This is a genomic window from Salipaludibacillus daqingensis (assembly GCF_029891575.1).
Lineage (GTDB): Bacteria > Bacillota > Bacilli > Bacillales > Salisediminibacteriaceae > Salipaludibacillus > Salipaludibacillus daqingensis.
This window is the reverse complement of record NZ_JARZHF010000009.1, coordinates 173,015-230,685: the sequence shown is the minus strand read 5'-3', so window position 1 is coordinate 230,685 and position 57,671 is coordinate 173,015. Positions and strand designations below refer to the sequence as shown.

60 protein-coding genes (2 of these 60 running past the window's edge) are annotated in these 57,671 nt (G+C 37.5%); 38 read left to right on the top strand and 22 right to left on the bottom strand.

Going from position 1 to position 57,671, the window contains the following annotated elements; all coding sequences use genetic code 11:
- Nucleotides 1-266: the final stretch of a glutamine--fructose-6-phosphate transaminase (isomerizing) gene (gene glmS, locus QDN89_RS17725; protein WP_280771497.1), read on the top strand. 1,537 nt of this gene lie to the left of the window's left edge; only the last 266 of its 1,803 coding nucleotides appear in the window; its start codon lies off the left edge, out of view; it ends in the stop codon at nucleotides 264-266.
- A 212-nt stretch (nucleotides 267-478) separates the two neighbouring features.
- On the opposite strand, the gene QDN89_RS17720 is transcribed toward glmS, so the two are convergent.
- Complete coding sequence (locus QDN89_RS17720) at nucleotides 479-1,387, bottom strand: Ltp family lipoprotein (RefSeq protein WP_280771496.1); 909 nt, start codon at nucleotides 1,385-1,387, stop codon at nucleotides 479-481.
- A 374-nt stretch (nucleotides 1,388-1,761) separates the two neighbouring features.
- Between QDN89_RS17720 and QDN89_RS17715 the strand changes: the two genes are divergently transcribed.
- From QDN89_RS17715 to QDN89_RS17660, 12 genes are all read left to right on the top strand, one after another.
- Entirely contained in the window at nucleotides 1,762-2,622 is an 861-nt protein-coding gene (locus QDN89_RS17715) for an alpha/beta hydrolase family protein (RefSeq protein ID WP_280771495.1), read from the top strand.
- 120 nt (nucleotides 2,623-2,742) lie between these two features.
- Entirely contained in the window at nucleotides 2,743-3,093 is a 351-nt protein-coding gene (locus QDN89_RS17710) for a DUF2200 domain-containing protein (protein WP_280771494.1), read from the top strand.
- 444 nt (nucleotides 3,094-3,537) lie between these two features.
- Nucleotides 3,538-3,909 (top strand): GntR family transcriptional regulator, encoded by a 372-nt coding sequence (locus tag QDN89_RS17705; RefSeq protein WP_280771493.1) that lies wholly within the window; start codon nucleotides 3,538-3,540, stop codon nucleotides 3,907-3,909.
- A gap of 5 nt (nucleotides 3,910-3,914) precedes the next feature.
- A complete protein-coding gene (locus tag QDN89_RS17700; RefSeq protein ID WP_280771492.1) occupies nucleotides 3,915-4,781 on the top strand; it encodes an ABC transporter ATP-binding protein in 867 nt (288 codons plus the stop codon).
- Nucleotides 4,774-5,379, top strand: coding sequence for an ABC-2 transporter permease (locus QDN89_RS17695; RefSeq protein WP_280771491.1), 606 nt, complete (start codon nucleotides 4,774-4,776; stop codon nucleotides 5,377-5,379). Before QDN89_RS17700 ends, QDN89_RS17695 begins: the two co-directional genes overlap by 8 nt.
- Before the next feature lie 432 nt (nucleotides 5,380-5,811).
- Entirely contained in the window at nucleotides 5,812-6,153 is a 342-nt protein-coding gene (locus QDN89_RS17690) for a YflT domain-containing protein (RefSeq protein ID WP_280771490.1), read from the top strand.
- 196 nt (nucleotides 6,154-6,349) lie between these two features.
- On the top strand, nucleotides 6,350-7,186 hold the full coding sequence (locus QDN89_RS17685; protein WP_280771489.1) for an alpha/beta hydrolase: 837 nt from the start codon (nucleotides 6,350-6,352) through the stop codon (nucleotides 7,184-7,186).
- 105 nt (nucleotides 7,187-7,291) lie between these two features.
- A complete protein-coding gene (locus tag QDN89_RS17680; protein ID WP_280771488.1) occupies nucleotides 7,292-7,633 on the top strand; it encodes a hypothetical protein in 342 nt (113 codons plus the stop codon).
- A 177-nt stretch (nucleotides 7,634-7,810) separates the two neighbouring features.
- On the top strand, nucleotides 7,811-8,461 hold the full coding sequence (locus tag QDN89_RS17675; RefSeq protein ID WP_280771487.1) for an SIMPL domain-containing protein: 651 nt from the start codon (nucleotides 7,811-7,813) through the stop codon (nucleotides 8,459-8,461).
- Nucleotides 8,462-8,712: 251 nt separating this feature from the next.
- On the top strand, nucleotides 8,713-9,696 hold the full coding sequence (locus tag QDN89_RS17670; RefSeq protein ID WP_280771528.1) for an LLM class flavin-dependent oxidoreductase: 984 nt from the start codon (nucleotides 8,713-8,715) through the stop codon (nucleotides 9,694-9,696).
- Between the two features lie 340 nt (nucleotides 9,697-10,036).
- Entirely contained in the window at nucleotides 10,037-11,779 is a 1,743-nt protein-coding gene (locus tag QDN89_RS17665) for a methyl-accepting chemotaxis protein (RefSeq protein ID WP_280771486.1), read from the top strand.
- Nucleotides 11,780-12,067: 288 nt separating this feature from the next.
- On the top strand, nucleotides 12,068-14,434 hold the full coding sequence (locus QDN89_RS17660) for a bifunctional diguanylate cyclase/phosphodiesterase (RefSeq protein WP_280771485.1): 2,367 nt from the start codon (nucleotides 12,068-12,070) through the stop codon (nucleotides 14,432-14,434).
- 453 nt (nucleotides 14,435-14,887) lie between these two features.
- On the opposite strand, the gene QDN89_RS22010 is transcribed toward QDN89_RS17660, so the two are convergent.
- Nucleotides 14,888-15,088 (bottom strand): hypothetical protein, encoded by a 201-nt coding sequence (locus QDN89_RS22010; protein ID WP_425335420.1) that lies wholly within the window; start codon nucleotides 15,086-15,088, stop codon nucleotides 14,888-14,890.
- A 183-nt stretch (nucleotides 15,089-15,271) separates the two neighbouring features.
- Here QDN89_RS22010 and QDN89_RS17650 point away from each other — a divergent pair, with 183 nt between their 5' ends.
- Nucleotides 15,272-15,880 (top strand): DUF421 domain-containing protein, encoded by a 609-nt coding sequence (locus QDN89_RS17650; protein ID WP_280771484.1) that lies wholly within the window; start codon nucleotides 15,272-15,274, stop codon nucleotides 15,878-15,880.
- A gap of 11 nt (nucleotides 15,881-15,891) precedes the next feature.
- The gene (locus QDN89_RS17645) at nucleotides 15,892-17,187 is read left to right on the top strand and encodes a voltage-gated chloride channel family protein (RefSeq protein ID WP_280771483.1); all 1,296 of its coding nucleotides are present in this window, start codon (nucleotides 15,892-15,894) and stop codon (nucleotides 17,185-17,187) included.
- A 59-nt stretch (nucleotides 17,188-17,246) separates the two neighbouring features.
- Here the strand turns inward: QDN89_RS17645 and QDN89_RS17640 are convergent, their stop codons facing one another.
- From QDN89_RS17640 to chrA, 3 genes are all read right to left on the bottom strand, one after another.
- The gene (locus tag QDN89_RS17640) at nucleotides 17,247-17,549 is read right to left on the bottom strand and encodes a hypothetical protein (protein WP_280771482.1); all 303 of its coding nucleotides are present in this window, start codon (nucleotides 17,547-17,549) and stop codon (nucleotides 17,247-17,249) included.
- Between the two features lie 133 nt (nucleotides 17,550-17,682).
- Nucleotides 17,683-18,282: a hypothetical protein gene (locus tag QDN89_RS17635; RefSeq protein ID WP_280771481.1), complete on the bottom strand. Its 600-nt coding sequence runs from the start codon at nucleotides 18,280-18,282 to the stop codon at nucleotides 17,683-17,685.
- A gap of 146 nt (nucleotides 18,283-18,428) precedes the next feature.
- Entirely contained in the window at nucleotides 18,429-19,625 is a 1,197-nt protein-coding gene (chrA, locus tag QDN89_RS17630) for a chromate efflux transporter (RefSeq protein WP_280771480.1), read from the bottom strand.
- A 242-nt stretch (nucleotides 19,626-19,867) separates the two neighbouring features.
- On the opposite strand from chrA, the gene QDN89_RS17625 reads away from it, so the two are divergent.
- From QDN89_RS17625 to QDN89_RS17615, 3 genes are all read left to right on the top strand, one after another.
- The gene (locus QDN89_RS17625) at nucleotides 19,868-21,004 is read left to right on the top strand and encodes a cysteine desulfurase family protein (protein WP_280771479.1); all 1,137 of its coding nucleotides are present in this window, start codon (nucleotides 19,868-19,870) and stop codon (nucleotides 21,002-21,004) included.
- A 110-nt stretch (nucleotides 21,005-21,114) separates the two neighbouring features.
- Nucleotides 21,115-21,501 carry a rhodanese-like domain-containing protein gene (locus QDN89_RS17620; protein ID WP_280771478.1) on the top strand — a complete coding sequence of 129 codons (387 nt, stop codon included), beginning with the start codon at nucleotides 21,115-21,117 and terminating at the stop codon, nucleotides 21,499-21,501.
- Between the two features lie 55 nt (nucleotides 21,502-21,556).
- A complete protein-coding gene (locus QDN89_RS17615) occupies nucleotides 21,557-21,817 on the top strand; it encodes a metal-sensitive transcriptional regulator (RefSeq protein ID WP_280771477.1) in 261 nt (86 codons plus the stop codon).
- 343 nt (nucleotides 21,818-22,160) lie between these two features.
- On the opposite strand, the gene QDN89_RS17610 is transcribed toward QDN89_RS17615, so the two are convergent.
- From QDN89_RS17610 to QDN89_RS17590, 5 genes are read right to left on the bottom strand one after another with little or no spacing between them, the layout of a single operon-like run.
- Nucleotides 22,161-23,240, bottom strand: a complete 1,080-nt coding sequence (locus QDN89_RS17610) for a sensor histidine kinase (protein WP_280771476.1) — start codon at nucleotides 23,238-23,240, stop codon at nucleotides 22,161-22,163.
- Nucleotides 23,230-23,910, bottom strand: a complete 681-nt coding sequence (locus QDN89_RS17605) for a response regulator transcription factor (RefSeq protein WP_280771475.1) — start codon at nucleotides 23,908-23,910, stop codon at nucleotides 23,230-23,232. The genes QDN89_RS17610 and QDN89_RS17605 overlap by 11 nt, the downstream gene beginning before the upstream one ends.
- 35 nt (nucleotides 23,911-23,945) lie before the next feature.
- A complete protein-coding gene (locus tag QDN89_RS17600; protein WP_280771474.1) occupies nucleotides 23,946-24,536 on the bottom strand; it encodes a redoxin domain-containing protein in 591 nt (196 codons plus the stop codon).
- Nucleotides 24,537-24,559: 23 nt separating this feature from the next.
- Nucleotides 24,560-25,303 carry a cytochrome c biogenesis CcdA family protein gene (locus QDN89_RS17595; RefSeq protein ID WP_280771473.1) on the bottom strand — a complete coding sequence of 248 codons (744 nt, stop codon included), beginning with the start codon at nucleotides 25,301-25,303 and terminating at the stop codon, nucleotides 24,560-24,562.
- The gene (locus QDN89_RS17590) at nucleotides 25,291-25,998 is read right to left on the bottom strand and encodes a hypothetical protein (RefSeq protein WP_280771472.1); all 708 of its coding nucleotides are present in this window, start codon (nucleotides 25,996-25,998) and stop codon (nucleotides 25,291-25,293) included. The genes QDN89_RS17595 and QDN89_RS17590 overlap by 13 nt, the downstream gene beginning before the upstream one ends.
- 85 nt (nucleotides 25,999-26,083) lie before the next feature.
- Between QDN89_RS17590 and QDN89_RS21965 the strand changes: the two genes are divergently transcribed.
- A complete protein-coding gene (locus tag QDN89_RS21965) occupies nucleotides 26,084-26,221 on the top strand; it encodes a hypothetical protein (RefSeq protein ID WP_342394389.1) in 138 nt (45 codons plus the stop codon).
- A 9-nt stretch (nucleotides 26,222-26,230) separates the two neighbouring features.
- Entirely contained in the window at nucleotides 26,231-26,551 is a 321-nt protein-coding gene (locus QDN89_RS17585; protein WP_342394388.1) for a helix-hairpin-helix domain-containing protein, read from the top strand.
- Here QDN89_RS17585 and QDN89_RS17580 read toward each other — a convergent pair.
- Nucleotides 26,548-27,876: a DUF2254 domain-containing protein gene (locus QDN89_RS17580; protein ID WP_280771471.1), complete on the bottom strand. Its 1,329-nt coding sequence runs from the start codon at nucleotides 27,874-27,876 to the stop codon at nucleotides 26,548-26,550. The two genes, QDN89_RS17585 and QDN89_RS17580, sit on opposite strands and share 4 nt — an antisense overlap.
- A 189-nt stretch (nucleotides 27,877-28,065) precedes the next feature.
- Here QDN89_RS17580 and QDN89_RS17575 point away from each other — a divergent pair, with 189 nt between their 5' ends.
- Nucleotides 28,066-28,725 (top strand): pentapeptide repeat-containing protein, encoded by a 660-nt coding sequence (locus QDN89_RS17575; protein ID WP_280771470.1) that lies wholly within the window; start codon nucleotides 28,066-28,068, stop codon nucleotides 28,723-28,725.
- A 164-nt stretch (nucleotides 28,726-28,889) separates the two neighbouring features.
- Nucleotides 28,890-30,119: an MFS transporter gene (locus tag QDN89_RS17570; RefSeq protein ID WP_280771469.1), complete on the top strand. Its 1,230-nt coding sequence runs from the start codon at nucleotides 28,890-28,892 to the stop codon at nucleotides 30,117-30,119.
- 47 nt (nucleotides 30,120-30,166) lie between these two features.
- Here the strand turns inward: QDN89_RS17570 and QDN89_RS17565 are convergent, their stop codons facing one another.
- Nucleotides 30,167-31,654 carry a potassium/proton antiporter gene (locus QDN89_RS17565; RefSeq protein WP_280771468.1) on the bottom strand — a complete coding sequence of 496 codons (1,488 nt, stop codon included), beginning with the start codon at nucleotides 31,652-31,654 and terminating at the stop codon, nucleotides 30,167-30,169.
- Between the two features lie 798 nt (nucleotides 31,655-32,452).
- On the opposite strand from QDN89_RS17565, the gene resA reads away from it, so the two are divergent.
- A complete protein-coding gene (gene resA / locus QDN89_RS17560) occupies nucleotides 32,453-32,983 on the top strand; it encodes a thiol-disulfide oxidoreductase ResA (RefSeq protein WP_280771467.1) in 531 nt (176 codons plus the stop codon).
- Nucleotides 32,984-33,009: 26 nt separating this feature from the next.
- Nucleotides 33,010-33,915, top strand: a complete 906-nt coding sequence (locus tag QDN89_RS17555; RefSeq protein ID WP_280771466.1) for a F510_1955 family glycosylhydrolase — start codon at nucleotides 33,010-33,012, stop codon at nucleotides 33,913-33,915.
- A 462-nt stretch (nucleotides 33,916-34,377) separates the two neighbouring features.
- Here QDN89_RS17555 and QDN89_RS17550 read toward each other — a convergent pair whose 3' ends face one another.
- Entirely contained in the window at nucleotides 34,378-35,337 is a 960-nt protein-coding gene (locus QDN89_RS17550; RefSeq protein WP_280771465.1) for a C40 family peptidase, read from the bottom strand.
- A gap of 227 nt (nucleotides 35,338-35,564) precedes the next feature.
- Between QDN89_RS17550 and lgt the strand changes: the two genes are divergently transcribed.
- The 6 genes from lgt (at nucleotide 35,565) to QDN89_RS17520 (ending at nucleotide 42,980) form a co-directional block, all read left to right on the top strand.
- A complete protein-coding gene (gene lgt, locus QDN89_RS17545; RefSeq protein ID WP_280771464.1) occupies nucleotides 35,565-36,398 on the top strand; it encodes a prolipoprotein diacylglyceryl transferase in 834 nt (277 codons plus the stop codon).
- A gap of 131 nt (nucleotides 36,399-36,529) precedes the next feature.
- Nucleotides 36,530-37,849: a cell wall-binding repeat-containing protein gene (locus tag QDN89_RS17540; protein WP_280771463.1), complete on the top strand. Its 1,320-nt coding sequence runs from the start codon at nucleotides 36,530-36,532 to the stop codon at nucleotides 37,847-37,849.
- Nucleotides 37,850-37,953: 104 nt separating this feature from the next.
- A complete protein-coding gene (locus QDN89_RS17535) occupies nucleotides 37,954-38,664 on the top strand; it encodes a response regulator transcription factor (protein ID WP_280771462.1) in 711 nt (236 codons plus the stop codon).
- Complete coding sequence (locus QDN89_RS17530) at nucleotides 38,642-40,087, top strand: sensor histidine kinase (protein WP_280771461.1); 1,446 nt, start codon at nucleotides 38,642-38,644, stop codon at nucleotides 40,085-40,087. The genes QDN89_RS17535 and QDN89_RS17530 overlap by 23 nt, the downstream gene beginning before the upstream one ends.
- Before the next feature lie 118 nt (nucleotides 40,088-40,205).
- The gene (locus tag QDN89_RS17525) at nucleotides 40,206-40,388 is read left to right on the top strand and encodes a CUE domain-containing protein (protein ID WP_280771460.1); all 183 of its coding nucleotides are present in this window, start codon (nucleotides 40,206-40,208) and stop codon (nucleotides 40,386-40,388) included.
- Nucleotides 40,389-40,511: 123 nt separating this feature from the next.
- Complete coding sequence (locus QDN89_RS17520) at nucleotides 40,512-42,980, top strand: heavy metal translocating P-type ATPase (RefSeq protein WP_280771459.1); 2,469 nt, start codon at nucleotides 40,512-40,514, stop codon at nucleotides 42,978-42,980.
- A gap of 77 nt (nucleotides 42,981-43,057) precedes the next feature.
- On the opposite strand, the gene QDN89_RS17515 is transcribed toward QDN89_RS17520, so the two are convergent.
- Nucleotides 43,058-43,621 carry a hypothetical protein gene (locus QDN89_RS17515; RefSeq protein ID WP_280771458.1) on the bottom strand — a complete coding sequence of 188 codons (564 nt, stop codon included), beginning with the start codon at nucleotides 43,619-43,621 and terminating at the stop codon, nucleotides 43,058-43,060.
- A gap of 299 nt (nucleotides 43,622-43,920) precedes the next feature.
- Here QDN89_RS17515 and QDN89_RS17510 point away from each other — a divergent pair, with 299 nt between their 5' ends.
- Nucleotides 43,921-44,301, top strand: a complete 381-nt coding sequence (locus QDN89_RS17510; RefSeq protein ID WP_280771457.1) for an AbrB/MazE/SpoVT family DNA-binding domain-containing protein — start codon at nucleotides 43,921-43,923, stop codon at nucleotides 44,299-44,301.
- A gap of 69 nt (nucleotides 44,302-44,370) precedes the next feature.
- On the opposite strand, the gene QDN89_RS17505 is transcribed toward QDN89_RS17510, so the two are convergent.
- The gene (locus tag QDN89_RS17505; protein WP_280771456.1) at nucleotides 44,371-44,601 is read right to left on the bottom strand and encodes an SHOCT domain-containing protein; all 231 of its coding nucleotides are present in this window, start codon (nucleotides 44,599-44,601) and stop codon (nucleotides 44,371-44,373) included.
- Nucleotides 44,602-44,730: 129 nt separating this feature from the next.
- Nucleotides 44,731-45,078 (bottom strand): hypothetical protein, encoded by a 348-nt coding sequence (locus tag QDN89_RS17500; RefSeq protein ID WP_280771455.1) that lies wholly within the window; start codon nucleotides 45,076-45,078, stop codon nucleotides 44,731-44,733.
- A gap of 169 nt (nucleotides 45,079-45,247) precedes the next feature.
- Between QDN89_RS17500 and QDN89_RS17495 the strand changes: the two genes are divergently transcribed.
- On the top strand, nucleotides 45,248-45,958 hold the full coding sequence (locus QDN89_RS17495; RefSeq protein ID WP_280771454.1) for a response regulator: 711 nt from the start codon (nucleotides 45,248-45,250) through the stop codon (nucleotides 45,956-45,958).
- On the top strand, nucleotides 45,939-47,333 hold the full coding sequence (locus tag QDN89_RS17490; RefSeq protein ID WP_280771453.1) for a sensor histidine kinase: 1,395 nt from the start codon (nucleotides 45,939-45,941) through the stop codon (nucleotides 47,331-47,333). Before QDN89_RS17495 ends, QDN89_RS17490 begins: the two co-directional genes overlap by 20 nt.
- Nucleotides 47,334-47,589: 256 nt before the next feature.
- Here the strand turns inward: QDN89_RS17490 and QDN89_RS17485 are convergent, their stop codons facing one another.
- Both QDN89_RS17485 and QDN89_RS17480 read right to left on the bottom strand, forming a co-directional pair.
- Complete coding sequence (locus QDN89_RS17485) at nucleotides 47,590-48,588, bottom strand: L,D-transpeptidase family protein (protein ID WP_280771452.1); 999 nt, start codon at nucleotides 48,586-48,588, stop codon at nucleotides 47,590-47,592.
- A gap of 307 nt (nucleotides 48,589-48,895) precedes the next feature.
- Complete coding sequence (locus tag QDN89_RS17480) at nucleotides 48,896-49,099, bottom strand: YgaP family membrane protein (protein WP_280771451.1); 204 nt, start codon at nucleotides 49,097-49,099, stop codon at nucleotides 48,896-48,898.
- Between the two features lie 191 nt (nucleotides 49,100-49,290).
- Here QDN89_RS17480 and QDN89_RS17475 point away from each other — a divergent pair, with 191 nt between their 5' ends.
- Entirely contained in the window at nucleotides 49,291-51,030 is a 1,740-nt protein-coding gene (locus tag QDN89_RS17475) for an ABC transporter ATP-binding protein (protein ID WP_280771450.1), read from the top strand.
- A gap of 66 nt (nucleotides 51,031-51,096) precedes the next feature.
- Nucleotides 51,097-51,906, top strand: coding sequence for an AAC(3) family N-acetyltransferase (locus QDN89_RS17470; RefSeq protein WP_280771449.1), 810 nt, complete (start codon nucleotides 51,097-51,099; stop codon nucleotides 51,904-51,906).
- A gap of 503 nt (nucleotides 51,907-52,409) precedes the next feature.
- Here the strand turns inward: QDN89_RS17470 and QDN89_RS17460 are convergent.
- From QDN89_RS17460 to QDN89_RS17450, 3 genes are all read right to left on the bottom strand, one after another.
- Nucleotides 52,410-52,565 (bottom strand): DUF1540 domain-containing protein, encoded by a 156-nt coding sequence (locus QDN89_RS17460; protein WP_280771447.1) that lies wholly within the window; start codon nucleotides 52,563-52,565, stop codon nucleotides 52,410-52,412.
- A gap of 78 nt (nucleotides 52,566-52,643) precedes the next feature.
- Nucleotides 52,644-53,060 carry a potassium channel family protein gene (locus QDN89_RS17455; RefSeq protein ID WP_280771446.1) on the bottom strand — a complete coding sequence of 139 codons (417 nt, stop codon included), beginning with the start codon at nucleotides 53,058-53,060 and terminating at the stop codon, nucleotides 52,644-52,646.
- Nucleotides 53,061-53,310: 250 nt separating this feature from the next.
- Entirely contained in the window at nucleotides 53,311-53,643 is a 333-nt protein-coding gene (locus tag QDN89_RS17450; RefSeq protein ID WP_280771445.1) for a YuzC family spore coat inner layer protein, read from the bottom strand.
- Nucleotides 53,644-53,883: 240 nt separating this feature from the next.
- On the opposite strand from QDN89_RS17450, the gene QDN89_RS17445 reads away from it, so the two are divergent.
- The gene (locus QDN89_RS17445; RefSeq protein ID WP_425335422.1) at nucleotides 53,884-55,401 is read left to right on the top strand and encodes a BCCT family transporter; all 1,518 of its coding nucleotides are present in this window, start codon (nucleotides 53,884-53,886) and stop codon (nucleotides 55,399-55,401) included.
- Between the two features lie 95 nt (nucleotides 55,402-55,496).
- Here the strand turns inward: QDN89_RS17445 and QDN89_RS17440 are convergent, their stop codons facing one another.
- On the bottom strand, nucleotides 55,497-56,342 hold the full coding sequence (locus QDN89_RS17440) for an SDR family oxidoreductase (RefSeq protein WP_280771443.1): 846 nt from the start codon (nucleotides 56,340-56,342) through the stop codon (nucleotides 55,497-55,499).
- A gap of 326 nt (nucleotides 56,343-56,668) precedes the next feature.
- Here QDN89_RS17440 and QDN89_RS17435 point away from each other — a divergent pair, with 326 nt between their 5' ends.
- Nucleotides 56,669-56,872: a hypothetical protein gene (locus tag QDN89_RS17435; RefSeq protein ID WP_280771442.1), complete on the top strand. Its 204-nt coding sequence runs from the start codon at nucleotides 56,669-56,671 to the stop codon at nucleotides 56,870-56,872.
- 137 nt (nucleotides 56,873-57,009) lie between these two features.
- On the top strand, nucleotides 57,010-57,671 hold the 5' portion of the coding sequence (locus QDN89_RS17430; protein ID WP_280771441.1) for a superoxide dismutase. 262 nt of this gene lie beyond the right edge of the window; the window shows 662 of its 924 coding nt (coding positions 1-662); its start codon is at nucleotides 57,010-57,012; its stop codon lies off the right edge, out of view.

Below are 57,671 nucleotides of genomic sequence, written 5' to 3'. Positions count from 1 at the left end.
TTGGTCTTGCTACGCAAGAAAATGTTCATTTAAACCTGCGTGGGAACATGAAAGAAGTGGTTGCTAGAGGAGCTTATCCTTGTATGATTAGCATGGAAGGCTTCCAAGAAGACGACGACAAAATCGTCATTCCTAAAGTTCATGACTACCTCACGCCGTTAGTGAGCGTCATCCCAATGCAACTTATCGCCTACTATGCAGCCCTTCACAGAGGTTGTGACGTAGATAAGCCTAGAAATCTAGCAAAAAGCGTAACAGTAGAATAGGTTAGGAGAGGAGCATACATAATTATGTATGTTTCTTTTTTTTGCATTTTCATATGTTTCCATCCTATATTATGGATGGTGAAAGGGGGAAGAAAATGCGGGTTGGTGGGTGAGTGCAAAAGATTTTTACAAAGAGACACTTCCTTCTTCACACAAACCAAAAATTTCATTTTTATGGAAAGAGGGAAGTATTATCCCCCCCTTAATCTGTTTTACAACCCAACTTGGTCAACAGCATACGTTGCATCTTCCTTGCTGAAACCTTCAAATTCTAACTGTTCAATCAGTCCACTTCTTGAAAATGCTGTGTAATCAAGATACTGTTCAGCTTTTAAGACTGCCTGTTCTCTCCAATCAACTTCAATGTTTTCAACCCCGAAAGTCGCATCTTCCTTACTAAATCCTTCAAATTCCAACTGTTCAACCAAGCCAGACTTTGAGAAGGCGGTATAATCAATATACTGTTCAGCTTGTAATACCGCTTGTTCTCTCCAATCAACTTCGATGTTTTCAACTCCAAATGACGCATCTTCCTTACTAAATCCTTCAAATTCTAACTGTTCAACCAAGCCAGACTTTGAGAAGGCGGTATAATTAATGTACTGTTCAGCTTGTCGTATTGCGTTCTCCTGTGAAACAGTCAAACTATTTTGAGCTTCTTTCTCTGCTTCTGCTTTAGCCTTTTCTTCAGCTTCCTTCTCTTCTGCTTTTTTCTTTTCCTCTGCTTCTTTTTCTGCTTCCGCCTTTGCCTTTTCTTCCGCTTCTTTCTCAGCTCTCTCTTCGGCTTCTTTGTCAGCTGTTTCTTCTTCTGTTTCTTGCTCTACTTCTTCTACTTCTTCTACTTCTTCTATTGCTTCTTCTTCGCCTACTACTTCTTTATCCTCACCATACGTAGCAAGCGATCCCAATAATACGAATGAAAAGAACACAGTTATAACAATTCGCATTTTTTTCCCATGGTGTTTGTAATTCCAAATAAGAAAGAAAAATACAGGTATCATCATCCATCCGATTCCTGCGGTTACGCCTAATAAAATACCCCCCACCAATAACGACACCCAAGCAAACCATTTCTTCTTGAAAATTTCTGTTTTTTCTACATTGTTATTTACATCTGCCATTTACATTTCCCCCTTATTTTTTCCTAACTATTCCTTCTTTCTTCTCAATATTATCAGAGAATAAAACATTTCCCCGTTTTATATTTCTCCATTTTTCGACATTTTAAATAATCCGATTGCTCTTCATATCGCACTAATTTCAAAACCCGTTATTTCGAATAACATCAATACTCTTCCTTCTTCGTACAAATCGAAATTTTCATCTGGATGATTTGTAATGGGGAATTTGTTTGTTAAAGACGCGGTTTAAATGGAAAAAATTCAATCGCCGTCACACGCTCTTTCCCACTCATTTTTCTCAAGCCTGAGAGACGACCATATGACTTGAAACCTCTTCCATTTTTATCCGTATTATGATAAGGAAGGGTGTTTATATGATTAGACGTTTTGTTGCGTTACTGATTGTTTTACTTTTTACTGGGTGTTCAAGTGAAGAACCCGTGCTGGTTGAAAAAAACGAACTAAGTAATTTTACAAGTGAGTATGATGTTTCAGCATGGGAAGTTGTTTATGAAAGTGATGACTATTTAATCGACGGATATGTTGTAAGTCCGATTGATCAAAGTGAGCGTTATCCGACGCTCGTCATTAACCGTGGAGGAAATCGCAACTTCGGAGAAATAGATGAAGAGTGGCTTGCACATATGCATGCTTATTGGGCAGATCAAGGGTATACTGTCATTTCCAGTCAGTACCGGGAAGGTGGTAACAGTGAAGGAGTAGACGAGTTTGGTGGTAATGATGTAAATGATGTGCTACAGCTTGAATATGTTGCGCAAGAAATTGAGTTTGCTGATGAAGACGAAATTTATATGTTCGGCCTGTCCCGTGGCGGGGTGATGACCTATCGTGCTATTCAAGAAGGGATGGAAATCAGAGCGGCTGCGACACTTGGTGGTGTTTCAGACTTGATGGAGACCTATGAAGCTCGTGGTATTAATATGAAAAGAGTTCTTGTAGATTTAGTAGGGCATCCGGCGGAGGAACCTGAAGAATATGAGAAACGCTCAGCCATGGCATGGCCGGAAGACATCTCCGTTCCTCTATTACTCCTTCATGGGGAAAAAGATGAACAAGTGCCATATAACCAGTCTACAGACTTATATGAAGAGCTTCATGAGAGGGGCCATGAGGTGAAACTAGTCACGTATGAAGAAGGTGACCACGGACTTCATGATTACTTTGAGGACTATAACCGTGAAGTATTAAAGTGGTTTAATACTTATGAAAATTGATTTAAATAACCTCTTGGAATAAGATTTCCGTAAGAAGTTAGCAGACAATCTGCTAAGCATACACTAGCTTGCATGTTTTACGTGATATAATTAAGAAAAATTTGAATGGGGGTCTGTGTTATGGCTAGACATAAGATTTATACAATGAGTTTTGCAAGTGTCTATCCCCATTATATTAATAAAGCTGAGAAAAAAGGACGCACGAAAGCCGAAGTCGATGAGATCATTCGTTGGTTGACCGGATATAGCCAGGAAGAATTAGAAGAACATTTGGAGAAAAAGACAGACTTTGAGACCTTCTTTGCTGAAGCATCCCAATTGAATCCTTCACGGACTTTGATCAAAGGTGTGATCTGCGGTGTTCGAGTGGAAGACATCGAAGAACCTACTATGCAGGAAATTCGCTATTTGGATAAGATGATTGATGAATTAGCTAAGGGAAAAGCGATGGAGAAGATTTTGCGGAAATAACAAATAAAAGCTAATTCACATTATAGATGACTCATCCACCCTTTTGACATAACTGTCTAAAGGGTGTTTTTGTGAGTGGAAAAAAGAAAATTTATAAAATTGATAACTAGATTAATGAACGGTGCGGAAGTGGCAGGGGAATTCATTTAGTATAAATGAAATTACAATACCCCTCCTTTACTATAAAATCAATTAATAGAAATGGAAGATGTAGCGACAACTGTCTAACTTCTAAAAATAAATGGTTGCACAAGGACTTTGGTGTGTATATAATGTGTATAAAGTATATATACATTATATAATAATATAAAAATCCTTTTGAGTTTATAATTTCCTATTGAGGATAGGATTTTACATGGGGGCACGGCAAAAATTCTCTATATACAAGGACTACTGCACAGTGTGGATTAACGAAATTTCAAATAAATAAAATGAGGGATTGGCATGCAAATCATTATTTCCAATAGTTCAAAGGAGCCGATTTATGAACAAATTACTAACCAAATTAAATCGTCTATTTTATCAGGAGATTTACAGGAAGGAACAGCGATCCCTTCTATGCGTAAACTAGCAAAGGATTTACAAATTAGCGTGATTACGACGAAACGAGCCTACGAGGAATTGGAGAAATCAGGATTTATTTATTCCATTGTCGGTAAAGGCTCTTTTGTGGCAGAGCAAAATTTAGAGGTTATGAGAGAAAAGAAGCTGAAGGTGATTGAGGAGCAGTTGAATGCAGTGATAACAAATAGTAAAGAAATTGGACTCTCACTTGATGAACTGCAGCAATTAATGAAGATTTTATACGAGGAGTGAATGAAATGGAAAATGTGGTTGAATTAAATAATGTAACCAAAAACTTCAAAGGTTTTTCCATTAAAAATATGGATTTACAAGTAAAACAAGGTTTTGTAACGGGATTCATTGGTGCAAATGGTGCTGGGAAGTCGACAGCTATAAAAATGATGATGAAACTATTGCAACCGGATTCTGGGGAGGTTAAGCTTTTTGGACTGGATTACCAAACGCATGAAAAGGTGATCAAGGAGCATATTGGATTTGTATACGATGGCAATGTATTTTACGAAGGGTTAAATTTAAAAGATATAAAGCGCATTGTTGGACCAGCTTATAAACGTTGGGATGATACATTGTTTTATCAATATATAGAACAGTTCGAATTACCCCTTAATAAAGCAATAAAAACGTTCTCTAAAGGGATGCAAATGAAAGCGTCTTTGGCGATAGCCCTGTCACATCATGCAGAGCTGATTATAATGGATGAACCAACAGCAGGATTAGACCCCATTTTCAGACGGGAGCTGCTTGATCTGTTGCAGGAATTAATGATTGACGGCAATCGTACTATTTTTTTCTCCACGCATATAACAACAGATTTAGACCGTATTTCAGATTATATTGCTTTTATTCAGAATGGGGAACTCATATTCAATCAGTCGATTCACGATGTCGCTGAAAACTATGCCCTCGTTAAAGGTGGAATGGATCTTTTGGATAGAGACACAGAAAAGGCGTTCGTTCATGTTCATCGGGCCCCAACAGGGTTTGAAGCTTTGACGGATAATATTAAAGAAGTAAAGAATATCTTCGGGGAATCGGTGGTCATTGAACAGGCATCTCTAGAAAATATTATGTACTACTCGAAAGGAAGGAAAAGCTATGTTTAATTTAATCAGACGTGACGTCATCCTTCAGAAAAAAATGCTGTTAACCTATCTTCCCTTTATTCTGTTTTTTGTCATGATGGACTCCCACCCAGCTATGACGTTTCTCATTGCCAGTATTTTTATTCCCTTTAATGCTTTTGCTTACGATGAGAAAGCAGAAACAAATATTTTATTAAATTCCTTACCATATACACGTGTGGAAATAATCGCATCACGATATATTGGTGCCATTGTTTATATGGTTGTAGCCATAGGTTTGGCTAGTCTATCATTATATGCTTTTAGTCAACCGTTTTCGATGATGGATATTGCGATTGGGAATAGCCTATTCTTACTATTTGCAGCGTTTACCTTTCCGCTATTCTATATTATTAAACCAGGCCATATTTTTTCGGTTGTACTCATAAGCTTTCTTCTTTTAGCAGCGGTAGGGCCACAAGTTGTCATTTTTTTAGCTGAACACCTAACTGTGATTACTAATTTTATTGCAAGTTTTTCTGTTCCAGCTTTATATACGGGAGCGGCAGTTATTGTCATGACTCTCTATGCGATTTCTTGGATAGTGACGACTATCATTTATCAGAAAAAAGCATTCTAAGTGGATTCTTTGCGCTAGAGAAAAAATCAAAACTTCACCTAGATAGATGTAGAATTTAAAACAATACTTGTACTAGTTTGATCCAAGGGGTTAAACAAGTATTAAGATATTTTCTACAAAAAGTACAGGGAATTACAAATATTATGCTCTTTCCCAAGCCCGATAAAATATCTCGTCATTTTATACGCTTTTTATTATTTTTAAAAGGCGTTTTATTTATTTCTTAATTTAAATAGTAATAATTGAGTGACGACCGCTATAGTGGATGTGTGTTTTAAAATGATCTTATCGGGAACACAAGAGAGTAGTTCCACTATGATAGAAAAGATACTAATGAGATAGATATGTAGATTTCATCTTTTTAAGATTTACATCTAGTTTGTTTATCTATTACGAAAAACGATAGGCATAATATATGAGGAGGAAATGCAAATGAAACCTTTATTCAAAATATTTCACGACGATGAAAAATTAAGTGAATCGATTGGAAAAATTAGAAAAGATGGTGTTCGGGATGAAGATATTTATGTTCTTTCCCATGACAACGACCATGAACAAAGAAACAGAAAAAGCACTGATGCAAACAAGGTCGGAGTTAGTGAATTAGGAGTAGGAACAACATTAAAAAATGTCTTTCGTTCTAAAGGAGACAAGCTTCGTACTAAAATGAAAGAAATGGGATTTGATGCAGAGAAAGCAGAAGATCTAGAAGAAGAGCTAGATAAAGGAAAAACATTGCTCATTGTTACAAATCAAGAAAAAGTGGAGTTTTAACGTAAATCAAATATTGTAATATGTATATAATGGTTGATAAGCTTGAGGCGCAGAGAAAAGATATGTGGCCTCAAGCTTTTTTTCTATAGAATTTAACATTTCTGCTAGTGTTGCTCTCATTTACTCAAAAGATCAGATTCACAATAATATTGAGAATATTTTTGGTTATGACTATCATTTTGGGAGGGAGTTGCTCATGTCTAATTGGATACTGTGGCCGGCTATCATCTTACTGTTTATTGGTATTATGTTAAGTCTGTTGTATGCCTTTCAAGACAGGTTAATCTTTTACCCACAATCAATCAGCCAGACGGAAGTGGATAGAATTGCTAGAGACTATGAACTCTCTGAAGAACTCTCGTTCCATGGAGAGGATGGTAAAGAACTACATGGATGGTTAGTGAACGCTGAACAACATGGGAACGAAACACATCGGTTACTTATTTACTATGGTGGCAATGCAGAAGAACTGTCTGGACAAATACCTCTTATGACAGATCATTTACAGGATTGGTCAGTGCTATTAGTAAATTACAGAGGATACGGAAAAAGCGAAGGAAGCCCTAGGGAAGAGTCATTATATGATGATGCACTTTTAATTTTTGATCAAATTCAAGGTCGGTTTGATGGCGGACTAGATTCTTTGGTGTTAATGGGGAGAAGCATTGGAACCGGCATCGCAACAAAAGTGGCGGCTGAACGTGATGTAAATGGATTAATTCTCATATCGCCTTTCGACTCTTTAACAGAAGTAGCGAGGCATCATTACCCTTTTTTACCGATATCAACGCTGTTACGTTATTCGTTTAACTCTGCTGAAAGAATAAATGATATTTCTGCTCCCGTTATGGTAATGGCGGGTGACGAGGATCGAATAATCCCTGAAAAACGAACGAGAGCGTTGCTTGAGAAAAAGACGGGATCCGTTCAATATGAATTAATGAATGGAAGGGGTCACAATGATATTCATATAGATCCTCACTTTTGGACATCTATACGTGATTTTTTAAAGTCGATCCATGAAGACAGATAGTTTTGACCAGGGATCTTGATATGATTGTATCGCATTATTACTCCCAATTTATAGTTAGAAAAAATCTTGTTAGACGAAAGAGAGATCATTTTTGGAGGTTTTTTGATGAAAAAAATAATCATAAAATATGTTGTGATAGGCTGTATTTTTACATTAATTTTAGGTGCTTTAACTGTATCGATAGCAAGTTGGCGAATATTTCTTCTGTCTTCGGTTGTGTTAGGTGTTTTGGCATTTATCCCACTAGTTGTGGCAGCATTATCAAATGAAAGTGCTCCAAAACCAACGTTATATGGAACTTCAGCACCTAATAAGTACACGACAATAAAAGTGAATGAAGGAAAAAAGCAAAATAAAAAGCTAATGAAGTGGGGCATTCGTTTTGCGTGTATAGGTGTTCCATTAATGCTCTCATTTTTTATTTTTTCAATTTTAACTCTTCAGTAAAGCATGTTTAACTGACCTACTATTTTTATCCCATAAGCTCTTGTTCATCATGGATACGTCGATTAACAGACTATTCATGATGATTTTTTTGTATACAAAAAGAACTCCTAACGATGAATTTTTTTAGAAGCATCTAGCATACGTATAAAATAATATGACTTTAGAGGAGGAATGACGGTGTACTATTCTTATCCGTTTTACTTTAAAAAAGGTTATTCCCGTGTGATGACAGTTCATGGAATGGGAGAAGTATCTATTGAGCCGGACACAGCTAGCGTAATGGTGGAAGTCGTTACACAAAATCAACAGATTAGCATGGCACAAAAGGAAAATGCTAATCAAATGAACAATGTGATCCAAGCTCTTTTACAAATGGGGATTTCCAACGAAAATTTGCAAACAACAGCTTATGCGATACAACCGTTATATGACTATGTGGAGGGAACACAAGTATTTAGAACGTTCGAAGTTAGAAATTCTTTAGAAATTACTATTCATGATATTGACCTCGTAGGAGCTGTCATTGATGTTGCGATTGAAAGCGGAGCGAATCGGGTGTCCAACATTCAATTTATGCTTAAAAATCGAGAGGAGCATGATCAACTTGCACTGAATGATGCTTTGCGTAATGCGCAAGTGAAGGCTCAAATGATCGCAGAATCATTAACAATTTCATTTGATCCGATCCCAATAAAAATTGTCGAGGAAAAACGAGATGAAATACGTCCATTTAGGCTTTTTGCAGCAACAGAAGATAGTTTATCAACCCCGATTCAACCTGGACAAATCGAAATTAAAGCAAGAGTAGAAGTACAATTTCAATATTGAATAATGAAAGCAGTCTTTCGGGTGAAACATATAAAATCAAAATAATTTCTAATTGATCATTATTGGATAAACAGGAAGGAGGAATAGACTTAATTAGAGCTCATGGAGATTATCTTCATACTATATATTCGGTTAAGTTGAGAGGTTCATTTATAAAATAAAAGGGAATTGTATGTATAAAAGAAAGTAAAACAAACGTTTAATTAATAACCAAAGTTGTTACATAGCGTTAGGAGAGAAGGTGTTTGAAGATGAAGCTAAGTGTATTGGATCCATCACCAATTTTAGAAAATCAAACGCCACAAGAGGCATTGCTCGATTCAGTCAAATTAGCGCAATTAGCCGAAGAATTAGGGTATACTCGCTTTTGGATGACGGAACATCATGATTTATCAGGTCTTGCATCATCAGCACCAGAAGTAATCTTAAGTTATGTTGGCGCTCATACGAAAACGATTCGACTTGGCACGGGAGCCGTACTATTGCCATTCTATAAGCCGTATAAAGTTGCAGAAGTGCATCATACGTTAGCATCGTTGTTTCCGGGGCGAATAGACTTAGGAATTGGACGAGCACCAGGAGGATCAGCGCAGGCAACGAATGCGTTATCCGATCAATATTTAAAGCAAGTGTGGAAGATACCAGAAAAGGTAAAAGAACTTCTTCTCTTTATCGATCAAAAACATTCTGATTTATTAGCATCGCCTGTTCCTACTATTGCACCAACACCATGGATTTTAGGAACGAGTAAAAAAAGTGCAGACCTAGCAGCAAAGAACGGGGTTGGATATGTATTTGGAGAGTTTATGAGTGATCATGATGGAGAGGAAATGATTCATGAGTACTTAAAAACCTATCAATCAAGATACGGCGAAAGTTCACCTCAAGTAATCGTTACCGTTTCGGCTATTTGTGCTAAAACGGATGAGTTAGCGGAAAAGATGGCATATCGATCATTTATATGGTCGTTGATAAATGAAAATAGATTAACGGATGTTAGTGCTAAACCTTTAGAAGAACAAGTGAACGAATATAAATTGAACGAGGTTGAATTGGAGAAACTTGAGGCAATGAAACAAAAGGTTGTCTTCGGTGATCCCAATACTGTGAAAAGAAAGTTAGAAATGTTGCAATCAAAATATCAAGCGAATGAAATGATGATCTTCACTTCTATACTTTCTGCTAATGATCGGAGAGAATCTTATCGACTTATTGCGAAAGAATTTTTCAAGTAAAGGAGCTTTAAAAGAAGGATATATAAATCATTGTGCAAAGCAGACGTGTTAGTCCTTTCTCTTTATCCGTACAAAAAGACATATACGTAATAATCGACTAGAAGGATGTTAATCGTCATTCTAGTCTTTTTTATTTAGGGTGTGAAGTCATGATCTTTCATTTCTTCTGTAGACATTTACCACACATTACTTTCTGATTAGATACTATAATAAATAGGCCTTATGTATAGGTATAAAAAACTATGTAGACGAGGGAGAGGAAAAAAATTATAATAGGAAGAAGTTATTGGTGGTAAAAAAGACTTATGAAATTTATAAAAGAAAATGTGGGGGAAATGGGATGAAATCTTTTGGAATAAGAAAGAAACTGTTAATCATTTCGGCAATATTGTTGTTAGTACCTACGTTAGTTGTTGGAAGTGTTTCCTATTTTTCAGCAAATCAGAGTCTGAACGACTCAGGAAAAACAACGATTGAGAACTCAGTGACGATGGCCATTCAATTGATTGATGCAATGAATCAACAAGTGGAAGCGGGAAATTTAGAATTAGCAGATGCCCAAGAGCAAGTGAAGACTTATCTACTCGGAGAGATGCAAGATGATGGGACTCGTCCCATCAATGAAAACATTGACCTAGGGGAGAATGGTTACTTCGTTATTTATGATGAAGAAGGAAATGAAGTCGCACACCCGACTCTCGAAGGAGAAAATGTTTGGGATGTTCAAGATGAGCAAGGGAACTACCTTGTCCAAGATCAAATTGCTGCAGCCCAAGCAGGTGGTGGATTTACATATTACTCATGGGAATTTCCAAATGACCCCGGGCGTACAGGGGATAAAATCATGTATAACGAAATGGAGCCAAACTGGGGATGGGTAGTAACAGCAGGGTCATACATGGTTGATTATAATGAAGCATCCAATGGAATTTTATGGACGGTCATTTGGACCGTTTCCGCATCATTAGTTGCAGGAGCTATCATGATTTTCTTTTTTGCTAAGCACATTTCTGCCCCAATCGAGCAGGTTAAGGTTCAGCTAAAAGAAATGAGTGAAAACAACCTTAACCTTGAAGACCTTCCGGAAAATCGACGAGATGAATTTGGTGATCTTGCGAGAAGTATGAATCAAATGAAACAGAGCCTGCATCAGATTGTGAAACGAATTGTTGATTTCTCCGGTTCCCTTGCCTCCTCTTCTGAGCAGTTGACAGCAAGTTCTGAAGAAACGACAAGAGCAACGGAGCAGGTGACAGAATCGATCCAGCTCATTTCAGATAATGCAGCTACCCAGCGGGATATGGGACAATCAACGCAAGATTATGTCATGGACGTGTCTGAAGCTATTGCCTTCATTCAGAGCAATATGAAGAAGGTAAATGATGCGGTTGATGATACTGCGGAGAAAGTGGAAGGTGGAAAAAGTCAGGTGACGGATTCGTCACAAAAGATGACTCTAATCCAAAATCAAACGTCATCCGTTTCTGCTTCCATTAATCAACTGGGAGAGAAGTCGGCAGAGATAGAAAGTATTTTAAGCTTAATTACGGATATATCAGAACAAACAAATTTACTTGCTTTAAATGCTGCAATTGAAGCGGCTAGAGCTGGCGAGCATGGTAAAGGTTTTGCTGTTGTTGCTGATGAGGTAAGGAAATTAGCCGAAGAGTCAAACCGATCAGCTTCAAATATTAGTCAACTGGTAGAAGATATTCAGAATGATATTAATCAAGCCATGACAGTAATGAAAGAAAATGAAACGAGAGTCAACGAAGGTAAGCAATCCATTGAAGCAACAGGGAAGGCTTTTGATGATATTGCGTCATCGAAAGAGCAAATAGTCAGCCTGTCTGGAAAAGTATCTGTGAACATTCAGAAAGCAAATGAAACAACCGGTCAAATGATTGAAGCAGTGATGAATACGGTACAAGCTGTCGAATCGTCATCGGAAGAAGTGGGGACAGTCGCAGCCAGTTCAGAAGAACAAACCGCTTCGATGCAAGAAGTATCTTTCGCTTCGTCATCATTAGCAAAAATCGCAGAAGAATTAAATGATATTGTCTCTACTTTTAAACTAAAATAATAAAGGAAAAGAGCAACCCAAATCCGGAGATGAAATGCGATGGGGGTTGCTTTTTGTTTTCAAAATAAAGTGATTTATATGTGATAATTTTTTTCTTTCCTTTATATCGTACATCTTTTAGAAAACAGCTTTTAAACAAGAATTTCACTAGAAAAAATTGTCGAAAAATACTATTTTTTGTAGTAATATTTGGGTATTTGTCGTACAATTGTTTCAACTGTGTGTATAGTGTTAATTGAAAAGTAGCAAGTGATTGTTAAAATATTGCATAATTGTGGAGGTGGCAAGGTGACAGGTTACGACCATTTACTGGGGCATTATAATCTGTCCCTTGTATTATTATCATATATCATCGCAGTATGCGCTGCATTATTAGCAATTGAACTAGCAGGTAGGGTGAAAGTAGCTCAGGGAGTGACAAAAGGAATTTGGCTCATTTCTGGTGGAGCCGTTTTAGGATCTGGCATTTGGTCGATGCACTTTATTGGCATGATGGCTCATTCATTCGAAGAAACGGTCTTTTTCGATCCAACGATCGTTTTCCTCTCATTAGTAGCTTCTGTCATAGGATGTATTTCAGGGTTCTCTATCATGTACTATCAACGTCATCTCGAATGGAGAATTTTCATTGGAAGTTTGTTCATGGGTGGTGGTATAGCTAGTATGCACTACATTGGTATGGAAGCAATGGAACCGATCAATACGTCTTACAACTATTTTTACGTGCTAATTTCAGTTGTTTTAGCTGTGTTGGCTTCTGCTCTAGCTTTATGGATTGGGTTTTCTGATAAGATATCGGAAAGAAAAGTGTATTGGAAGAAGAAAGGGCTTTTTTCATTCGTTATGGCTTTAGCTATTACAGGCATGCATTACATTGGTATGGAAGCAACAACTTTTTATCCATTGTCAGAATCGGACAACCTTAATCTATTAGCACAATGGGATATTTCATCGATGAAATGGATTGTTTTAACTGGAACAATGATTATGTTTACGATGACGTTTTTATTTATCTTAATTGATCGAACGATGCGAAGACATGCCATTATGCAGGGAGTTATGTTTGATTCAGCGGAAGATGGAATGATAATGACGTCTAAAAACGGGAAAATCATTCGCAGAAATAAAGCTTTCCGCGAAATGATAACGATGAAGGAAGTAGACTCTACTATCATTCCTTCCTCTATCGAAACATTATTGACAGAAGATATGACACCCCATGTAAGGCATACTCGAGAGATGGAAATCGACGGTCGTCACATGATAATTGAAATCACTAAACATCCACTTCAAGGAGAACAATTGTGGTTATCACTGTGGTTTTTTCGAGATATTACAGAACAAAAGCATTCACAGCAAATGGTTGAATTTATGGCTTATCATGACCCTTTGACAAAACTGCCAAATCGGTATTATTTAGACAGTACATTAGAAAAAAGAATGGCGGAGAAGCAACCGATAGCTTGTTTGTTTTTTGATGTGGACCGTCTGAAAATTATGAATGACACTCTGGGGCATGAAGCAGGAGATTTGTGTCTTAAAGAAATATCGAGAAGAATGAAAAAATTGTTTGTTGGAGAAGGTCTCCTCGTTCGTCACGGCGGTGATGAATTTGTTGGTTTATTAGTAGGTGAGCGGTCCAAACAAGCTGTTGATGTTGCAAAAGAAATGATTAAGCAAATGCGTGAGCCGTTTCTTATAGAAGGCATAAACATTAGAATGAAAATCAGTTTAGGAATTGCGCAATATCCAGGACTTGCATCAACGCCAAGTGAGCTGATTCGTATTGCTGATTTGGCTATGTATGAATCGAAAAAACAAGGTAAAAATGAAATCATGGAATTTAATACTGAAATGGAAAGGAATATTCAGCGAAGGGTTTTGATTGAGGAAAACCTTCTTCAAGCGGTGGAAGAAAAACAATTTTACCTCCTTTATCAACCGAAGATATCTCTTCATTCCTTAGAGATTGAAGGTGTGGAAGCTTTGTTAAGGTGGGAGCATCCAAAGTTAGGTAATTTGTCGCCTGCAGAATTCGTTCCTATTATAGAAGAAATGGGGTTCATTCATAAAATAGGGAATTGGGTTGTGGAAGAGGCATGCAATCAATGGTTTCGGTGGCATCGTCAAGGACTCACCCCGATTACAATGGCTGTTAATATTTCTCCACTTCAGTTCACTAAAGAGAACTTTGTTGAACAAATCCATGCACATATAGTGGAGTCTGGAATGGATCCGAGGTTTCTTGAATTAGAGATGACAGAATCTTCTTCGTTAGTATATGAGGAATTAGCTACAGATAGCTTTTCGAAACTTCAAGAAAGTGGAGTGAAACTGTCCATTGATGACTTTGGAACAGGTTATTCTTCTTTCAGTCAATTGAGAGAACTCCCCGTAGAAACGTTAAAAATAGATCGTTCATTTTTGAAAGATATGCTTGGGAATTCATCAAGAGAAGCGATTGTTCGTTCGATGATTCACCTTGGGCACAATCTAGGTATGCGTGTCCTCGTTGAAGGAGTAGAAGATGGATATCAATTAACATGGCTTCAACATGAAGGTTGTGATCTCGTTCAAGGGTTTTATTTTAGTCGACCAGTCCATGCAGAAGTGATAAAAAGCATGTTAATAAAAGAAGCTGGAACTGGCTCCTGAAACAATGCGATCAATAGAATACGATGAAGAAGAGGTGGAAAACCAGAGGCTATGCTATTGGCATATCTGGTAACCAGCCTCTTTATTCATTTAGTAAGTAATTAAGATTTTAAATGACTTTTATACAGTCGTAGTGTTTCTTATCAAATACTTCAAATCCGTAAGGTGCTTCTGTTAAAGGAAGTTTGTGTGTAATCATATCTTTTAGGGCGAATTCTTCATTTTAATTTTTGGGATAAAAGTCCGAAATGAAATGTATAACAGGAGCTTGCCCGATTTTATCGTAATATTTCTAGAGAAAAAGTCTCCGAGAGGAAACATGTTATACCTCGTCCCATAAACTCCAGTAATGCTAACGACCCCACCATTACAGACAACACTGATGACTAGCCATTTGCAAAGCACCCATCGAACCTCCTAGTAATTTTAATTCAGTTTCAACGATTTCAACTGCTATCTCCTTTTTAAACCCTCGTTAATCAGGACCAATCTCCTCGACATTTCCCATTGTTCATGACCAATAATATAATCTTTTGGAAAATTAGGCATCATGCCATGTACGAGGTGAAAGTCAGATGCACATATAAATGTGCTTGTTATTCTCACTAATATATTGTCGTTTTTCTTTATGATTGGATCGTCAACTTCTTTCATTTTTACACCTTCCATTCCTTAGTATGTGAATGCCCTCATTTATCAAATTCTTTTGCATTATCTCACTATTTTCATCTGCAAGGTTGATTTTATCGAGAGATTAATCTCTTGATGTAGTAAAGATGAATAATTATATGGAAAAAATCAACAATAGGAGAGACCTATAAAAAAGGAGTGATAACCTTGGATTTAAACTTCATTTGGAAAGCCGTTGTCATTGTTTTTGGTGGCGTTCTCATCTTAAGGCTCGCAGGAAGGAAGTCAATTTCTCAATTAACTGTTGCCCAAACAGTCATGATGATTGCGGTAGGTTCATTAATCATTCAACCGGTTGGAGATAGGAATATATGGATTACGATGTTGATTACGTTATTACTTGTATTATCTCTCGTAGCCATTGAATACATCGTATTAAAGTTTGACAGTTTGGAGCGCTTTTTTTATGGACAATCCATTATAGTCGTTGAAAACGGGAAATTACTAGAAAAAAATTTAAAAAAGTTACGGTTAACCGTCGATATGTTGGAGTTGAGATTGAGACAGGAGAGTATAGAAAACATCAGTGATATTCAATGGGCAACAATTGAATCCAATGGCAAATTAGGTTATATGTTAAAACCTGAAAAACAAAAGGCAACGAAAGAAGATATTCAGTTACTAAAAGAACTCATTCATGAGAATTTCCCTCGTTCAACATCACTACGAACAGATACGGAATCAGGATCGAATAACTTGTTTACAGAAGTGAAAAATAATCAACATGACGATCCCCCGCCAGAAAAGTTGAGATGAGGGAATTTAATATGAACAAAAAGTATAAAAATTTTCTGTCCGTATTACTAAGGTGGATTATTTTAGCAACGGTTATTGGAGCTGCTGTTGGTTCGTTCACATCTTTTCTGTTAAATATGAATGACTTTCTAGGTGATGGTATCCGGGATAACCATTCATGGATCATTTATTTTCTTCCGATAGGTGGAGTGGTCGTAGGGTATATGTATATGAAATTGGGTAAAGACACAATTGGAAATGATGCAGCGAAAGGTAATAATCTCATTATCGATGCGATTCATCACAAGGCGAATGTTCTAATAAGAATGGGACCCATTGTATATTTAGGTACGTTTATTACTGTTTTGTTCGGTGGTTCGACAGGAAGAGAAGGTGCCGCCATACAAATGGGAGGAAGTATCGCAGAAGCAGTGAATAAATACTTGAAGATGAACATCATGGACAAGAGAATCTTTCTAATGAGTGGAATAAGTGCAGGTTTTGGGGCAGCTTTCGGAACCCCTATTACGGGAGCAGTTTTTGGAATGGAGATGGTTTCGGTCGGCAAGTTGAAATACGAAGCATTTGTTGCTTGTATTACTGCTAGTTTTATAGGTCATTATATAGCGATAGCGGTATGGAATATTGAACATGAAACATTTATTATTAAATCTGTTCCAGATATAACAGTGATGTCGTTTGCGAAAGTCATGATTGCTTCGGTTATTTTTAGCCTATTAAGTGTTCTATATTGTCAATTAAGACACGGTATTCAGAATTTATCTGAGAAATACTTTAACAAAAATCATATGTTAAGAGCATTTATTGGCGGGACAGTCATTGTTCTATTTACGTTAATTATCGGTACTGAAGAGTATAATGGACGGAGTTTAGACATGTTAGAACAATCCTTTCAAGAAAGTGTCCCTCCCTTTGCCTTTTTTGCAAAACTTATATTTACTGCAGTGACGTTAGGCTCAGGGTTTGTTGGTGGAGAGGCAATTCCATTATTTTTCATGGGAGCGACGTTAGGAAATTCATTATCATCTTCATTAATGGATTTACCAATGTCTTTTCTTGCAGCTTTAGGTTTGGTTGCTACTTTTTGTGGAGGAGCAAATACTCCAATTGCGGCTTTTTTGCTTGGAATTGAAATGTTTGATGGGAAAGGGGTGGAGTTCTTTTTTGTCGCATGTTTTATTAGCTATATCTGTTCTGGTCACCATGGCCTGTGGCCTTCCCAAAAAATATATGAACCGAAAAGCAAATTGCATGATCTTGTAGATGGCGAGACGATTGATGAGGTGGAATCCAAAACGATTAAATAAGGGGTGGAGGCTGATCGGTCCATCTGGATAAAAAAATTTATAATGATGTTAAAAAAGTGTTAGGAAGGTCTATTCGGTGCATTTTTATAAGGATCTTCCGTCGTTTTACTTTTATCGTCATGTGTGGGATGTGCACCTGGGTGTTGTCTAGGTATATCTTGATGTAAATTACGGTTTTCATAAGTGAAATTACTATAATATTTTTGGCCAGCTTCCCAAGGGGAGCTTTTATTTTCAACCGGTTCCCTTGTTCGTCTTGGAGACCCATACGTACCGTCTGGAAATTCTTCATGTGTTAAAAAATTTCGTTCCGTTTCGACAGTTGAGAAATCTGTATAGTTTTGATCATCTTCTTTGCTCATTATAATACCCCCTTCATTTTTAATTAGTATGGAGGTCGTTCGCCACTTTTATGAATGACAAATTCCTGAAAAAAAGGAAACCGCTATAATAAACGGTCTCCTTCTGATGCTTTTCACCATGTGGACGTGAATGTTATTGCTGTTGTTGAGACTGTTGATTCTGATTTGATTGCCCTTGAGATTGTTGCTGTCCTTGAGACTGAGCAACTTGTTGATTAAGCTGATCTTGAGATTGGTTCATTTGATCAGTAATTTGATTCAACACACTAAAGGATTGTAAAGATTGCTCAACACTCTGCAACTGTTGAGAAGCTTGTTGAATGGATTGTTGTAATTGCTGAATAGTCTGTTGTTCCTCTTGTTGGGCTTGATTACTAAATTGTTGAAGCTGTTGAGCAAGTGTGTTCACGTGTTGCTGCGCTTGCCCATTATTGTTCCCTCCACTTTGTTGTTGAGCGGATTGAAGTTCTTTCATTGTCGCTTGAATCTCCTGTAACTGGCTTTTTAAAGGAGTTAATTCTTGAGCTATTTCAGCGTCAACAACATCTTCAATCAATTCTTCTTCTCTGTCCATGGCAAATTCCTCCTTGAAATGATCAACTGGGTGCTCGTTATTGTTGTCAAGTCGAACGGTTGCGGGTGTGGGACTTCGATCAACCGCACTCGTAAACCTGATGGCAATCCAAACGATCGCGACTAACAACAAAAAGCTAAAGAGTGGCGTGGCAAACATGCTGATGCACCCCCATATAAGCTGCAGCTACACTTTAGTAAATAGCGAAGCCGCAAAGCTTATTATGTTGATCTTCACAATATAATATACGGAGAAACGACTGACAATAATTAGTCTATTGATAAAACAGCATGGCTAAATTCTTTTTATAAATAGCTCAGAATAAAGCCAGCAACAGCTCCAGTTAAAACGACCATCCAAGGAGGTAATTTCCAAAAAGCTAACATCGTAAATAACGTTGCTGCCAAAACAAAATCAAAGGTTGTTTGAATGGAACTCGTCCAGATTGGATGATAGAGCGCAGCAATGAGTATACCAACAACAGCAGCATTTACTCCCATAAGTGCTGCTCTAGTAGTCGTGTTGCTTCTTAAAACATTCCAAAAAGGAAGTGTCCCTAACACAAGAAGAAATGCTGGGAGGAAAATGGCGACTGTAGCTAATAATCCACCTTGCCATCCATTGATAACTGTCCCTATGTACGTACCGAACGTAAACAAAGGACCAGGAACTGCCTGTGCTGCACCATATCCAGCAAGGAATTCCTCTTCGCTAATCCATCCTGTTGGGACAAACTCCCTCTCCAATAACGGAAGAACGACGTGACCACCACCAAAAACAAGAGAACCAGAACGGTAGAAACTGTCAAACATAGCAATCCAATTCACTGTCGTTATTTCGCGAAGGAGAGGCAAAAGAATGAGTAATCCGAAAAATAACGATAGCGAAACAACGGCCATTTGTTTTGATAATGGAAAAGCTTGTATCGTTACTTCTTCTTCTTCTTTAGTTGTCTTTTTGAACAGGAAAAAGCCGATAAGTGCAGCGACAAGAATAACGCCGACTTGTGTAAATGGCGTTTGCCATATTAACGTAAATATAACTGCAATCAATGCAATAGTTTTACGTTGAACATCGGGAGTTAATTTCTTGGCCATTCCTGCAATAGCGTGGGCAACCACTGCTACAGCAACGATTTTTAGCCCATTAATCCAACCAGTATCACCGACATCGACGTTCGTGAGAAGCATTGCAAACACAATTAAAGCAATGATTGATGGAAAAGTAAAACCTATAAAAGAAATAATGCCACCGATAATTCCGCCTCGCATCACCCCAATGCCAATCCCAACTTGACTGCTTGCTGGACCAGGGAGGAATTGACATAACGCAACTAGATCGGCATAGCTTTGTTCATCTAGCCACTTCCTCCTACGAACATATTCCTCATGAAAATATCCGAGATGAGCAATCGGCCCACCAAATGACGTCAAGCCAAGTCTTGTTGAAATCAAAAATATTTCCAACCATATTGCAATTCTAGATTTTGTATGATCAACCATAACTGCGCACCTACTTTTTTATCTTATAAATGTGACAGTAGCAGATGCTAGCGATTATAACAATCGATTTTATATAATATTTACAATAAGTTAACTTTAATGAATCGATTCCTTTTGCCTCGAAAAATTTGAAGGGATTTTTTTCAAATAAATAATGGCATCATTCTTTAGTCTAGGGATCATTTCGTATATCATGAAAGTATCGAGAATAAGAGTCGGATAAGGGAGAAAGGGTGATTGTCATGCAACAAATTTATTTGGATTATAACGCCAGTACCCCAATTGCCAAAGAAGTGCAAGAGGCCATGTTACCTTACTTACAAGAACATTATGGGAACCCTTCTGCCCTTCACTTTGCAGGAAGAATTGAAAAGAAAGCAGTAGAAAAAGCGAGAGAACAAGTAGCTTCTCTTCTTCATGCCACTACAGGAGAAATCATTTTTACTAGCGGGGGAAGTGAGTCTAACAATCATGTCATAAAAGGAGTATTCCAACGGTTTCGACACAAAGGAAATCATATTATTACGACAAAAGTAGAACACCCTGCAATATTATCGCCATGTAAATACTTAGAAGGACTTGGAGCAGAAGTGACCTATTTAGACGTGGACTCTCAAGGGAAAGTGGACGTAACAGACGTTGAAAAAGCGATAAAAGATAATACGATTCTCATCTCTGTGATGCATTCAAATAATGAAGTAGGTACGATCCAACCAATTCCAGAGATTGGCCTTATAGCACAGAAACACGGTGTTTATTTTCATACAGATGCTTCTCAATCGACAGGGAAAGTTCCTTTAAATGTGAATGAACTTCACGTCGATTTTTTAACAATTGCAGGTCATAAAGCTTATGCGCCTAAAGGTGTAGGGGCATTGTTTATAAGAGAAGGCATCGATATCGAACCATTGATTCATGGAGCAGGACATGAGAATGGAAGGCGTGCAGGTACAGAAAACGTCCTCTTACTAGTTGGTTTAGGAAAAGCATGTGAATTAGCGCAAGGTTTACAAGGGGTTTCTGAAATGAAGACGTTACGAGACGATTTGTGGACACAGCTACAGGATGTTTTTAAGGACGATGTAACGTTAAATGGACACCTTGAAGACCGGTTACCTAATACACTGAATGTAAACTTCTTACACCATATTGGCCAAGATATATTAGATAAACTCCCACAAATTGCAGCGTCAACAGGTTCCGCTTGCCATTCAGGAGAAGTGAAACTATCTCCCGTTTTAAAAGCAATGAATGTAAAGGAATCGGAAGGAAAAGGTGCGGTCCGATTCAGCTTAGGTAGAAACACAACGAAAGCGGAAATTGACGAAACGGTTGTATTATTATCTGAAACGTTGTTAATAAAAGAAAAAAATATCTAGACAACTTCTATTGACATTATACCTAAAGGGGTATAATATAAAAGTATTCCTTTATACCTCGTTGGGTATAAAGGGTGTCAGAAATGATAATACTTTAGAGGTGAATAGATATGAGTTGGGTTTTATTAGCGTTTGCAATCATTGCCGTAGTTATTTTAGTGAAAAAAATGAGGCCAGTATCAGGTGTTGAACAAATAAGCACAACTGAATTGAAAGACAAAATGATACAAGATAAGAACGCCCATTACTTAGATGTAAGGGAACCAAATGAATTCACATCAGGACATGTAAAAGGAATGAAAAATGTCCCAATGAGCCAACTGTCTTCTCAAATAGAGAAATTGTCTCAAGAGAAAGAAATGGTGCTTATGTGTCGCAGTGGTAGTCGTAGCGTCATGGCTGCTAATAAGTTGAAAAAAGCTGGATTTGATCGCGTAACAAATGTCAGAGGTGGAATGAATCAATGGGATGGCCCAGTGAAAACTGGTGCGAAGTAACTGGTGTGGCGTATTCACGAAGGTATGGAATAAGATGAACAAGGAGGTGTGAAGCATGGAATACTCTCCAAGCATGAGGAACAGAATGAAAAGGATAGAAGGGCAAGTTCGCGGTGTTCTTAAAATGATGGAAGAAGAGAAAGACTGTCAGTCTATTATTACTCAAATGTCCGCTATTCGATCTGCTGTTGATCGTGCAACAGGCTATGTTGTAGCAAAAAATTTGGAGGTCTGTCTTCGAAAGCAAGAAGGAACAGATGAAGAACGAGAAGAAACGATTGAAGAAGCTGTAAAAATGCTTGTAAGAAGTCGGTAATTCATAAAAAAGATGGCTAGCTGAAAAGCTTAAAACGAGTCAGGATAGGTGGTATTTTATCCTGGCTCGTTTTTCGTGTGCATTCGAGATGTTGTTGTTCTGTTCTAGAAAAGTACTTGTATTATAACAAAGGCAAAGAAAGGTAAGCTTCCTTTCGGTAGGTGATTCGAGTAACGAAGGGCACTATACGGATGCTAAGCTGCCCGACGAGAGGAGACAAGGTTAGCGAAAGGCGCTATAACGAAATTATGCTACCTTAACCTGATGTTGCACTGATACCTTTGATAAAAGCAGCCACTACTAGCAGACTAGACTGTCCCTTGTTTTCAAAAAAACGTTTATATTATCCTCTACTATCGTTGAGGGGGATGTTTAATTTAAACGTATGAATATTATTTGTTGAAATCAAGTCCACTTTCCCTTGATGATGAGTGACCACGATATCTTTTACAATGGCTAAACCTAACCCTGTCCCACCTGTTTGTCGACTTCTAGATGAATCTACACGGTAGAAGCGCTCGAATAACCATCGTCTTTCCTCTTCTGGAATAGGAGGACCAGGACTTGTGACGAGAATAACGTAATCATCATTCTCTTTATAACCGACTAATTTAACTGGAGACGATCCATCATAATACCTAATGGCATTATCTAGAAGGTTTGTAACTGCTTGCTGTATGCCTTCTTTATTGAAGTAAACATTCATCGGTAAGATATCACTTTGAAATGGAATTCCTTCGTTTTCCATCTTTAAATGAAACATTGTTGTCACTTCATCTAGGACAGATTTAATATCTATCGAATTCTTTGCAAGCAAAGGAGAAGATTGTTCATTCCACGTCGCCATTTCTTGTAATTGATTAATCATGTCAATAAGTCTCTCGGACTCGTTGTGCAAGGAGTGAAACAATTGATGATCTCCTTGAATCATCCCGTCTCTCATTGCTTCTAGATAGCCATTAATATTTGATAAAGGTGTTCGTAATTCATGGGCCATGTCGGTTAACATCTTGTTTCTCGCCTCTTCATTTTGCTTGAGCCGATCATTGAGTTCATTCACATGTAGCGTCAATTGATCAATTTCACGAAAAGAATTCGTTGTCATTTTAGGTGGATAGTGTCCGGCTTTTAATTCATTAGCAGAATGAACTAATTGGTGAAGAGGTTTGATCATTTTTTTCGTGAAAAAATAATGGAATATTGCTGCTGCCGCAATAAAAATAGGCGTAATCCACCATAAGAAAACAGCAAGTTGTTCTTCAAATAGCGACTGATTTTCTGCCTGGACAGCAGGCATTTGATCAACGAGAAAGCAAGCGGTGGAATAGATTAAGTAACTACTTATAATAATCAGTAAAGAGACGATTCCTAAATGGACTGCGGTTAATTGAAAAAGCATCGATTTGCGCAAATTATGGAACAAACTGATACCCCATTCCTCTGACGGTGATGATCCGTTTCGGTTTAGAAGGAACATCCTCAATTTTCTCCCGTATTTTTTTGATGTGAGCATCAATCGTACGATCAAGAATGTTCGATTCATTAAATGGGTGAATTTTTTCCACTAATTGTTCCCGTGAAAAAACGACATTTGGATTCTCCATGAAATAAAAGAGCAGATCAAACTCATATTTTGTTAAAGGAATTTTTTTATCGTGCAAAAGTACCTCACCTTGGCGTGGTTTAATCAATAAACCATCATGGTTAATCTTTTGACAATATTGTCCGCCTCTTCTCATTACCGCTTCCACTCGGGCCATCAGTTCATTAGGGCTAAACGGTTTCGTAACATAATCATCCGCACCTATCTTCAACCCTTCAATCTTTTGGGTACTACTTATTTTTGCAGTAAGCATAATAATCGATACTTCATGTTTTTCATGTTGTCGAATCCATTGGCATATCTCTTCTCCACTTATTTTCGGTAACATTAAATCGAGGATGACAAGACATGGAGAATGCATCATAAACTGTCGCTTCGCTTCTTCCCCGTCAGTAGCGATAATCACGTCATAGTTATTTTTTTCAAGGTATATCTTAATTAAATCTCTGATCATTTTATCGTCTTCTACTACGAGAACAAGTTGTTTCATTATTATCATCCTTTTGAAAATATGTTCTTTTTATTTTAATCCATATTTTCGAATCGTTGTACCATCATTTCTTTATTGAGCGCACCTAAAGCAATACTCTGTACTCGTCCTTGCGAGTCAATCATATAGGAAGTTGGTACAGGTTGGATATCATAAACATCAGCAATTTCTACATCATGATCAAGCAAGATAGGGAAAGTGAGACCGAAATCGTCAGCAAAATCGTCTACTTGACCAACACTTGGCTCTGTTTCTGTTAAATTAATTGCTAATATTTCAATATCATCATGTTCTTCATACATTTCCTGCATATCGGGCATTTCTGCACGACATGGTGGGCACCAAGTAGCCCAGAAGTTAACCATTACTTTTTTTTCGCCCCGAAAATCAGAAAGAGAAACTTCTTCCCCTTCTAGATTTTCCAATGTGAAATCAGGTGCGTAGTCTCCCTCGCCTAAACCAATTTCATCTTCGGGGATAGGCGGAAGTTCTGAATTCTCATCTTCTAACTGATTTCCATCCTCATCTGTTGTAGCTGTATCTTGGGTCGTACTCCAATCTAATGTATCATAGAGAGTCCACCCAATCATACCAACAAAAACTACGATAACAATCCACTTTTTCATTACAATCACCCTTTCATCATAAATTATCCAAGGTTTTCAAACCAAGTCCCTTCAATTAATCGAAGGATATAAATAGAAATGTCATTAAGTTGACCGGTAAACAATAAGATCCCCATCAAAATCATCACAGCCCCACCGATTTTCATAATCCTTTCACTGTATTTAACGATCCACTTCGTGGAACCGATAAAAAACGTTAAGATGAAAAACGGCAAGGAGAAACCAATAATATATAACAACGTATAAAACAAACCTTGAGACGGATTACTCGCGGCCAACACTAAAATGGATGCAAAGATTGGCCCAATACATGGTGTCCAACCTGCAGCAAATCCCATTCCGACAAAAGTTGTCCCTGCATATCCAGCTGGTTTCTTGGTTAACGTGAAGCGTTTTGTTTTCATTAACCCATTCAATTGGATCACACCGGCGACGAATAACCCCATAAATACGATAAAAATTCCGGCTAATCGTTGAACAAGGTCACCTGAAGATCCGATCAATAAATCCTGCAAAAATCCTCCCATATAGGTAGCTCCGACGCCGAGAGCAAGGAAAATAGATGAGACTCCCAATAAAAAGAAAAACGTATGAATCATCAGTGGGCGCCTTACTTTTTGATCTTTATTCGATTCTAAATCTTTCACGCTCATCCCTGTAATGTATGATAAATAGGCAGGGAATAAAGGGAGTGTGCAAGGGGATATAAAAGATATAAACCCCGCTGCTAATGCTGCCCATATTGTAATTTGACTTATCTCTTCCATGAGATCACCTGCTTCTTTTGAATAGTAAGATGTATAATAAAGACGAGCGCTAAACTGACTGTCATAAATAGATAAATATGTTCAGGTAAGTAGATCGATAAGAAAGCGCTAGACGGTTGGAATAGACTTATGATCCACTTACCTAAAAACCATGCAGAAAAGATGAAGCTCGGTTCGTCCATCATGCCACTTGATTTTCTAAGTATAAAAAGGGCGAATAGACTCAGTCCCATCGTATAAAGGGAAATAGGATGGGCGGATAGAGGAAAATCTGACGTGATAGATATTCCCGACTGATTGACAGAAAAGGCATAGAAAAAATCAGTAACGATGATAACGATAAAACTAGCTAATAATGAGTCTTGTAATTTAATTCCCTTCTTAATGTGTTGAACGACCAAATAAATGAAACCAATTGTCAAACCAAGAATTAACTCTCGATGGCCGCTTGGATAACTGATCATTGGTATTGGGTCCCGTATAAACGTGGAGATATTCAATGGTATAGAACCTAAATAGAAAACAACGGCTGAGAGGATCATCGCATTTGAAGTGATATCTCTTAGAGAAGCATCTGTCTTATTTTTATAAGAAGAAATAAACCGTAAATACATAAATCCGACGATAAAAGATAAAAAGATTATGACGGTATTAACCGGAATCATCGCAGGTCCAACCATCCAAACGTCATTCATAGTAATCATCCTTTCACTTGATAGCCTAGCAAAGGTTTATGAAAATTTGATGAAAGGTTGAAATAAAAGAACGGAGGAGATAAAGATGGGGCTAGCAAAAAGTCCGACGCTGCCTTTAACGAGTAATGAGAAAGCATCTTTACGAAAGGCAAAAAAGAAGATGCGTGATATACATCAACTAGAAGTAATGGAACTAGCAGAAATGTTATCAGTTCCTTATTAACGAGCAAGGATGCTCCATGCACTCGCTACTTTTCAGAGAATTCCTTCCATCGGTGCTAAGATGGCTACGAATATGGTCGACAAACTTGGGATATATTCATTAGAAGAATTAAAAAACAAAAACGGTGCAGAATTGTTGAATGCATTAGAAAGGGAGCTCGGGTTCTGGATAGACCCTTGCGCGGAAGACCAAATTCGATGTATCGTCCACTATGCTATAAATCCTGAAAGTGATAAATATTGGTATGACTTTACAGAGGAGCGGAAATTGTATCGAACAAAATATGGGTATCCAGCGTCTAGACCGAAGAAAGCGTGGTATGACAATTAACTGAACGGTTTGAAACGTTTGTTATGGCCAGTAGCTGTTGCAAGAGAAACTAATTGTTCATTAAGATATTTTCTATCGAGAGAAAGAAGGGTTTCACGGTTAATTCCTTCAATGATGTACTCAGTTAATTCCCAAATGACTTCTTTTCTTCTTGTTGAATTATTATGAGCAATGATTGTTAACGATTTGGTGATGGCTAATAAAACAGAAATGTCTTTAAAACCGTGGTAAGTAATTTGATAAAAACATTTATATAGGTAATAACGAAAATCGGGTCTATCCCAAAGCACTCTTAAATTACGATTTTTGTCATGATGATAGGCTTTCGGTAAGTATTTTTTTCCTAATTTATCTAAGATTCGTCCTAAATTGTCAATACAATTAATTGCTGTATACGGATCGTTTATTCCAGGAGATAAGGAACGAAGAGCGATTTCAACTAGTTTCGTTAAGTCAAACTCAATATCATCGATGGGAGCCTTTTTTTTGCCAATAGATATGTATTTTTCGTAATGAATCTTAGAGTGTTGGTGGTTTAGTTTCCAGATAGATAAAAGCGTAGTTTCAAAATTAACATATTCACCCATTTGTCTTTCAACCCTTATGATAACGTCATCTTTAGCTGCTTGTTTAATAAGACCTTGAATGTTTATTTTTCTAATATAACCGGTTTTATGAGAAAAGATTTTATGGACAGGTTTGTTTTTAATTTCTTCTGATTCCCAATCTTCCCATGGTGCATCCTCATGCACTTCGTCTTCATTACTAAGTTGTTCATCAATTTTTTGCGTCGCACTTATACTAATATTGTGAATTAGGTTGCTTACTTGAATCCAGTTTGACGTATGATGGATAAAGAAAACGAAAACCATTAAACAAATGATCGCTAAAAAAACAGCTAAAGATGGAACAAAGAATAAAGATAATTGTTCTGTTGGTTTTAATAATAATAACAAAAGGATGGAATAGATAAATCCACCTACAAAAATCCCTAAAACCCTTTGTGTACTTGGGTTTGTAATGAAATTTTGCAACGTCCTTGGTGAAAACTCAGATAGAAACGTTGTTAACACAACAAGAATCGTAGAAAAAGTAATCGTTGTCATCGTCAGTAATGAAGCCGAAATAGAACTTAAAATGGTGCGAGCTAATTCTATATCTATAAATAGAATAGAAGGGATCATATTATAAATCTTTTGATGGCTTAAAATATATGGATCTATTGCTACACTCACGAATGACAATACGACGGCAATCAAGGCGTATATAGAAGGGATGGTCCAGAAACTTGAACGAATCTTTGATCGTAAAGTGGATGATAACATAGATAATTAAATCCTCCTAACATAGTAGACATATTTTATTAGGATTAGCGAAAAGTAAAGTATTATGCTTAATAGTACCTTTTGGAATAAAGGTCTGTGCTGGAATCAACTGTACATTCATAATGAAAATCGGCGCTGTATTTTCACAGTTTAGACTGACTTATTTATTTAAAGTAGGGAGTTATGATAATGACGAAAAAATCAAAATCAAAATCAAAAATAGAAAAGCCTCGCATAAATGATGGCTTACTAAGTATGGATCTACAAGAAATAATCAATGATGAAGAGGAGTATTCATCGGGGGAAGTGAATGATCTTCACTTTCGACCTCACTCAGCGGATAAAATTCGCTTTGATCAAATGGTTTTTCGACACGTATCATTTGAAAATGTACAATTCCGTAATGTAGAATTTACTGACGTGATTTTTGAAAAATGTAACTTATCGAATGTTGATTTCAGTGATGCGATCATTCATCGTGTGGAAGTGAACCAGTCAAAATTGACTGGCGGAAATCTTTCGGGGGCTACGTTGCGAAATGTAAGCTTCCATAACTGTGTCGCTAACTATAGTACGTTTGGATTTTCAGACAGTAAGCAAGTAGCTTTTAAAGAAACATCGCTCATTGAAACAGACTTTTACGAATCAACGTTCAAAAACGTCGCATTTAAGTCTTGTCGTATGGATGGATGTAACTTTGCAGAAACAAGTTTGGATGGAATTGATTTGAGCAGTTCTTCGTTTGATAGTCTAATTGTTTCTTTGGATAAGCTGACTGGCTGCACGGTGACATCAGAACAAGCGATAGGGCTATCGAAGATTTTAGGATTAAACATTAAGGACGAATGATAAGTTGGATAACTGCCCGCTTAATTGATAAAGAGGAGATTCAACAAAGTTCTCCAGTATGAAGGTAAGCTTTCATCTGTGCTAAAATAAATATCATCTATGAAAGTCAGACTCCTTCATATTTGGGCAGTCTGGCCTTTTTTGTCTGAAGAGGAGAGGGAAGTATGAGCGAAGAAATTATTCCATCAAAGTCATTATATAAAAATAGATCGTTCATGCTTGTGTGGATGTCAGGCTTAACGATCATGCTTGGTTTCTCTATGTTCTTTTTGTCCGTTTCTTGGTATATCGTTGACGTATTGAATCGTCCTGCTGTTTTGGGAGCAGTTCTAATGTCCGTGTCCATTCCGCGGGTGATCATGATGATCTATGGAGGGATATTGGCAGACAAAATACGCAAATCGTTCATTATGTTTGTGACAAACTTTTTGCAAGGGTTAGTGATGGTCGCAATGATCATCTTATTTTTGAATGATTGGCTTCAAGTGACATCACTCATTATTATTGCTCTCGTGTTTGGGTTTCTAGATGCTTTCTTCTTTCCAGCTGTTTCGTCCATGATTCCAATTATCGTAAGAGATGAACAGTTGCAGCGGGCAAACTCTCTATTTCAAGGGTCAACAGAAATGATGTTTATCATCGGACCTCTTGTGGCAGGATTTTTATTAACGATTGGAGACTTCACACTAACGTTTTCGGCTGCTGCGGTGTTGATATTTATATCGACGATCCTTGTATACCCGCCGTTTATCCGTGATCCAAAGCCAGCAAAACGGGAAGGAAGTCCATCGGCATATGACGATTTAAAAGAAGGGCTTAATTACGTAAAACAATCTCCTGTTCATCGCACGGGGACTCTCTCGATCGTCATCATAAACTTATTTATGATTGGTCCTTTAATAATTAGTTTTCCGATTCTTGTAGAAGCATTAGGGGGAGCACCGTTTGAGCTAAGTTTACTAGAAGCTGGATTGTCGATGGGGACATTTCTAGCAAGTGTCATCATTGTTGTATGGAATATGAAAAAACGAAGAGGAAGACTCATCTTTGGGTCGCTTTTACTCAGTTTTGTTTTTTTTATTGTGTTCAGCCAAGTAGAATCACTTCTGTTTCTCGTTTTGTTAGCGGGACTTTCAGGATTTATGGCGATGTTTGTTTATTTACCAACGGTAACCATTGTCCAGGAAAGAACAGATAAAGATAAACTAGGGCGAGTGATGAGTATTATCACACTTGCGGCAAGTGGATTTGAACCAATTGCCTTTGGGCTCATTTCATTTCTCGTTGCAGCAGCTTTGCCGATCCAGACGATCTTGACGATATGGGGAAGTGCGGGGCTTCTTTTCAGCTGTTTACTCGTTATATTTAGCTCATACTTCCGCAAATTAGATTAATAAAAAGAGAACCTCCGTTTACATTAATTATGTGAACGGAGGTTTTATTAGGATTTTTCGTTTTGTTTTTTAGCTTCTAGCACTTTTTTCAAATCTTCCTTGAATCTAGTGGCAACAAGAATATATAGGAAGTCACCTTCTTTAATCTCTGTTTCTCCGTAAGGAGTGATGAGGTTTTCATTTCTAACGATGGCGCTAATATTCGCTTTTTGAGGGAAGGAAATTTCATGCAATTTCTTTCCGACAATAGCAGATTGTTCATTTGTTTTAAATTGAACCATTTCTGCGTTTGCTTTTCCCATGGAAATAAGCTCCATTGAGTGATGAGGCGTATCTTTAATTGGACCCGTTAAGTTCAATTTTTTTGCGATAAAAGAAATGGTTGACCCTTGAATCAGCGTTGATGTTAAAACAATAAAGAAAACGACGTTAAAGAATAGTTGAGCATTATCTAATCCTGCGACAATCGGAAACGTAGCGAGGACGATAGGAACGGCTCCTCGTAATCCTGCCCAAGATAGAAAGGCTTTCTCCTTTACAGTGTATTTCATACCGAGCGTTGAGAGAAAAACGGCAGCAGGACGGGCAACGAGAATTAAAATGAAGGATAGTAATAATCCTTTTAACATAACGTCTAATGTGAATACTTGTGAAGGGAAAACAAGCAAACCTAAGATAATAAACATGAGAATTTGTGACATCCAAGCAAATCCTTCATTAAATTGAAAAATTGAATATCGAAACGTAAGCTCGGAATTACCTACAACAAGGGCGGCTACATAAACTGCAAGAAATCCGCTTGCTTCCAAAAAGGTAGCGACACTAAAGGTTAATAATGCAAACGCCACAGAAAAAAGTGGATAAAGACCACTGGAATCTAAATGGATACGATTGATAGATTCCGACGCCAATTTTCCGAAAAGTAATCCAATCAGCAATCCTACAGCCATTTGCCAGAAAAATGCAGGGATAAGGGACCAAAGGTTTGTTTCTGGTAATAGGATAAGTTCTATGAATGAGAGGGTCAAAAAGACAGCCATCGGATCGTTCGCTCCCGATTCGGCTTCTAAAATCGCTCCCATTCTTGCTTTAATATTCCGTTCCTTTAATGTTGCGAAAACGGCTGCTGCGTCAGTGGACCCGACGATCGCTCCAAATAAAAGGGCTTCTGTAACCGTGACATCAAAAATATAATATGCTGCTCCGCCAACAATGGCTGATGTAAGGAAAACACCTAAAGTTGCTAGGGATAATGAAGGTAAAGCTACCGAACGAACGGTTGACCACTTTGTTTGCAGTCCCCCTTCAAATAGAATAATGATAAGTGCGAAAATACCAATGGTTTGGGCTAGCTGTGGGTTGTTGAAATGTACAAAGCCAAACCCGTCACTGCCGATGATCATTCCTACAAGAATAAACATTACAAGGGATGGGACACCTAATCGAGTAGAGAATTTCGCAGCTAATACACCTGCAATAAGAATGAATGCACCGAGAAACACCAATGCATTTGTTTCAATCGAGTCTAAAAACATGAATTTCCCCCTTGAACGTTATAAATTTACATCTAATTTTAGTAGGTGATGACGATCGATGCCTATATACTTCAATGTTTCTGATGGACTAGAGTGGTGGAGTCGTTGTTGTATAAGTGAAACAGAAATGCCTTTCGTATACGCATGATAACCGAATGTTTTGCGAATGTATGAGTGCCAATATTTTCGGACAAACCGACTTTTCTAGCCGTGTCATGAATAATCCGATAGGCTTGTTGACGCGTGATCGGTTCTATTGATTTATTAGATTTGAATACATAGTCGTTCATTGTGTAGATGGTTGATAGAGTATGTTCATTAAACGCTTGTTTAATTTGGTTATTCAAGAATATGTCGTTATGATTAATGGTAATATGTGAGTAAAGTTGATGGTGTTCATCTAAAAATATCATGAAATTTTAAAGGAAGAATTTCACTGATACGAATTCCGGTATTAATCCCAAAAACAAATAATAAAAAATCTCGAGTAGACTTCTTTTTTAATATTTTTTTCATTGAGTCGATTTTCTCTAAATCTATTATAGGAATAACATACTCCATTACCTCATTCCTTTCCTTAAAAATGTATCATAAGGTTGTGTAACATTAAATCAATAAGGATTGGGATAGAGTAGGGTATATTAGTATCGATTCCAAATATTCCATTAATAACGATACGTCTTCACACAATTTTCATATTTTCTCGGTATTATTAAACAAGCTCATTATGTTGTAAAAGGATATAATTATAATCTATGATAGAATTTGAAATGATTGCTTTTATTGGAGGAGATTTAGATGAAAAAAAATAGATTACTGATTCGTTCCATCATTTTATTATCGATGGTAGCGGCAATTGGTTATACATTTTACACACATTTTTCAGAGGAAAGAGGATTGGTGGATGCAGGAGATCAGGCGGTAGACTTTATTCTTAAAGATGTGGATGGGGAGGAAATTCACTTAGAGGATTATAAAGGGAAAGGTGTCTACTTAACATTTTGGGCAACTTATTGTACGTATTGTATAGATAAGATGGAATATTTAAAGGACCATTATGACGAGTATAAGGATAAAGATGTTGAAATTATAGCGGTTAATGTTGATGAATCATCGATTCAAGTGCAAAGATTTCTTGAGCGTCATCAAGTACCTTATCCAAATCCAATTGATCGAGGAATGGCTGTAGGAAATGCTTACGGAGTAAGTGCCATCCCACATACGTTACTCATTGATGATGAAGGCATGGTCTTAGAGCGCCAAATTGGAGGCAAAACGAAATCTCAAGTATTAGAAGCCTTAGAATCGATCGTACCCAATGGAGATTAACAGGTTCTATTAGAGGAGAGAGAAGATTGAAGACGTTGATAATAGGCATGAGTTTGTTTATATTGATTACTGGATGCACGACAAGTTCGGATGAAGCGGAAAAAGTGGAGTCGATTGTTCACATTCATGATCTAGCTTTTGATCGGGAACAATCAGATTATTTATTTGTGGGGACCCATCATGGGCTTATTGAAATTGATACAGATAATGGGATGTCATGGCAAGGTGAGCAACAGGAGCGGCATGATTTTATGGGATTTACTATTACATCCGATAATACGTTTGTGAGCAGCGGTCACCCTGATCCAGAGTCCGATTTAGAAGATCCTCTTGGTTTAATGATCAGTGAAGATAGAGGGGAATCTTGGCACACAGGGATGTTATATGGAGAAGTTGATTTTCATTTGATTGAGGTGAATGAGGCAAATCCTAATGTGATATACGGTTTTGATGCTTACGGGCAGCAAGTCAAAAGGTCACAAAATGGTGGTGAGAGCTGGGAAACTGCAACTTTAGAGGGAATTAATCTCAACGAATTCGAGTTATATTCGATTATTTCAGACCCTTCTGATGGCGACGTTGTTGTTACAGGCATGCGAGATGGTGTTTATCGATCAGAAGACGGAGGCGAAAGTTTTACTCAGATTAATTCAAATTTAACAATGACGAGTGTGGACGATAATGCTGATGGTCACTTAATCGCTCACGGTGTCGGAGAGGTAGAAGGATTAATGATAAGTGAAGATATGGGCGAAACGTGGGAATCATTCGGAGTGCTCCCTTCTGAGGATCCAGTTCTTTCTATAGCTGTCAGTCCAACCGATGAAAATATGATTGCTGTGGGAACAGCTTCTGATTCGATTTACTTGTCAGAAGATCAAGGCACTTCTTGGAGCCCTCTCGTTGAAAACGGAGACCCTGTTGATAATTGATACCATTTAGCTATGATAAGAGCGAATCTTAAAAGTATAATTTTAAGATTCGCTTATTTTAAAAGATAAGAAAGTATAAAATTTGGCTCTATCACACTTCTTAGATGTGTGATATTTTTATGTTACATAATTTAGGTTCATGGTTCCTCCCGGTGGGGGATGCATAATCATGAGATAGTCCCTGAAGGAAGAGGAGTCTGTTGTCGAAGGAAAGTAAAGGAAGCGTATAGCGCCCGAAACGAGAGAGTGTCGACGGTGAAAGGAAGCAAAACGTATAAATAATACCCTGCCGCCCATTAAAACGATACTTTAGACTATATTCCTGTCTATACCTATTTGATTCACATCTCTTTAGAAGATCGACACAACCACTGCATAGAAAAACGAGTCAGGATGATATATCCTGACTCGTTTTTCTGAATGTCAAATGACTTTCGAAATTGCCTCTTATACTTAATTAGGTTACTTTGTGTAACGTTTTGCACCAATGTATTTTGGACTCCAATAAGAGTTATCCATGCTTGTAATGATGACTCCTTGAGATGAGCTATTATGGATAAATTCATTATTACCTAGGTAGATTCCAGCATGTGAAGGTGCGTCTAAATAGGTTTGGAAGAAGACAACATCTCCTCTTTGAAGGTTCGAGACGGATTCTCCCTCATAATAATATTCCCGATGAGTTCTTGATAGGTTAATCCCGTTTTGATTAAACACATACACGATGAAACCACTGCTATCGAAGCCGGCAGGAGTTGTTCCACCCCATACATAGGACGAACCTAATAAGTCTTTCGCATCTTGGACTAATTGATCAACATTTGCTGATGCTGATTGGCTTGTACTACTGTTATTAGAAGAAGCTGTTGTAGCACCCGATGTTTCCTCTCCATTTAACGAGTTAAATGTTTGTGGCCCTGCAATGCCATCCACTTGTATATTTGCATCTTGCTGGAAGTTTCTCACAGCTCTAGCGGTCAAAGGACCGTAAATACCATCAAGGGTTGATGTATACATTCCAAGATCTTTTAAAGCAGATTGGAGAGATTTTACATCTGCTCCTCGCGATCCTTCTCTTAAAACGGAAGACGCGTTTAAATCATTGCTACTTGAAGCAACAGTAGTAGAACTGTCACTGTTATGTATATTAAAAGCAGAGAAAGTCTCAGGTCCAACAATGCCATCTACAGTGATTCCCTTTTTGCTTTGAAATTCCTTGACTGATTGTTTGGTTAAAGGGCCAAAAATACCGTCTATTTGTGATTCCATACTGACAGTCTCTCTCAATTCCAATTGAAGTTCCCTGACATCTTCATGCTTCATCCCTTTTTTTAGTAGTTGATCTCCTAATGCTGCTTCCCCCACCATAGGACTTATAAATACAGCACCTGCCAACGTTGCACTAATGACTAATTTCTTCATTTCTCCCACTCCTCTATTTAATAGTTCTCTCTTAATGTACTGATTGTTTATGAAGGTTCTGTGAAAATGAGGTTACCTTTCGATTAAGTTGATATCAATTTGATTACAAACAGATTTCTAATGTAATATAGTATTTTTATTTTTTGAACAAATTCAAACTTTCTTCAATTCAGCAGTTTATCTTTATCTCATTAAGAAAATATAAGAAGGAAGGGATTGTTTACCTGATGATCGAACCACTATTTCATTTAGGTCCCATATCTATTCATTTTTTTGGAGTAATGATTGCCGTCGGGGCGTTGATAGGCGTCGGATTATTAGTACACGAAGCAAAAAAAGCAAATGTCGAAAAAGATCTTCTATTAGATGGCGTTTTTTATTCTTTACTAGGAGGAATTTTAGGAGCGAGGGTTATTTTTGTATTTGTTTACAATCCTGGTTACTATTTGGAACGTCCATTAGAAATACTATTCATTAACCAAGGTGGTCTTTCCATACACGGAGGTATTATAGGAGGGTTACTAACAGGATATATCTATTTAAAGAAAAAGAAGTTATCCGTATGGAATACATTAGATTTGGTTGCGCCATCTTTAATACTTGCTCAAGGAATTAGTAGGATTGGGTGTGATGTGTTTGGTTTTGCTGCACCTGATTGGTGGCCAATAAAAATTGAAAACAATGGAGAAATGGTCCATCCAGCTCAAGCCTATGAATTCACATTAAATTACATCTTATTTGGGTATTTATGGTTAAAGTTACAAGCACCTCGCTACACAGGAGAGGTATTTTTACATTACCTGTTTGGCTTTATGCTCATAAGAGGGATTGTAGAATTCTCCAGAGTAAATCCTCAAGTGATAGGAGGTTTGAGTGTAAGCCATGTGATGAGCCTTATAGGAATGGCGATTGCTGTTTATTTCATTGTAAAAAAGAAAGGTCAACATAAAGGAGAATTTCCTGTTCCTATTAGTAGCAACAGGGAAAAATGGAAAGTAGCTGTGACGGTTGCAATACTTTTAATTCTTTCACTTCTTTTATATTTCAATGTTCAAGGATAGAAAACTTCAAACTTTCTTCAAAAAAGCAACGTATATTTAAAAGTAGTCCATAGAAATGAAAGATTTAATGGAACAAAGATACAAAAGTTTCGAGAAAGAATTACAAATTTACATTAGGAGGAAGACACAACATGAGAAAATTAATAAGTTCATTAACAATTTTATCAACGGCCTTCATCATTTCAGCTTGTGCAGATGATGAGGAGAACAATTTGGCAAATAACAACATGAATAATCAAGAGAACAATAATGAAGTTCATTCAGACGATGGGAACATGAATAACCATGAAAATGAGAATGAAAACGATGGGAATGATCATATGGCTGATCATGGTCATAGTGACGGACAACACGATGAATTTGCTTCTGAACCAGAGAATATGAATCCTAATGCAGAAGAGTCACTGATGCATAACCAAACAAAAAACGTCACAAGGTTGGATGCAAACTCAGCGGTGGATATGTCTATCTATACTTCGCAATTAGTGTGGCCAGCAACACATGAGGAAAATCAGCCAGGTACGATCATATTGGCACCTCTTGAAGATTGGCAAAAATCTCTTGTTAGTACAACGCTCATTCATCATCCAAACGATGGACCAGTCTTATTTATGGAGGATGGAGAGATATCAGATGAGGTGTTGACAGAAATAGAGAGATTGAATCCAATTGGAAATGAAGATGGCGTAGAATTAATGGTTATTGGAGATGCAAGTGAGGAGACGTTATCTCACCTGAACGATTTTAATTTGGAAGAGTTTGATGGCAATGACGCAGCTGGATTTGCTGCTGATATCGATGACTATTTTTCTGATATGATTGGTGATGTTCCAGAGTCTGTTATCGTTGCATCATCGGAAGAAGAGGCGAAACATTATTCGTTGATCGCTAGTAACTGGATCGCTCATATGAATGAGTCACTTCTATATGTAGATAACTCAGGAGTGCCGGAATCAACGGTCGAAGCTCTGGAGAAAAGAGAAGGCAATGCAAAAATTTATGTATTAGGTTCTGAAGAGATGATCGAATCTGATACGATCGATTCTTTGAGTGAGTATGGAGAAGTGGAACGAATAAGTGGAGAAACACCAACGGAAATGTCTATTGAATTTGCTAAATATCAAGATCCTGATACCACAGTAGGATGGGGACAAGATGAGCCAGGACACGGTCTGAGTTTCATCTCAACTGAAACACCAGATATGGCAATAACAGGATCGGCATTAGGTCACTTAGGGAAACATGCCCCGCTTGTTTGGTTAGAAGATGGGGAAGTAACAGAAAGTTTGTATGAATATTTAGCGGACATTCGCCCTACTTTTGATGACAACCCTATGGGAGGACCATACAATCATTCATATTTGTTGGCAGGAGTGGACCATGTTCCATTTTCAATTCAAGGTATTCTTGATGAGAAATTAGAAATTGCTGGCGAACACGGTGATCATTAAAAGATCTAACGGAGGGGCTCAAACATATGTTGAGTCCCTCCTTGTTTATATGATATGAAATTCCAAAATAAGATACAATAGAATGAACGAGAGGGTGAATGACGATGAAGGAAAAACGAATTCTCATTGTTGATGATGAGCAAGAGATGAGGACGTTATTAAAGCTTTGTTTATCAGAGAAGAATTATCACGTTTCTGAAGCGACAAATGGAATAGAAGCAATAGAAGCAATTAACAATCATAACATTTCGATTGTGATATTGGATATTATGATGCCTGAAATTGACGGCTTTGAATTATTGAAAATGTTACGTCAAGAATTAGATCGGAAAACACCAGTCATTCTACTGTCTGCATTAGGAGATACGGAACGGGTCGTCCAAGGATTGCAGTTAGGGGCAGACGATTATATCGTGAAACCATTTGAACCGAGAGAACTTACGGCTAGGATTGAATCTGTATTAAGGAGATCTCAGTTACAAAAAACAGCCGATCAATCTTTTCATCTGAAAGGATTGGATTTTTATCCAAATAAATATCAAATTATTTATGGGGGAGTTCCTCTACCATTGACGAAAAAAGAATATTCTATTTTTCATCGATTAGCAACGAATCCAGGTAGAGTCTATAGCCGAGAACAACTATTGAACTTAGAGTGGCAAATGCCATATGACGGAGATTTAAGAACCGTAGATACTCATATTAAAAACATTCGAGAAAAGTTGAAAATAGAGGGATACGAAGGAACGGTTATCGAAACCGTTTGGGGCATTGGATATAAGGTGGATACGTATGATTCGTCGAATAATCACTAGTTTACAACAAAGTTTAGCGATGAGAATTACGACGTGGGTGATGGTATCATTACTTTTATTAATTATTTTTATTATAAGTGGCGCCCATTGGATTACGACGAATTTTTATCAGGATCATTTAATATCAGAGGTGGAAGAACGTCTGTCTGCTCATGCAAGTTTATTAAAGTCGGAGCAAAATGAAGAAGTATTAAATTACTTGAATATGTTAGAGACTGGGAAAGATAGTTACTTAATCATTACTGATGAAAACTTGGATCTCATTTTTGAGTCAGAAAATGTAGAATCAGAATTAGTTGGTGAATATCGTGTATTTATAGAGGAAAATCGGGATGAAGTAGCTACTCATCACCGAATATCTTTTACGGAACAAGTGGATACATCGATGGCATTTCACATCCCTCATGTTTGGGGCACAACAGAAATTGAAAGTGAGACAGGGGAAACGATAGGGTATGTGTTCATTGACCAAGATACTGGGGACTTAAATAGTGCGAGAATGAATCTTTTGTTACTTCTTTTAGTGATGGGTGCACTGACGTTTATTATCGGATATGCGTTCATTTTGTATTTGACGAAGAGAGTATCTAATCCATTAAATGAAATGAGTAAACGGACGGAAGATATTGCTAAAGGTGATTTCGATATCGACATCGATACGAAAGGCAAAGATGAGGTCGGACAGTTAGGTTTGAATATTCAACAAATGACAAGACAATTAAAAGAATACCGGGATACGAGAAGACAGTTTATATCTCACATTTCTCATGATTTGCGTACCCCCATCACGTATATTAAGGGTTACTCAGCGTTGATGAAAGACTCCGAAAAGGTTGATCATGAGGGATGGAAGCGGAATTTACAAGTTATTTATGATGAAGCAAGAAGAATGGAAAATCTGGTGAGTGATTTATTTCTTTTAACAAAACTAGAAGAAGGAAAAATTCACCTTCATTATGATACCGTTGATTTGACGGAATGGCTCCATCCTCTTTTTCAGAGTAGAGCAATCATGTTTGATCAAAAGGAGATTACAGCATCGTTAACGATTGATCCATCGATTAAAAATGATACTATTTTGCTTGACTCCTTCCGAATGGAACAAGCACTGATAAATTTGTTGGAAAATGCGATTCGATATACAGGAGTTCAAGGACAAATAAATCTATCTTGTTATAAAAAAGAGAAAATGCTCGTTTTTGAAATTTCTGATACGGGCGAAGGAATGGAGGCAGACAAAATTGATTTCATATGGGAGCGTTTTTATAAAACAGATCCGTCTCGTTCCCGTGACGAAAGTGGGACAGGATTGGGATTGGCAATTGTTAAGGAAATTATATTAGCCCATAAGGGGCATGTGAAAGTAGAGAGTGAAAAAGGAGTAGGGACGACATTTTATCTTTACATCCCGCTTATGAAGTGACGATTTTATGAACGGTTACAATTGCATGGAAAGAAAGCATCTAACTTCATTGTTTCTTCATTTTTATTTCGTATTGTTTAAGGTGAGGCTGAAACATACGAAAGGGGATGAATTGAAAATGAAAAAATTACTGGCTGGAATACTTTCTTTAGGGTTGGTTTTTGGAATAGGATCATCAGTTTGGGCAAGCAATTACAATGGTGATTTTCAAGAAATGCTTCCTTTCATGCAACAAATGCACCCTGACTCGTCTGAAGATGATTTGAAAGCAATGTATAACACTTGCCACGGGAATGACTAAGAAATGACAAAGTTCTTGTGTTTGAAACAAGAACTTTTTATTTCTAATTGTTGTATACCCTACCTAGGTATGGTAATATAGAAAATATAGAAGTAGGGAAGTTTAGAAAGAGGAGGATGACTAATGGTAACAAAACGTTTCTTAGTGAAAGGGATGACATGTGCGTCTTGTGTCAACCGAGTAGAGAAATCTCTGTTAAAAATCGATGGTGTAGAAGATGTTAGTGTGAACCTAGCTACTAATGAATCACAAGTCACATTAGACCCTGAACGCCTTTCCGATGAGCAAGTTATTAATGCGATTGAGAAAACTGGTTATGAAGCGAATCGAATAAATGAGAATGACGAACAAAGTTGGTTGTTTTCCGTGCAAGGGATGACATGTGCATCTTGTGTTAATCGTGTAGAAAAAAAGATTGGTAAAATCGATGGTGTGGAAGAGGTAAGTGTTAATTTAGCTTCTCATCAGGCACAAGTGAAGGTGAATAATAAAAATTTTGATCCTTCTCTTATCACAGCAGCAGTAAAGAAAATTGGGTATGATGCCAGTGTGTTAGAACAAGAGAATTCAGAAGATCAAGAAGACCATCAAAAGAAAGAAATTTCAAAACTAAAGAGGGATTTCACGTTAGGTGCATTACTTACAACGTTTGTGCTTATCGGAAGTATTCCTCATATGATGCCAGAGTGGGGTGCTTGGGTTCCAGAATTTATGTCGAGCCCATATGTGCTACTAATATTAACAAGTTTTGTCCAATTAGGTCCAGGGATGAGATTTTACACAAGCAGTTATAAAGTGTTGAGAAATAAATCCGCAGATATGAACGTTCTTGTAGCGATGGGAACGACCTCTGCCTGGCTTTATAGTGGAGCGATGACACTGTTTCCAGAAACATTAACAGGGATGGGGTTTCCTTACCAACTTTATTATGACGTGACAACAGTTATTACGACGTTGATCATTCTCGGACGTTATTTAGAGGCGAAGGCGAAAGGACAAACGTCCATGGCTATCAAAAAGTTAATGGGCTTGCAAGCGAAAACAGCTATTGTTATTAGAGAAGGAGAAGAAACGGAAATTCCCATTGAAGAAGTTATCATAGATGATGAAATTCTCGTAAGACCAGGGGAAAAAATCGCAGTCGATGGAATCGTTATAAAAGGAAATTCTTCGGTCGATGAATCGATGTTAACGGGAGAGTCTATACCGGTTGAAAAGGAAAAAGGAGATGAAGTAATTGGTGCGACGATTAATAAAACTGGTAGTTTTGTTATCAAAGCAACCAAAATAGGCAAGGACACTGCCTTGGCGCAAATCATTCGAATGGTGAATGAAGCACAAGGATCGAAAGCACCGATCCAACGAGTCGTTGATGTCGTTGCTGCTTACTTTGTGCCAGCAGTGGTTGTATTAGCAACATTCAGTTTTGGACTGTGGTGGATGATTGGACCTGAACCAGCATTTATTGTCGGACTAACATCCTTCATCGCAGTGTTAATCATTGCGTGCCCTTGTGCGTTAGGGTTAGCTACACCTACAGCTATTATGGTTGGGACGGAAAAAGGCGCGGAAAATGGAATTTTAATTAAGGATGCAACGAGTTTAGAAAGAGCAAATAAAGTAACGACGGTCGTTCTAGATAAAACAGGGACGATCACAGAAGGGAAACCGGAAGTAACAGACATCCTAACAGAATCAACATTTACCGAAGAAGAGTTTCTATCGATCGTCGCCTCCGTTGAAAAAGCATCCGAACATCCTTTAGGTGAAGCGATTGTTCACCATGCGAAAGATAGAAATGTAGACATCAGGGATGTGGATAATTTCAACTCTATTACAGGAAGAGGGTTAACGGCCAAGCTAGATCATTTCGATGTATTTATTGGGAATCTCCTCTTGATGCAAGAAAATAATATTTCACTCGATAAGAAAATAGAAGGTCAAGCAACGGAATTAGCTGATCAAGGGAAAACACCAATGTATGTTGCCGTTAATGGGGAGTTTGCTGGTGTTATTGCAGTCGCTGATACGTTGAAAAAAGATACAGTGCGAGCTATTCAAGCATTGAAAAAGATGAACATGGAAGTTGTGATGATTACAGGTGATCATGAGAGAACAGCGAGAGCAATTGCAAAGGAAGCGGGCATAGATGATTATATTGCCGAAGTTCTCCCAGAAAATAAGGCAGCAGAAGTGAAATCTCTGCAACAAAATGGAAAGATCGTTGCCATGGTAGGAGACGGGATTAACGATGCACCAGCTTTGGCGCAAGCAGATGTAGGTATTGCCATTGGAACAGGAACAGATGTGGCGGTAGAAACAGCAAACGTCACATTGATGAGAGGTGATGTCATGAGTGTCGTCACAGCTTTAAGGTTATCAAAAGCAACCATGCGGATGATCTGGCAAAACCTTGGTTGGGCTTTCGGATATAATATCGTACTCATCCCAGTGGCAGCGGGTGTTTTATATCCTTTCATCGGTATATTTCTTAATCCAGCGTTAGCGGGTGCCGCTATGGCGTTTAGTTCCGTTTCGGTTGTACTAAATACACTTAGGTTAAAAAAGTTTAAATCTATTCCGCAAAGTTAATCAATGAAATTGTTTCGGAAAGAAGAGAGTGGGAAGTTTATCCCTTCTCTTTCTTTTTTTCTTCAGAGTAGATCCAATTAACGAAAACGCTCGATCGAAAAGGTATGGTACTCATGTTCATCCTCAATCTGTTCAAATGATGTAGGAGTGTTCGTTAGAAGGATAAAAAAAGCGAAAATAACCCATATGATCGCGCCAAAATATACAATCGACATGTTGTTTTTTTGATTTTTCCTAAAAAGGAGAAACATGAAACAAAAGACGGTAGTCAAAATGAAAAACATACTACTAGCAAAAAGGAAAATATACCGATGCTCCATAGGTATCATCTCAACAATCATGACAGCCATCATTGCGGACATTAATCCACTAAACACACCTTCGAAACTAGCATGGTAGCTGAAAAGAAGACCGATCAGGAGGCCAATTAATGAGGCAATTGCAACACTTACAAGAGTAGATAAGAGTAAGTGACCTTCTAGTGGAAGGGCGACAATGATGCCAACGATTAAACCGAGAGCCATGCTGAGTGACATGGTGAGAACCATGCCTTCCATGGCATCCGTTTTGTTTTTGATCATTGTCAGTAAACGATATAGAATGATTATTGTTAAGCTGAAAAAAATGATAATACTAAGCATGATTATACCTCCTGATCGATTTTAAACCATAACTGAAATAAAAAGTGATTTGATTTACCTTCAAAATTAAGTAGAGAAGTGTTCCAGCATCTTGCCCTCCCTTTTTAACTCTATTGATTAAAGGTATGTCCCATTTTTTATAAATATGAAAGGTACAGAAAGATAATAAGTAAATGAACACCAAAATTTTGGTGTTCATTTACTTATTGATTTAGGGAAATTTCACATACAAACTTCAAACTTTCTTCAAATAATAAGATTACAATGAAGCGATAGTGAAAACATAGAGGTGAGAAAATGTGAATGGAGTTATAAAAAGGTCAATATATGATACAAAGCGCGTCTGTAAGTTTAAAAAGGATCAAACGATATTAGTACCAGCCGGGATAAGGAAACTAGTATCTTTTTTTCCTAGAGATGAAGTGTTTGTTAGATTTGATGAGAAGTCAAATGACATTACGATTTATCGATCAGATACTCAAACGGTCGAAAATCGGATGCTTATTACTCAAAATGGCGCGGTTCGAATTCCATCAGAAATAAAAAATCTTGTGAAATTAAAAGAAGGCGACCGCTTATCTATTTTTGTGGATAATGAATTTAATGGGGTAATATTAAAGAAAAATCATTTAGCTTATGAAAGGAGAGAAGAAGTGGGAAACTCCCCCGACGATCTTTAAAAGGTGAGGGAGTTTCTTACTTAAAATGAAGAGTAATCGAGACAGTAAATTTAGAAGTTATTTTTATTACTATGATTGCTCTATTTTTCGTCTTAATCGGTCGTATTCTTCTTCTGTCATTTCTCCTTTTGCAAGGCGCATTTTCAACGTATCGAGTGCTCCATTACTGGAATAAGAAACTGATGAAGATTGATTTGGTTTAACTAACCAAAGGATAATAAAAAATATTGCTATAATAATGAAAATACTAAAGAAACCATATCCGAAAAATCCACTGTTTATCCAGTTTCCTGACATCATGTTAACCTCTCCTTATTAAAAAAATATATTGTATTGAAAGAAAAATAATGAAATAAAGTGCTCTCTCTAAGGCGAGAAAACACTTTTTTACGAAGGTCTGTTCTAAAACTCAAATCAAAATAAGTTCATTTACTTATCATTTTCTTGGTCGGAACCAGGGCCAAACCCGTTCCCTTGACCATTATTTGGACCAAAGCCATTTCCAGGACCATTCCCTTGTCCCATACCCATGCCTTTCCCTTGACCCATCATTCCGCCTCTCATCATTCCAGGACCGAATTCTCCTTCTTCATGTCTGATCGTACATTCATTAAATCTTTTTTCTAGCTCTTCATCTGTTAAATCTGGATGTCTGTCTTGCATAAATGAAAGACGGTCTTCGAAATTCCAATCACCATTGCTCTCAGATGCTAGAACTGTTCCTCCTATTGCAGTTAATAAAAGAACGACAATTCCTACGATAAAGCCCTTTTTCATTATAATCTCCTCCTTGTTTTGATCTACCTTCAGTATAAATTGAACTTGTGAGATCAGGATAAAGAAGTTATGAAGAAGTTATGTGTTTTTTGGATGTATCCCTTTGAAATCATTACCATATGATATAATTTTTTTAAAAGAGACCGAGATAATTGAAGAGGTGTAGCCTATGTCTATTCACGTCATGGTAATGGAAGATGAACCGATGATGATCGATGTTCTTACCGCCTATTTAGAAAAGGAAGGGTATGAAGTATCTTCTTCTAAAAACGGCAAAGAAGGATTGGACTTATTTTGGGAAAAACAGCCTGACTTTCTCATATTAGATTTGATGTTACCCGATTTAACTGGGGAAGAGATATGTACGCGCATTCGTCAAAAATCAGAAGTACCTATCTTAATATTAAGTGCTAAATCGACGGAAGAAGAGCGTATTCAGGGAATGATGCTAGGTGCGGATGATTATGTTACGAAACCTTTCAGTCCAAAAGAGGTTATTGTCAGGATGGAAGCGATATTAAGAAGAACGGGTCTGTTGAGCAAAAAAAGTATCCAATCATTTAACAAAGGAATATTAGTGATCGACAATAAGAAAAAGCAAGTCACACTCCACGATGAGGAAATCACGTTAACTCCCATTGAATTTCATACGTTGATAGCCATGTCGAAAGAACCTGGACGAGTGTTTAGCCGAGCAGACTTACTAGAGAAAATTCAGGAAGATCGATTTTATGAAGGGTATGAACGAAGTGTTGATGTTCATGTAAAGAATTTACGCAAAAAAATTGAAAAAGACACTCGTCATCCGGAGTTTATTGTAACGGTGTTTGGAATGGGCTACAAATTTGGAGGAAAACGCGATGTTTCGAACTCTTTATAGCCGACTTCTCTTTTTTTCTCTCGTCTTGTCACTAGGGGGCATTTTATTTGTAGGCGTTGCTGCTTTTTTTGGTTTTCAAGAATCCTTTAGTAGCTATGTAGAAAATCGAAGGGAAGAACAAATTATACAGACGTTAGAACAAGTGGAAGAAGACTATAGACAACATGGATCGTTTACTTCGCAATCAGAATCGATCCTTCATCGAGTGACGATGCAAGAAAATGTCGTTTTTCAATTATATTCTACAGATGATGAGCTTCTAATCAATAGTGCACAAACAGACAATCATATGGATGAACGACGAGGAGGAAGTGGGAAAGGCAATGGGATGATGGGTATGATGGGAAACATGATGGGCGGAAATCATATGAGTTCAGAAACATATGAGCTTTATGTTGATGACACATTTGTAGGAACAATGAACGTTCAATTCCCACCTTCGTTTGCTGGAACAGAAAATCAATTTCTTGCTGATTTCACTCGTTATGTCATTATTGCCATTATTATCATGACAAGTTTGGCTATCTTGTTTAGCTTTGTTTTTTCTAAGCAGTTAACAAAAGGTATCAAAGAAATTGGTGGAGCAGTTCAAAGGTTGAAAAGTCATCGCCATCAAGTGTTATCGACAAATCACCATATACAAGAACTGAAAGAGTTATCAGAAGGAGTGAATGACTTGTCGGAGTCTCTGCAAAAAGGAGAACAACTTCGAAAGCAATTTACGAGTGATTTGGCTCACGAGTTGAGAACCCCTCTGTCTACGTTGAGAAGTCAACTAGAAGCCTTTCAAGACGGTGTTTTAGAACCAACTCCTGAAAGATTGGAACAAAGTTATGATGAGCTGATGCGTCTCGTGAGACTTGTAAATGAAATGGAACAACTGCATGCTGCGGAAAATCCGCGTAAAAAATTAGATATAAAAAGGTTAGATTCGATGAAAGTATTATCTTCCATTAAGGAAAGATTTGAACCTTCTTTTCAAGAAAAAGACATCTCACTCATTGTTCCTTTAGAAGAATCTTTTACATTCGAGGCGGACCATGATCGATTTATTCAAGTCATGACTAATTTACTTAATAATGCATGGAAGTTCACTATGCCAGGAAATAAAGTTGAAATTAGTGTGACTCAGGATAACCAGTTTACACACTTTACCGTTTTAGATGAAGGGAAAGGAATGTCGGAAGAAGAAATTAACCATGCGTTTGACCGTTTTTATCGTGGAGAGAAATCTCGTAATCCTGAACGAGGTGGTTTAGGGATTGGTTTAGCAATTGTGAAAGCTTTAGTAGAGGCCCATGCTGGAAAAATTCAGATAGAGAGCAAGCCAAACATAGGAACAGCGTTTACTGTTTCATTTCCTAACCCCACATAAACGCCTAAGTGTTTTGAGGAAGGAGTACTTTCGCTTAAGACTGATACATTCGAAGTTAAGAATAAAAAGAAGCAACTTGGAATTCCAAGTTGGCCGGTTAGACGGATACATTCTTCTTTCCTTGGTTGAATCGCTCCAATCTAGCCGGTTAGACCGATTCATTCTTCCCACGCTTCCACTGTCTCGTTTTTAGCTATATTTACTTTCAACAATGAAAAAGAACGCTTTCCTTCATATTAAGGAAAGCGTTCTTTGGTTACTTTTTATTTAATGCTTGATGTGTTTTTGGACCTGCGATTCCATCTGTTTGTAATTTGTGGTGACGTTGAAATTTGATAACGGCCGATCTAGTAGCAGGACCGAAAATACCATCGACTCCTTTTGTGTTATAACCTGCTTTATTGAGTTTTTGTTGAAGGGTCGTGACGGCGCTGCCTCGACTACCTATTTTAAGTGTCGTTACTTTGGGAGAAGTGGAAGTTTTAGATGAATTTTGCTTTATGTTATTTTGTTTATTAGAGATACTTTTTAACGTTTGAGGACCTGCAATGCCATCTACTTTTAGCTTATGATCACGTTGGAATGTCATAACAGCCGATCTAGTAGCAGGACCGAAAATACCGTCAACTCCTTTTGGGTTGTATCCGAGAGATGTAAGTTCTTTCTGCATACTTTTAACTCCGTCACCTTTACTTCCTAGTCTATAAATAGAAGTGAATTTAGGCGCAGTAGATACATTTTCTCCACTTAGCTTGTAACCATTTGCCTTCGCTATCTGATTAAAAGACTGATTTGAGCTAGTAATAATAACTGTTGTATTAACTTTTACTCTGTTAAATAACCATAGAATTTGATTGTTATGCATTCTTATACAGCCTGCACTTACATATTGTCCGATAGAACTAGGGTTGTTATTACCATGTATAGCGTATGTGTTCCCATTTGTTCCTTTTGCATTTAAGCCTAACCAACGGTTCCCTAAAGGATTTCTAGGGTCTCCGCCAGGAATGTTTTCCTTGTAGTATGGTCTATTGACAATTTTATTAACAATTTTAAATTTCCCTTCTGGTGTCAACGTGGAACTTTTTCCCGTAGCAACATCAAACTTTTTTATTAATTTACTATTATCGTAAAAAGCAAGTTCATTGTTTGATTTGTTAATAATGATTAATTGTTCACTAGCAGCTGATGCTGTGGGAATTTGTAAAGTGAATAATAATAAAAGAATGATTATGGGGGCGAGAAACTTTTTCATGGCACATTCCTCCCATCATAATTCATAAATTAGTAATCGAATTTTTCTTTATAAATGACTGGGTTTTCTAATAGGTTTTTGCTATGAAAATAAAATGAGATAGTAAAAATGATCGAAGGGCGGACAAAAGGATTAGTTGGAGGGGCTCGACAAGCGAACAATCGTTTTCATCATGGAAGATCATAAGATTTGTTTCATTTGAAAGATTCTAATGATGGAGACGGGGAAAAGGGCTGAATTCTTCTAAATAGATTGATCTACTGTAACACATAAGCGTGTTACAGAGATCTTTTTGGTTCGTTTTGTTTTACGTTCGACTTTGAATTTTACATGTGTTGATGCCGAACAATCTGTAAAGCGGACAAAAGTTAACGAGTGCTGTGAGAATGAGGACAATGCCTATAAGTCCAAACCATTTGAGAGCACCATCAACTAAAAAAAGAAGAGATAATAAAACAATACCCAAAACGATGCGAACAACTTTGTCTGATGAACCTACGTTTGATTTCATAAAATTCCCCCTAAACTAGAAAAATTTAGTATTAATACATACATCATTTTACTACCCTAACCCGTTGAGGTATAAACCGAATATTTTGTGAAATTTCATATTAAATGAATCCCTTGGCAAAGCTCTCATTAAGCTTCATTTACTATATAATAGAAAAGAAGATATTTTTGAGCGAACAGGAGCTATGATTCATGGATGAAAACAAACAAAATACAAGCCTAAAACCATTTATTTCTCTCATTCTAAAAGCAAAAATTCCGAAATGGCCACTCTTTGGTGGACTAATAGCCAGTTTAGTGACGACGCTTGCAGGATTGGTCGTTCCACTTTTGACAAGAGAGTTAGTCGATGGGTTTTCTGTAGACATGTTTAGTGTAACGATTATTGTCGTTATCTTGATTGCTTTTATTGTGCAAGCGATTGTTAATGGAATATCGATCTATTTATTAAGTTATGTTGGTCAAAAAATTGTCGCAGGACTGAGAAATCTTATGTGGGAAAAATTAATTCGACTTCCAGTTCGATACTTTGATGACCGGTCCAGTGGGGAAACCGTGAGTCGTGTTGTTAACGATACGAGTGTTGTTAGAAGCCTTATATCAGACCGTTTCCCTCAATTTGTTACGGGAATTATTTCTATTCTTGGAGCTGTGACTATCCTTCTTATTATGGACTGGAAAATGACAATTTTAATGTTTGTTTCCGTTCCAGTGACATTAGCAATCATGATTCCACTAGGACGGAAAATGGCTAGAATCTCGCGTGGTTTGCAAGATGAAACCGCTCTGTTTACAGGTGAAATCCAGCAGACCTTAAGTGAAATTCGCTTAATGAAAGCGTCAAATGCAGAAAGAAATGAACAGATTAAAGGGTTAGAAGGAATTGAAACGCTACGGAAATATGGAATGAAAGAAGCTAAGATTTTTGCACTTATCTCTCCATTAATGTACCTCGTTGTCATGCTGGTTATTGTCATGATTATCGGATATGGAGGAATAAGGGTATCAAATGAAACAATGACGATGGGGGCGCTTGTTGCTTTTCTACTCTATTTGTTTCAGATCATTATGCCGATCACATCCTTTGCGACGTTTTTTACCCAACTACAAAAAGCAAAAGGAGCTACGGAGAGGATCATTGGGATTTTAAACGTCCCTTCAGAAGAAGGGCAAGACGGAGAAGAGAAAGATATTTCAAATGAGGCAATTGTAGTGTCGGATCTGTCCTTTTCGTATAGTGAAGATGAGCCAATATTAAAGAATGTTTCCTTCAAAGCTCAGCCTGGAGAAATGATTGCTCTAGCTGGTCCGAGTGGTGGAGGAAAAACAACGATGTTTGCGTTACTTGAACGTTTTTACGAACCTACTACAGGAGATATAAGAATTGGGAATACGCCTATCAACAAGTTGTCTATCCAGTCTTGGAGAAGGCAAATTGGTTATGTACCGCAAGAAAGTGCGATGATGGCGGGGACGATTCGTGAGAACTTATGTTATGGGATGGAAAACGCAGAAAACATAACGGATAAACGGCTATGGGAAGTGGCAGAAATGTCGTATGCTGATCAGTTTATTCGAAGCTATTCTTCTGGTTTAGATACGGAAATAGGAGAGCGTGGCGTGAAGTTATCTGGTGGGCAACGACAACGAATAGCAATTGCGAGAGCGTTCTTAAGGGACCCGAAGATTCTTATGATGGACGAAGCAACGGCCAGTTTGGATAGCGAATCAGAAGGCATTGTGCAACGAGCCTTGTTCCGATTAATGGAAGGAAGAACAACATTTGTGATTGCCCATCGTTTATCAACCATTGTTGATGCAGACAAGATTATTTTTATTGAAAAAGGAACGGTCACAGGGGTAGGAACTCATGAGGAATTAATCTCGTCACATGAGTTGTATAGGAAATTTGCTAAACAGCAATTCAAGTAACGGTTTGTTTGAGGAAGCCATTAAATAACAAGGAAACAAAGTCAAACATGGTAAAAGGGAGAAATGATGAAAAAAATAATTAATCAAACAAAAGAACTTAATACACAGGAAACGCTCGAAAAGGAATTGAAACAGTTAGGTTTGCAGAAAGGAATGACGGTATTGGTTCACTCTTCCCTTTCATCTCTTGGTTGGACGAGCGGTGGAGCAGTTGCTGTTATCCATGCTTTAATGAACGTTGTGACAGAAGAAGGGACGGTTGTGATGCCAACACACAGTGGGGATTTAAGTGACCCTGAGGAATGGGAAGATCCTCCAGTTCCAAAAGAGTGGTGGGAAACGATTAGAATGACGATGCCACCTTACGATCCTAATACGACACCAACGTTTAGGATGGGTCACATTCCAGAATTATTTCGCACATTTCCTGAAGTCGTTCGTAGTGAGCACCCTGCCCTTTCCTTTGCAGCCTGGGGGCGATATAAACAGGAGATTGTTGCTAATCACAAATTGGACTTTGGATTAGGCGAAACCTCACCTTTAGCTAGGTTATATAAAAAGAAGGCGTTTGTTTTATTTATCGGAACGAGTTATGACAGTAATACATGTTTCCACTTGGGGGAGTATCGTGCGCGGAACAACATCATCGAGGATAGAGGAGCACCAATGAAAGAAAACGGTGATAGGGTTTGGAAGAATTATCGAGATATACTGTTTAGTGATGATCAGTTTGAGCAAATAGGGGACTTATTTGAAAAGTATTATATTGTTGAAACAGGAAAGATCGGACAAGCAACATGCCGGTTATTTAAGCTTAACGAAGCAGTGGACTTTGCTACAAAAACGATTAAAGAAGATAGAAAACGTTCAAGGTAAGGATAAGGGCATCTCAGGATTATTTTTGAGATGCCCTTTCTTCTTTATTGATTAACCGTTGAATATGTTCTTTTGGTTCCCAGCAATTGAATTGATAGTGAGACTTTGTTTCAAACCTTAGACGAGCACAGTAAAATTTCGTTCTGTGATTCGTTTTAAGAGGTACAAAATGAATGCAAGTGGCACAACAGTGATAATCTTTCAATGACAGTCATTCCTCTCACTAATAAATATGTTAGCTGTCATTTTAACATAGGATGTAAGAGAAGCGAGGAATAATCTCCGTCAGTAGGTGACAAAGGTAGTTCCTGATGCAGAAAATAAGTAATAAAGAAGAAATATAGGAGAATTTCCTGGGAAATGGCGAATGAAAAAGAATTAGTAAAAGAGGGGAAAGAACCCTGCCTCCCCCCATCAATGATGATTTTCTAAAATGAGAATGATGTTAAAGCGTCAGGCTGATTTCTTAGAGTCGAAAGAGATTTGCAAAACTGTTGCCACCGTTAATATTCGGGTTCGAATGTTTTGCAATCTGTTTCTTCTTGGTTTGATGCTTCATGTCCTGTGTGGCTCACAACGTATATTTGATCTGCGGCACACTTATTTCCGTTTGCCCAATAGACACAGTTGTTAACTTCGCAAAGAACGTCAACAGCCATCAGCAATCCCCCCCCTCTCATATCAATAGTTTTTACGAACCGGGAAAGGATCATTCGTGTAAAAAAAATTGGTTATTTTCAGTTGTTGTCGTATTTTTTGTCGTTTGATTGTCCAAAGGCCTTTAGAAAACACGCAGCAGGGAGTAATAATCCGAGACTAGCTTGAATAAGGGAAAAAAATCTGGCACTTCCAACAGGAACAAGGTCACCATAACCGACTGAAAGCATCGTTACTCCACTAAAATAGAGTGCGTTCCAAAACGTTACTTCTACAGAATCATCTGTTGGATCATTGATTTTCAATACGGCTTCTTCCAATGATAAAAAGTAGTAAAGGCCTGCAAATCCAAAAGTTAAGCCGAGAAGAACAAAAAATAATTTATAGAAAAGGGCAGCGTGAAAATAAGTTTCTTTATACGTTTTGTTTGTGAAGAAGTAAATAAGATTTCCAATGACAAAAATAATTGTAAAACCAATTAACAAGGGTGTCAGCATTCAAAAATAGCTCCTTTCACTGTTCTAAAACTGCTTCCCTTTATGCAAAGCAATAAACAATTCTTTTCGCTATAAATGAAGAGGAATTAATTGAGGTTGAAGACCCTGAAAGCACAATCACAACAGCTAGAAATGGGATATCTGAGAAAGAAATTGAAAAAAAGCCACATATAAGTGGCCTTTACTGTGTGAAGCTCGATATGAAATTGTGCAACCTCTTATCGATAAAAAGAGAAAGTTAGAATCAATTTCACCCCCATATTAAGTTCAATGTAAGTGTACAACATGGGATGTCGTCGTGTGTCAAACGAAATGTAACAGACATCGGTGTATAAGAAGTTTTAACATCTAGGTCCCCCGAAGCTTGGTTCGTAATTTTATCCACTTCCTCATCCTGTCCGGCCTGTGCAGCTTCCATTAAATCGTGAATATTTTCTGGTGATTGATTAAGTTGATTCATAAATTGTATCGCTTGTTGGAGGAGTTGAGGGGACATTTGTAAAGATTCTTGAAAAATCGATATGTTCACAGGGGGATATGGATTACGATAACCGATAGATGTGTACAAAGGGTAGTAAAACATCCAAAAGAACCCACCTTTCAATCATTTTTTTATAGCATATGCGATTGATCGGTTATGGTTTGCATAGGGCTTTTACAATGTTTAGATGAAAAAACGTCACTTACAAATATTGTTCGTTGAAATTATAGTTCTTTTTCTTTATAATAAAAACTTATGTGATTTCGACATGATAAAAATCTGTATATAATCTTTTTTAGGAGGCTAATTTTGAAATATCAAAGTAAAATTGACTGGCCAGTAATGGCTATTAGTGGGGGACTACTTCTTGTGTTCGTCCTCGCATCTATTTTTAATGCTGAAATGGTAGGGAACTTAGTAAATATATCATTTGAATTTTCGGCAACGTTTTTCGGAGCATTTTGGCAGGTGCTAATGTTACTTACTTTCTTAATTGCATTAGCGATCGCTTTTTCAAAATATGGAAGAGTCAAACTAGGCAAATTGGACAAACCTGAAATGAGCACATTCAAATGGATTTCCATTATTATGTGTACATTATTAGCTGGAGGTGGAGTCTTTTGGGCAGCCGCAGAGCCGATGTACCATTTCTTATCGACACCACCTATGTATGATGATGTTGCTTCTGGTACGCAAGAAGCGGTTGTTCCAGCTCTTACACAGTCATTCTTAGATTGGGGATTTCTTGCATGGGCAATTTTAGGTACATTGAGCGCCATTGTGATGATGTATGGTCATTTTCACAAAGGGATGCCACTTAAGCCACGTACTCTTCTTTATCCAATCTTTGGAGAAAAGATTATGGAAAAAAGTGTACTAGGCACTTTAGTTGATGCTTTTTCTATTATTGCAGTAGCTGCTGGTACGATTGGTCCGATAGGATTTCTTGGGCTTCAAGCTGCATATGGGTTAGATTCTTTATTTGGAATTCCAAACACGTTCTTGACACAATTGCTCATTATTTTTGGACTTATTACAATTGCAACGATTTCTGCAGTGACAGGCGTCCACAAAGGAATTCAAATCTTAAGTCGCTTCAACGTTATTTTCACATTTATTCTCATAGTACTCGTTCTTTTATTAGGACCAGGCGCATTTATTTTTGATTCATTTGTTGGATCATTTGGGGTTTATATAAATGATTTCTTTGTAAATAGTTTATATCGTGGCGATGCAGAATGGTTATCATTCTGGACAATCTTTTTCTGGGGTTGGTTTATCGGTTACGGTCCAATGATGGCTATTTTTATTAGCAGAATCTCTAGAGGTCGAACGATTCGCCAGTTAGTTACAGCAGTTGCGATTATTGCACCTATTGTCACGAACTTCTGGTTCTCCGTGGTTGGTGGTTCAGGAATCTTTTATGAGTTACAAACAGAAGGGTCTGTATCGGGGCCACTTGAAAGTGGAGGAATGCCGGCTGCAATGATAGCTATTGTCGAACAGATTCCATTTGGTACAGCATTAGCTGCAGCATTTTTACTTGTGACAATTGTATTTGTTGCCACGACAAGTGATTCTATGTCTTATACGATTTCAATGGCTGTTACTGGTGGTGGAAACCCACCAAGTGGTCTTCGTGTATTTTGGGCAGTAATCATGGGGGCTGTTGCATCAGTTCTTCTCTTTATTGGACAAGGAAGTATCGATGCCCTCCAATCATTTATTGTGTTTACAGCTGTTCCTGTCTCTCTTATTCTTTTACCTATGCTATGGCTAGCACCAAGGGTTGCAGGTAAGATGGCGCGTGATCAAGGAATCATTCATATTGAAGAAAAATCAAAGAAAAATGCAGCTTAATATAAATATGAAACAAGGACTTGACCTTTCGCAATGCTGATTGGTAAGTCCTTGTTTTTTAATATTGGCTCTTCTTTCGTAAGATGGTAATTTGTTCAAAGTCCTACTAATTCTTCACTAACGCTCCATAAACGGGATGAAAGCTTTTCGTTATGAGTGATATCTTTTGTTTTCACTTCTTTTTTGTTTTCAAAGTACTTACCCGTAACGTCTTCGATCTCTGCGGAAGTGGCTAAATAAACGGCTGTTTGTGAACCTTCTTCAGGTGTTTTAAAAAAAGGTTTTAAGAGTTTGACGATGGTTTTACCAAATCCTGTGTCTCGATCGATTCCTAAATTAGTGGATACAGCACCAGGGTGCAAGCAATTAGCTGTTACATGCCTTTCTTGGAAACGACGAGATAATTCATAAGTAAATAAGATATTTGCTAACTTGGTTTGTGCATATGCTTTAAAAGTCCGATATTTCTTTTCAGATTGCAGGTCGTCAAAGTGGAGACGCCCAAATTTATACGCTCCTGAGGACACATTAACGATTCTTGCTGGAGCACCTCCAATCAATTTGTCCATCAAGAGATTTGTGAGCAAAAATGGTGCTAGATGATTGACGGCAAATTGAAGCTCATACCCCTGTTTTGATTCTTGTCGTTTCGTAGAAATAATCGCAGCATTGTTAACTAATACATTTAACTGACCGTAAGTTTTATTGAAATGGGAAGCGAATCGTCGAACATCAGTGAGATCAGCAAAGTCACAGAGTAGAAGATCAACTTTCGTATTTCCGGTTTTATTAACGATTTCTTCTTGAGCTTGTTTTCCTTTGACCTCGTTTCTGCATAACATGATAACTTGGGAGTCTTGATTAGCCAATGCAAATGCTGTGGCTTTCCCCATACCAGAATTAGCTCCTGTGACAAGAGCGATTGTTTGTTTTTTAATCATAATGAGATGCCTCCCTCTAGTTGTTCATTTTTTATTATTATATAGGAGATACGTAATGCAGGAATCGTTCCATTAATTTAAGTGAAGCAATGAGACTAAAGTATAGGATTTTAGTTATCCGTTTATTTTTTTCTGTCAGTGGGAATCATCCAAGTATCACGTTAGATTAAGGAGATGAGAATTAATGGTTCGAACAATACTTATGGTAATTGGTGCTATCGTCGTTATAAGCTTTTTATTAACTTTACTATAAACGATAAAACGTTAACAAATCTTAGACAAATCAAATACAGTTTTGAATTGAAAGTACAGGAGGAATTTCACTTATGAATAGACGTGAAAGGACAACTGAATCTAGTAGGAAAGAAAACACATTTAAAAAAGATAGAGAAAAACAAATGGAAAGAGATCAATCGGTGATGCCGGTAGACGAGATTCCACTTGAAGATGTGAAGTATGAAGAAGAAGAACAAAAACAAAAAAATAAACCGAAATCAAAAGATCGATCTTCCACAGATAGAAAAGATTGAAGCTGAATAAAGCTTCAGTCTTTTTTTGTGTCAGTAACAACAAGCACCCATTTTAAATTAATACATAGGATGATCTTGAAAAACAAGGAGACTCAATTATGTGAAAAATACTGTAAATCATGTATAGGAGTGAAAATATGGATACAAGTAAGGATTGGCATGCTTACGTAGGTGAAGTAGATGAATGGATGACAAAAATGGAAGATAATATGCAAGTTCGATCGAGCGAAAGTACTTCAATAGATAATAATGAGCTGTTTAATGAATTAGAAAATTTAAAAGTATTAAGGGGAAAACTTTTAGAAGATAAACAGGATGATAATTTGGAGAGGGCTTTTGAAGAGCAGGTTGATCGAGTTTACCGAGCGTATGAAAATTGGCGGAATCATGTCGCCAGTGGTGATCGAAAAGAAACAATCATGGGGAATTCGTCTTCTATCGCTCCTGGTAAACATAAATTACCTCCACTACCATACGGATATGATGCATTAGAACCAGTGATTAAAGAAGAAATTATGCGGTTACACCATCAAGAACATCATCAAAGTTACGTCGATGGTTTGAATCGAGCGGAATTAGAAATGAAACAAGCGAGAGAAAGCACTAATTTTGATCTTATTCGGCATTGGGAGAGAGAAGCAGCCTTTCATGGCGCAGGACATTACTTGCACACGATGTTTTGGAGCAATATGAGTCCGGAAGGTGGCGGAGAACCTTCCGGGAAATTAAGAAAACAAATGGATAAGGATTTTGGAAGTTTTGCAGCGTTTAAACGACACTTTAGCGAAGCTGCTAATAA

Coding starts and splice junctions, on each gene's coding strand:
- QDN89_RS17720 (WP_280771496.1), bottom strand. CDS start 1,387: ATGGCAGATGTAAATAACAATGTAGAAAAAACAGAAATTTTCAAGAAG.
- QDN89_RS17715 (WP_280771495.1), top strand. CDS start 1,762: ATGATTAGACGTTTTGTTGCGTTACTGATTGTTTTACTTTTTACTGGG.
- QDN89_RS17710 (WP_280771494.1), top strand. CDS start 2,743: ATGGCTAGACATAAGATTTATACAATGAGTTTTGCAAGTGTCTATCCC.
- QDN89_RS17705 (WP_280771493.1), top strand. CDS start 3,538: ATGCAAATCATTATTTCCAATAGTTCAAAGGAGCCGATTTATGAACAA.
- QDN89_RS17700 (WP_280771492.1), top strand. CDS start 3,915: ATGGAAAATGTGGTTGAATTAAATAATGTAACCAAAAACTTCAAAGGT.
- QDN89_RS17695 (WP_280771491.1), top strand. CDS start 4,774: ATGTTTAATTTAATCAGACGTGACGTCATCCTTCAGAAAAAAATGCTG.
- QDN89_RS17690 (WP_280771490.1), top strand. CDS start 5,812: ATGAAACCTTTATTCAAAATATTTCACGACGATGAAAAATTAAGTGAA.
- QDN89_RS17685 (WP_280771489.1), top strand. CDS start 6,350: ATGTCTAATTGGATACTGTGGCCGGCTATCATCTTACTGTTTATTGGT.
- QDN89_RS17680 (WP_280771488.1), top strand. CDS start 7,292: ATGAAAAAAATAATCATAAAATATGTTGTGATAGGCTGTATTTTTACA.
- QDN89_RS17670 (WP_280771528.1), top strand. CDS start 8,713: ATGAAGCTAAGTGTATTGGATCCATCACCAATTTTAGAAAATCAAACG.
- QDN89_RS17665 (WP_280771486.1), top strand. CDS start 10,037: ATGAAATCTTTTGGAATAAGAAAGAAACTGTTAATCATTTCGGCAATA.
- QDN89_RS22010 (WP_425335420.1), bottom strand. CDS start 15,088: ATGAAAGAAGTTGACGATCCAATCATAAAGAAAAACGACAATATATTA.
- QDN89_RS17645 (WP_280771483.1), top strand. CDS start 15,892: ATGAACAAAAAGTATAAAAATTTTCTGTCCGTATTACTAAGGTGGATT.
- QDN89_RS17640 (WP_280771482.1), bottom strand. CDS start 17,549: ATGAGCAAAGAAGATGATCAAAACTATACAGATTTCTCAACTGTCGAA.
- QDN89_RS17635 (WP_280771481.1), bottom strand. CDS start 18,282: ATGTTTGCCACGCCACTCTTTAGCTTTTTGTTGTTAGTCGCGATCGTT.
- chrA (WP_280771480.1), bottom strand. CDS start 19,625: ATGGTTGATCATACAAAATCTAGAATTGCAATATGGTTGGAAATATTT.
- QDN89_RS17625 (WP_280771479.1), top strand. CDS start 19,868: ATGCAACAAATTTATTTGGATTATAACGCCAGTACCCCAATTGCCAAA.
- QDN89_RS17620 (WP_280771478.1), top strand. CDS start 21,115: ATGAGTTGGGTTTTATTAGCGTTTGCAATCATTGCCGTAGTTATTTTA.
- QDN89_RS17615 (WP_280771477.1), top strand. CDS start 21,557: ATGGAATACTCTCCAAGCATGAGGAACAGAATGAAAAGGATAGAAGGG.
- QDN89_RS17605 (WP_280771475.1), bottom strand. CDS start 23,910: ATGAAACAACTTGTTCTCGTAGTAGAAGACGATAAAATGATCAGAGAT.
- QDN89_RS17600 (WP_280771474.1), bottom strand. CDS start 24,536: ATGAAAAAGTGGATTGTTATCGTAGTTTTTGTTGGTATGATTGGGTGG.
- QDN89_RS17595 (WP_280771473.1), bottom strand. CDS start 25,303: ATGGAAGAGATAAGTCAAATTACAATATGGGCAGCATTAGCAGCGGGG.
- QDN89_RS17590 (WP_280771472.1), bottom strand. CDS start 25,998: ATGAATGACGTTTGGATGGTTGGACCTGCGATGATTCCGGTTAATACC.
- QDN89_RS21965 (WP_342394389.1), top strand. CDS start 26,084: ATGGGGCTAGCAAAAAGTCCGACGCTGCCTTTAACGAGTAATGAGAAA.
- QDN89_RS17585 (WP_342394388.1), top strand. CDS start 26,231: ATGCTCCATGCACTCGCTACTTTTCAGAGAATTCCTTCCATCGGTGCT.
- QDN89_RS17580 (WP_280771471.1), bottom strand. CDS start 27,876: ATGTTATCATCCACTTTACGATCAAAGATTCGTTCAAGTTTCTGGACC.
- QDN89_RS17575 (WP_280771470.1), top strand. CDS start 28,066: ATGACGAAAAAATCAAAATCAAAATCAAAAATAGAAAAGCCTCGCATA.
- QDN89_RS17570 (WP_280771469.1), top strand. CDS start 28,890: ATGAGCGAAGAAATTATTCCATCAAAGTCATTATATAAAAATAGATCG.
- QDN89_RS17565 (WP_280771468.1), bottom strand. CDS start 31,654: ATGTTTTTAGACTCGATTGAAACAAATGCATTGGTGTTTCTCGGTGCA.
- resA (WP_280771467.1), top strand. CDS start 32,453: ATGAAAAAAAATAGATTACTGATTCGTTCCATCATTTTATTATCGATG.
- QDN89_RS17550 (WP_280771465.1), bottom strand. CDS start 35,337: ATGAAGAAATTAGTCATTAGTGCAACGTTGGCAGGTGCTGTATTTATA.
- lgt (WP_280771464.1), top strand. CDS start 35,565: ATGATCGAACCACTATTTCATTTAGGTCCCATATCTATTCATTTTTTT.
- QDN89_RS17540 (WP_280771463.1), top strand. CDS start 36,530: ATGAGAAAATTAATAAGTTCATTAACAATTTTATCAACGGCCTTCATC.
- QDN89_RS17535 (WP_280771462.1), top strand. CDS start 37,954: ATGAAGGAAAAACGAATTCTCATTGTTGATGATGAGCAAGAGATGAGG.
- QDN89_RS17530 (WP_280771461.1), top strand. CDS start 38,642: ATGATTCGTCGAATAATCACTAGTTTACAACAAAGTTTAGCGATGAGA.
- QDN89_RS17525 (WP_280771460.1), top strand. CDS start 40,206: ATGAAAAAATTACTGGCTGGAATACTTTCTTTAGGGTTGGTTTTTGGA.
- QDN89_RS17520 (WP_280771459.1), top strand. CDS start 40,512: ATGGTAACAAAACGTTTCTTAGTGAAAGGGATGACATGTGCGTCTTGT.
- QDN89_RS17515 (WP_280771458.1), bottom strand. CDS start 43,621: ATGCTTAGTATTATCATTTTTTTCAGCTTAACAATAATCATTCTATAT.
- QDN89_RS17505 (WP_280771456.1), bottom strand. CDS start 44,601: ATGATGTCAGGAAACTGGATAAACAGTGGATTTTTCGGATATGGTTTC.
- QDN89_RS17500 (WP_280771455.1), bottom strand. CDS start 45,078: ATGAAAAAGGGCTTTATCGTAGGAATTGTCGTTCTTTTATTAACTGCA.
- QDN89_RS17495 (WP_280771454.1), top strand. CDS start 45,248: ATGTCTATTCACGTCATGGTAATGGAAGATGAACCGATGATGATCGAT.
- QDN89_RS17490 (WP_280771453.1), top strand. CDS start 45,939: ATGTTTCGAACTCTTTATAGCCGACTTCTCTTTTTTTCTCTCGTCTTG.
- QDN89_RS17485 (WP_280771452.1), bottom strand. CDS start 48,588: ATGAAAAAGTTTCTCGCCCCCATAATCATTCTTTTATTATTATTCACT.
- QDN89_RS17480 (WP_280771451.1), bottom strand. CDS start 49,099: ATGAAATCAAACGTAGGTTCATCAGACAAAGTTGTTCGCATCGTTTTG.
- QDN89_RS17475 (WP_280771450.1), top strand. CDS start 49,291: ATGGATGAAAACAAACAAAATACAAGCCTAAAACCATTTATTTCTCTC.
- QDN89_RS17470 (WP_280771449.1), top strand. CDS start 51,097: ATGAAAAAAATAATTAATCAAACAAAAGAACTTAATACACAGGAAACG.
- QDN89_RS17460 (WP_280771447.1), bottom strand. CDS start 52,565: ATGGCTGTTGACGTTCTTTGCGAAGTTAACAACTGTGTCTATTGGGCA.
- QDN89_RS17455 (WP_280771446.1), bottom strand. CDS start 53,060: ATGCTGACACCCTTGTTAATTGGTTTTACAATTATTTTTGTCATTGGA.
- QDN89_RS17450 (WP_280771445.1), bottom strand. CDS start 53,643: ATGTTTTACTACCCTTTGTACACATCTATCGGTTATCGTAATCCATAT.
- QDN89_RS17445 (WP_425335422.1), top strand. CDS start 53,884: ATGGCTATTAGTGGGGGACTACTTCTTGTGTTCGTCCTCGCATCTATT.
- QDN89_RS17440 (WP_280771443.1), bottom strand. CDS start 56,342: ATGATTAAAAAACAAACAATCGCTCTTGTCACAGGAGCTAATTCTGGT.
- QDN89_RS17435 (WP_280771442.1), top strand. CDS start 56,669: ATGAATAGACGTGAAAGGACAACTGAATCTAGTAGGAAAGAAAACACA.